Genomic DNA, 57671 nt, shown 5'->3' on the forward strand with positions numbered 1-57671 from the left:
TTCATCATATATTCGCTCCTTTGTTTCATTTCTTGTCTTTATTGTATATTGAAGCGGCTGGACAAACTATCGAACGAGATGACAATACCATTACATTGTTGTAATAGAAGAAGTAGTGTAATGTAAGGCGTATTTTGTTATAAAAAAAATAGTACAGATATATAAAGAGAGAGTGTAACAGTTTTGAAAATATAGTATACTGAAAATACAACACATGAAGAATTTAGGGAAAAGAAAGTATGGTGAAACCATTTGGCTACCAAGCATAACCAAATTTTAGAACATATTAATGGCCTGCCAGTAGGGCATAAAATTTCTGTAAGGCAAATTGCGAAAGATTTGAGTGTAAGTGAAGGGACAGCTTACCGTGCAATTAAAGATGCAGAAAATAAAGGATATGTTAGTACGATTGAACGTGTCGGAACAATTCGAATTGAACAAAAGAAGAAAGAGAATATTGAAAAGCTGACATATGCAGAAGTCGTTAACATTGTCGATGGTCAAGTACTTGGGGGCAGAGAGGGCCTACATAAAACGTTAAATAAATTCGTAATCGGGGCAATGAAATTAGAAGCGATGATGCGCTATACAGAAGCTGGAAACTTACTTATTATCGGTAACCGTACGAACGCACATCAATTAGCGTTAGAAGCCGGGGCTGCGGTATTAATTACGGGCGGATTTGATACGGAAGATCATGTGAAGAAATTAGCAGACGAATTAAAACTGCCGATTATTTCAAGTAGTTACGATACATTTACAGTTGCGACGTTAATTAACCGTGCAATTTACGATCAGCTTATTAAGAAAGAAATTGTCCTCGTTGAAGATATTTTAACGCCAATTGAAGAGACGTTATATTTAAAGCCGAATGATACAGTGCAGCAATGGCATGCGTACAATGAAGAAACGATGCATGGACGTTATCCAATTGTTGATGAAAATAAAAAGGTGTTAGGTATTGTAACTTCAAAAGATATGATTGGTGTCGTGAAAGAAACACCAATTGATAAAGTCATGACAAAGCATCCGATTACGGTAAACGGTAAAATGTCTGTCGCAGCTGCAGCACGTATGATGGTGTGGGAAGGTATTGAGTTACTTCCAGTTGTTGATGAAGGAAATAAACTGCAAGGAATTATTAGTCGTCAAGATGTACTTCAGGCGCTGCAAATGATTCAGCGTCAACCACAAGTCGGCGAAACAATCGATGATATTGTAACGAATCAATTTATGACGCCGAAAGAAGCGAAAAATGAACATTTATATCAATTTTCAGTGACGCCGCAAATGACGAATTCAATCGGAACGTTATCTTACGGTGTATTCACAACAATTGTGACGGAAGCAACGAATCGCGTTATTCGTGCGCAAAAGAAGAGTGATTTAATTGTTGAGAACTTAACAATTTATTTCGTAAAACCAGTTCAAATTGACAATGTTGTATCGGTTCATCCGAAAGTATTAGAAATTGGACGTAAATTTGGTAAGGTTGATGTAGAAGTGCATCATGAAGGTAATGTTGTCGGGAAAGCATTACTTATGGTGCAGTTGATCGATAAATAAAAAGATGGAGCAGACCGCTTTGGTTTGTTCCATTTTTTTATTTAAAAGGATAGAAACAAAAATAAATAGCGTATCATTTCATATGTATAATAAAAATACTGAAAAATTAGAAGATACGGAAATGGCATAGTGATAAGGAGGAAGTGAATGGGCGGAATCATTTTCTTTTTAGTGGTCGTATGTTTCATCATTATTCATGTTTTAACGCATAGAAGAATGAATGCTATTAAAAAGAGGTTGTATTTTGTAAGTTTGACTCTTGCTAGTATAGGTGCCTTGATTCCTATATCAGGAGAAAATGAGCCGGATTTTCTTTACTTTGGTGTACCAGCTGAAACGTTTGTTTATTATGGTGGGTGGGAATGTTGGTTTAATCCAGTAGGTTTTTTATTTAACTTTATTTTGTTTTATTGGATTTTGAAGCTATTGTTTAAGTTACGTAAGAGTTCGGATAGAGAAGTGAAAAAATAGAAGGATATGTATGAGTACGGATAGAAAATTGGTTGTTAGTGGATAAGAAAGCTTACGCTACTAATCATGAAGAGATAACAATAATGTAATTGGATAGGGAAACGATGCTTCACTATATGAACTAGGGGGAAAAGAATGGATTTTCACACTAAAGAGCAGTTATGTAAGCAATACAATTTAAATAGTCTTAAGAAAGTTTCATTGTTGCATGGGGGAGAAAATCAAACATATATATTCGAATCGGCCAAAAATAAATTTGTAGTTAGGCAGTATAGAGAGGGACGTTATACAGCCGAGCAAATAGAGGCTGAAATACATTGGTTAATAGCGATACAAAAACAAATGTTAGTACCAGAAGTAGTTGTCAATAAAAGTGGTGATTTGATCACACCTATTATGAAAGATGAAGGAAATATCCAGTATTTTGTTGTCTTTAGGTTTATAAACGGAAGTGAAATTTTAGAACCAAGGGATAGGGACTATGAAAAACTCGGATCATTAATGCGAAAGTTTCATGAAAAAACAAATGAAGTGCTCAAAAGAGTGCCACAAACTTGGAGAGGTTATGAAAGGCCTATATATAGTGAGCAAAAGATAATCCACGAGCCTTTACAACGATTACTAAATGCTTCATTTCTATCGCATGCGGATAAGCATAAATGCATAAGAATTGCAGAAAGAATACAAGAACTCGCAAATTCAAATCAACTAGGAGAAAAACAATTTGTTCACGGTGATATGCATTTTGGTAATGTTCTTGTAGACAAAGAGGATTGGTATTTACTCGATTTTGATGAATGTGGATTTGGGTATAAAGAGTTTGATATTGGTGTTCCGAGATTGCATTTAATTGCTTCGGGACAGTTAGAAGAAGTATGGGGGAACTTCATAATGGGATATGGGGAAAATATTTCGGAAGCAGCCATTCGACTGGGGACCGCTTCAAGAATCTTTTATATGGCCGGAAAAATACCATTAAGACTTGATATTGAACCGATTAAAAAGAATCCCGGAAATTTTATTCGGCGATATATTCAGTATGCTGAAGAGGAATTATGCGGTGAGACAATTGTATAAACAAAAAACAGAATATTAATTCAATTAGAGTTTATACTATGTTATAATTTTATTGTAAGAAAATGGAATTTAGGAAGGTGGTATGCATTATGTCATCAGAAGTGCTCTTTTTTGGTGGGATCGCACTATTTTACTTTCTTTTGATGATACCGCTTCAATATTTATATTTACAAGGATTGCATGAAAAAAAGAAACGAACAGGATTATCTCAGCGAGAACTATATGAAAAAATGCCTTTTGAAGAAGAGCAATTACATTTTCACGTACAAGGCAACCCCTTTAATATACCTTCTGCTTTTGTTGCATATATGATTTTAAAAGTTAAGGGACGTAAAAAAGCATCACAATATTGATGCTTTTTTATGTTGCTTCAGACAGATTCAGCTTCTTCAACTGCTAATGGTAAGAAATGTTTATATTGGCGAAATCCATTAAATACACTTGCACTACCAAATAGAACAAATAAAACACCAACGATAATACGAGCGGTTGAAAGTTCTAAAAAGAATTGGTTTATCCCGAAGAATAAGACGAATGAACCGAGTGCCATTGCAGATTTTCCAGAGAGCCAACCTTTCTCCATTGGGCGGCTTGTACGAAAGTATTTTGTTTTGTAGAAGAGGTACAACATAAATGAGACGATAATACAGAAGACTAATACTGGCATAATACACACTCCTATCGCTTTGTGAAAAATAATAGTGGAGAAAAAAGAAATATCTAAACTTTCTAACTTTTATTATAAAGCAATTGTTCGCATGTATGAAATACTTTCCGTTATAATGAAGGATAAAGTGAAACTTTAATTAGTGCGGGGATGTTTCTGCGCGCTAATGATTAGCCTGCACCGGTTGGGCTTTTACTGCACGTTAAAGTGGAGAAGTTGAGTAAAAAGGAGATTATACATATGCATGAGCAAATTTTAAGAGCAATTAAAGAGTTTGATACAATTATTATTCATCGTCATGTGCGTCCAGATCCAGATGCATTAGGTTCACAAGGCGGTCTTAGTACAATTCTACAAGAATCGTTTCCAGAGAAAAATATTTATACGGTTGGGTACAATGAACCGTCACTAGAATATTTACGAGTAATGGATGATATTGAAGATAGTGTATATGAAAATGCACTTGTTATCGTATGTGATACTGCGAACCAAGAACGTGTTGACGATCAACGCTATGCAAAAGGGAAGATGTTAATTAAAATTGATCATCATCCGAATGAAGATCCGTATGGAGATATTACGTGGGTAGATACGACAGCAAGTTCTACAAGTGAAATGATTTATGAGTTTTACAGTTATGGAAAAGATAAAGGGTTACAGATAACGAAAGAAGCAGCTCGTCTTATTTTAGCGGGTATTGTTGGGGATACAGGTCGTTTCTTATTCCCGAATACAACAGCGAAAACACTTCGTTATGTAAGTGAGCTTGTTGATATGGATGTGAAGTTCACAGATTTATATAATGAAATGTATAAGACGAAAGAAAAGATTGCTCGTTTAAACGGCTATATTTTACAAAACTTTACGATGGTAGAAGAAGGAGCAGCTTACATTAAATTAACGAAAGAAGTGTTAGAAAAGTTTGATGTACTTCCTTCTGAGGCATCCGGTGTTGTTGGAGCACTTGGTAATATTGATGGATTAAAGTCGTGGGTTCTATTTTTAGAGGAAGACGATGTGATTCGTGTTCGTCTTCGTTCAAAAGGACCAGTGATAAATAAATTAGCAATGCAATATAATGGCGGAGGGCATCCGATGGCTTCTGGTGCAAAAGCATCTTCTTGGGAAGAAGCGGATCGTCTTTTTGCTGATTTACGTGAGTTGTGTAGATAAGAGATTATATATGAGAACGAAAAGAAGGAGCGGCGCTAAAGCCCTCCTTCTTTATTTTTCTTTCTCTATCGTAATGCTAATTTCAAGCACTGTATCAAAAGATATCGTATCGACTTTGAAACGGTATAGCCGATCGTAATGTTTGTACGTTTTGTTTTCGATTACCTTTTTGAGTAGGTCTTTATTTTTTGCTATACTTTGAATGTTTTTCGTTAAAAGATGTTGGAGGTCATTATGGATAGACGTAGTCATATTTTCGAGTGTAAGGTTGTCTAAATCGTATTTTTCTCGATTTATAAGTTTTATTTTAATCTCTTGAATAGTTAAGAGCCGTTTATTTTCTGTATTCAATTTTTCTTGATCTTCGAGAAGGACGTGGAGCTTTGCTTCTTGTTTTTCTATAATTTCTCGTTGCTCTGCTATTTTACTAGCTTGTTCTTCTTGAAAAACACCGTATATGTACAAAAAAACAAACCAGCTCAACACGCCTCCAACAGCAGCACCAGCTAAAACTAAATACCATTTTTTTGCTGTATTGGCACTTGGTACTCTCATACATGTTCCTGCGTTAGCCATTTAATAATGGTAAGACCTGTTTGCATACCACCCGTTGCGAAAAAAATAAGGAGAATTTGTTTTACAATATCTTTCATATCTCCGCCAAAGAAACTTCTTTCAAAGCTATAAAAAGTATCAAATGTTCCGCCAATTGCTGCAACGAGTGCCCAAATTCTTAAATTTTGGGCGAATTGATTAATGTAAGTGAGAGTTGGTTTTCCGATAAGAAATGCACCAAATCCACCAATTAATGAACCACCAAGTATAACCCCAAAGGCAATAAAATAACTAATAATAAGCAGAGAGAAAAAAGTATGTTCTCTTACATCCATCGTCATTCCCCTTTCTTCTTCATATATATGGACAAAGTATAAGAAGTATGTTTTGATTTCCGCTTTCCTCATCACCTATAATAAAAGTAGTCAGATTGGTAAAGAGAGGGTACAACAGTGAAGTTTGTGCATTTACAATGTCAAACCGTTTTTAGTTTATTAAAAAGTGCTTGTAAAATTGATGAGCTTGTAGTCAGGGCGAAAGAGCTTGGTTTCTCGTCACTCGCTATTACGGACGAAAATGTTATGTATGGCGTTATTCCGTTTTATAAAGCATGTAAGAAACATGGTATACAGCCTATTATCGGCTTAACAGCTTCTATTTTTAGTGAAGAAGAGGAAAAATCTTATCCGCTTGTTTTACTTGCTGAAAATGAAATGGGCTATCAAAATTTATTAAAGATTTCTAGTAGCATTATGACGAAGTCAAAAGAAGGTATTCCGAAAAAGTGGCTTGCCCATTATGCGAAAGGATTAATTGCTATTTCACCAGGTAAAGATGGGGAAATTGAACAATTATTATTAGAAGACAAAGAGAGTCAAGCTGAAGAAGTAGCTCGCATGTATCAAAGTATGTTCGACAATTTTTATATGAGTTTGCAGCATCATGCGATGCAAGATGAACTGCTCCTGCAAGAGAAATTACCCGCATTTATGAGTAGGATAAATGTTCCAGTCGTTGCAACAAACGATGTACGCTATATCAATCAAAGTGACGCACTCGTACATGAATGCTTATTATCTGTTGAAAGTGGAACGAAAATGACGGATCCAGATAGGCCGAGGCTGAAAACAGATCAATATTATTTAAAATCATCAGATGAAATGGAAGCATTATTTTCTCACGTAGAAGAAGCAATTTATAACACAGTAGAAATTGCAGAACGTTGCAAAGTAGAAATACCGTTTCATATAAATCAATTACCGAAATTCCCTGTTCCAGCTAATGAGACGAATGATATGTATTTACGCCGCGTTTGTGAAGAAGGGTTGCAGAAACGTTATGGTACGCCGAAAGAAGTACATATAAAGCGTTTGAATCATGAATTAAACGTTATTTCTAGTATGGGGTTTAGTGATTATTTTCTAATCGTCTGGGATTTTATGAAATATGCGCATGAAAATCATATTTTAACAGGACCAGGACGTGGATCGGCAGCCGGCTCACTCGTTTCTTACGTGTTAGAAATTACAGATATTGATCCGATTGAATACGATCTATTATTTGAAAGATTTTTAAATCCTGAACGTGTGACACTTCCAGATATTGATATCGATTTTCCAGATATAAGACGTGATGAGATGATTCGATATGTAAAAGATAAATATGGTCAGCTGCGTGTTGCACAAATTGTAACGTTCGGGACGCTTGCAGCGAAAGCGGCGATTAGAGATATTGCGCGTGTAATGGGGCTTCCGCCGCGAGACATTGACATATTCTCAAAACTTATCCCATCAAAGCTTGGTATAACGTTAAAAGATGCATATGAGGAATCGCAATCACTCCGTGAGTTTATACAAGGGAATCTGTTACATGAGCGTGTGTTTGAAATTGCAAAACGTGTAGAAGGCTTACCACGTCATACGTCTATTCATGCAGCTGGCGTTATTATGAGCCAAGAGCCGTTAACCGGAAGTGTTGCAATACAAGAAGGGCATAACGATGTGTATGTTACGCAATACCCAGCTGATGCATTAGAAGAACTTGGTTTGTTAAAGATGGATTTTTTAGGATTACGTAATTTAACGTTACTTGAAAATATTATAAAGTTTATCGTGAAAAAGACGGGGACACAAATTGATTTAAGAAATTTACCACTTCAAGATGAAAAGACGTTCCAATTGTTAGGTAGAGGGGATACAACAGGTGTATTCCAGCTTGAATCAGGTGGTATGCGAAATGTACTTCGCGGGTTAAAACCGAATGAATTTGAAGATATTGTCGCTGTTAACTCGTTATATAGACCAGGACCAATGGAACAAATTCCAACCTTTATTGAATCAAAGCACGGAAAAAGAAAAATTGAATATTTACATCCGGATTTAAAGCCGATTTTAGAAAGAACATACGGTGTAATTGTATACCAAGAACAAATTATGCAAATTGCGTCGAAGTTGGCGGGATTCTCGCTCGGGGAAGCAGATTTATTACGCCGTGCAGTGAGTAAAAAAAATCGTGATATTTTAGATCAGGAGCGTAAGCATTTTGTACAAGGCTGTTTACAAAATGGTTATGACGAGACATCCGCAGAGAAAATTTACGATTTAATTGTAAGATTTGCGAATTACGGTTTTAACCGAAGTCACGCTGTAGCCTACAGTATGATTGGATATCAGCTTGCTTACTTAAAAGCGAATTATACGCTGGAATTTATGACAGCATTATTATCAAGTGCAATTGGAAATGAAGATAAGATTGTGCAGTATATACGAGAAACGAAGCGGAAAGGTTTTCACGTTTTGCCGCCTTCTCTTCAGAGAAGTGGTTACAATTTCCAAATAGAAGGTAATGCGATACGTTACAGCTTACTTTCAATTCGAAACATCGGAATGGCTACAGTGACAGCATTACTCGAAGAACGAGAGAAAAAAGTATTTGAAGATTTATTTGAATTTTGTCTTCGCATGCCATCAAAGTTTGTAACAGAGCGAAATTTAGAGGCGTTCGTCTGGTCTGGGTGTTTTGACGATTTTGGTGTTTCGAGAACAAATTTATGGAAAAGCCTTAAAGGAGCGTTAGAGTACGCAAATCTTGCACGTGATTTAGGAGATGCTGTTCCAAAATCAAAATACGTGCAAGGAGAAGAGCTCTCTTTTATTGAACAGTTAAATAAAGAGAAGGAAGCACTAGGTTTTTATTTATCAAGCTATCCGACAGCGCAGTATGTGAAGTTAGCGAAAGAATTAGAAATTCCATCTCTTGCTCAGGCAATGCGACATAAGAAAAAAGTACAAAGGGCTATCGTGTATATAACAAGCGTGAGAGTGATTCGTACGAAAAAGTTGCAAAAGATGGCGTTTATTACATTTTGTGATCAAAACGATGAAATGGAAGCAGTTCTTTTCCCTGAAACATATATACATTTCTCAGATAAGTTACAAGAAGGAGCAATTGTTTTAGTTGACGGCATGATTGAGCTTAGAAATCATAAGTTGCAATGGATTGTAAATGGACTATATCCGTTAGAAGAAATGGATGTGTATGAAGAAAAGAAAGATGCATCTGTTTACGTGAAATTGTCGTCTCAGTATGAGAAAAAGCTTTTAAATCAGGTTACTAAAATATTGTTTGACTATTCAGGTTTTGCGAAAGTACTAATTTATTATGAAAAGGAACATAAAATGGTACAATTGTCTCGAAGTTTATCGATTCATCCAAGTGAAGAATGTTTAGGAGCACTTCGTGAAATTGTCGGGGAAGAAAATGTAGTTGTGAAAATATAATGGACAATTTCCCTACACTTCGATTATTATAGTAGTAGTGTTCGTGGTCAGACCACTTGGAGAAATTGATATCAGCAAGAATAATTTGAGGAGAGTGGATAGTTTGTCAACACTTCGTGAAGAAGCACTTCACATGCATAAAGTGCATCAAGGAAAATTAGAAACTGTATCAAAAGTAAAAGTAGAAAATGCAAAAGATTTAAGTCTTGCATATTCTCCAGGGGTTGCAGAACCTTGTAAGGAAATTTATGACGATAAAAGTAAGGTATATGAATATACGATGAAGGGAAATATGGTAGCAGTTGTGACTGATGGAACGGCTGTACTTGGTCTTGGTAACATCGGACCTGAAGCATCTCTTCCAGTAATGGAAGGTAAAGCTGTATTATTCAAGAGCTTTGCTGGTGTAGATGCATTCCCAATTGCCTTAAATACAAACGATGTAGATAAAATTGTTGAAACTGTAAAATTAATGGAGCCAACTTTTGGCGGCGTTAACTTAGAGGATATCGCAGCACCAAACTGCTTTATTATTGAAGAACGTTTGAAAAAAGAAACAAATATTCCTATCTTCCATGATGATCAACACGGAACAGCTATCGTAACAGTAGCGGGTCTTGTGAACGCGCTAAAACTAGTTGGAAAGAAAATGTCTGACATTAAAGTTGTCGCAAATGGCGCAGGTGCAGCAGGTATTGCAATTATTAAACTTTTATATCGCTATGGCGTACGCGACATTATTATGTGTGACCGTAAAGGGGCAATCTATGAAGGTCGTCCTACAGGTATGAATCCGGTGAAGGATGAAGTTGCAAAATATACAAATAAGAATCGTATCGAAGGTTCTTTAGGTGATGTTGTACAAGGTGCGGACGTATTCATTGGTGTATCTGCAGAAGGTGCATTAACAGAAGAAATGGTTCGTACAATGAATGACGATGCAATTATTTTTGCAATGGCGAATCCAGTTCCAGAAATTATGCCAGAATTGGCAAAAGCAGCGGGCGCAGCTGTTGTTGGAACGGGTCGTTCTGACTTCGCAAACCAAGTAAATAATGTACTAGCGTTCCCTGGTATTTTCCGCGGTGCACTTGACGTACATGCGACACAAATTAATGAAGAAATGAAGATGGCAGCTGTACAGGCTATTGCTGAGCTTGTAGCAGAAGATGAGTTAAATGCAGACTATATCATTCCAGCACCGTTTGACGCGCGTGTAGCGCCTCAAGTAGCAGCTTACGTTGCGAAAGCTGCAATGGAGACAGGGGTAGCTCGCCGTCAAGTAGATCCAAATGAAGTTGCTGAGAAAACAAAACAATTAGCGCTGATTGGTAAAGAATAAGCGAGGAATTTCCATTGACATCATCAAATACAAAAGTATATCTCGAAATTGTAAAAAAAATCCGTTCCATTATGGAAGAGGATGGATTGGTAGCAGGGGATCGTTTGCCGTCTGAGCGTGAGTTAAGTTCACGTTTAAACGTAGGGCGTTCCTCTGTAAGAGAAGCGTTGCGTGCTTTAGAACTTGTAGGATTAATTGAAACGAGACGTGGTGAAGGGACATTTATTCGAAACTTTTACGATAACGGTCTTGTACAATTGATTGCGCCGTTCTTGCTGCAAGATGAGAAAACAATTCGTGATTTATTACAAACAAAACGATTGCTTGAGAAAGATATGATTCGAATTGTATGTAATTTACCGAAAGAAACGTTTTCTAAAGTGCTAAGTAAATTACATCAAGTGCTTGAAGGAAATGAAAACTCAATTCCAATGCTTCATCAAACGTTCTTTAAAACACTTATTGAACAAGTCGATAATTATTTACTCTATCGCATTTGGATGATCGTAAATGATTACGTATCAACTCTTTCTTGTGAAGTTTCAGGAGATTCTATCGATATGTATAGAAAGCTTTATGCTACTTTGGAAGAAAAACAAGAAAATGATGCACTAAAAATTTACGATGAATTAGTAGAGAATATACAGTTTCACTCGTAATGTATAAAATTTGTCGAAATGACCATGACACGTTATGACAAACATTCTATCGCGTAGCGGTTAAAGTTAAACGTAAAGAGTGAGGTTATTAGACAGATTGAGAAGATAAGGCTAACATCAAACTTTGGTGTTAGCCCAATTTTCTTCTTGCGCTAACCTTAGCTCTCAACGAAGGGGGTCAAATTGTGCTAAGAGATTTATTCGTGAAAAAGAAAAAGTACGCTGCAATACCTTCAGAACAAGTACGAAAAGATGTACCAGATGGCGTTATGACAAAATGTCCGAAATGTAAAAAAATCATGTATACGAAAGAGCTTCTAAAAAATTTAAAAGTATGTGTGAATTGTGGATATCATCATCCTATGAATGCATGGGAACGTCTTGATAGTATATTGGACGAAGGGTCATTCCGTGAGTATGACAAAGAAATGGTTTCATTAAATCCACTCGAGTTTCCAGGATATGAAGAGAAACTAGAGAGCGATCGTAAGAAGACTGAATTGAACGAAGCGGTTGTAACTGGTGAAGGAACAATTGATGACATGCTTGTTGTTGTTGCAGTAATGGATTCTCGTTTTCGAATGGGGAGCATGGGCTCTGTTGTAGGAGAAAAAATTGCCCGTGCGGTTGAAAAGGCGTACGACTTACAAGTTCCATTTATTATCTTTACTGCTTCGGGTGGTGCCCGTATGCAAGAAGGGATATTAAGTTTAATGCAAATGGCAAAAACAAGCGTAGCTTTGAAAAAGCATAGTAATGCAGGAGGATTATTTATTTCTGTTATGACTCACCCAACGACGGGCGGGGTTTCAGCGAGTTTCGCTTCACTTGGTGATTATAATCTTGCAGAACCAGGGGCACTGATCGGATTTGCTGGTAGACGTGTAATTGAACAAACCGTGCGTGAGAAACTACCGGAAGATTTCCAAACGGCAGAATTCTTACTAGAACATGGTCAATTGGATGCGGTGGTACATCGTGATGATATGAGAGAATCGCTTCGCAAGATTTTAGAAGTTCATCAAGGAGGGGAAATGGCTGTATGGCAGAGCTAGAATTTGAGAAACCAGTTGTTGAGCTAAGAAATAAGATTCGTGAACTGAAAGACTATACGAAAAACAGCCAGATGGACTTCAGTGAGGAGATTCGTATTTTGGAAGACAAGCTAGAAAAATTAGAGGAAGATATATACGGCAATATGAAAGTATGGGACCGTGTTCAAATTGCTCGTCATGCAGAACGACCGACAACGCTCGATTATATTGAGCACTTATTTACTAATTTTTTTGAATGTCATGGAGATCGCCTATTTGGCGACGATGCAGCGATTGTCGGCGGCATTGCGAAATATAAGGGGATGCCTGTAACTGTAATTGGGCACCAACGCGGAAAAGATACGAAAGAAAATATTCGTCGTAATTTTGGGATGCCTCATCCAGAAGGATATCGAAAAGCACTGCGTCTAATGAAACAAGCGGAAAAGTTTAATCGTCCTATTATTTGTTTCATTGATACGAAGGGAGCTTATCCTGGTAAAGCAGCTGAAGAACGTGGACAAAGTGAGGCGATTGCCCGTAATTTATTTGAAATGGCGGGTTTAACTGTCCCTGTTATTTGTATTGTTATCGGTGAAGGTGGTAGTGGTGGTGCGTTAGGTCTTGGAGTAGGAGATTACATTCATATGCTGGAAAATTCCACGTATTCTGTTATTACACCAGAGGGTGCGGCGGCAATTCTTTGGAAAGACGCTGGTAAAGCAAAAGAAGCTGCAGAAGCGATGAAAATTACAGCATTAGATTTGAAAGAATTAGGTGTAATTGACGAAATTATTCCAGAGGCAAAAGGTGGAGCGCATCGTAATATTTTAAAACAATCAGAAAATATAGATTTAATGCTTAAGAAAACTTTTGAACAATTAAGCGGAATTTCGAAAGATGAATTAATCGAAAAACGTTATGAAAAATATATGAAAATTGGGCAAGTTTCGTTTTCAAACGCTTCCATTGGGATAAAATAATAAAAGCGTGCGTTCCTCTTCGCGAATGCACGTTTTTATTATGAAAAGACACATCTTCTCCATTGTGTTTTTATATTTTTTCGTGTTATTTTATTATAAGGCAAATAATCTTTATGAGGTGAGTACAAATGAAACGTATTGGTGTATTAACAAGTGGTGGAGATTCACCTGGTATGAATGCTGCCATTCGTGCAGTTGTTCGTAAAGCGATTTTCCATGATATTGAAGTATATGGTATTTACCATGGATACGCGGGTTTAATTTCTGGTCATATTGAAAAATTAGAACTTGGTTCTGTTGGCGATATTATCCACCGTGGTGGTACGAAATTATATACAGCAAGATGTCCTGAGTTTAAAGATCCAGAAGTACGACTAAAAGGTATCGAGCAATTAAAGAAACACGGTATCGAAGGACTTGTTGTTATTGGTGGAGATGGCTCTTACCAAGGTGCTAAAAAATTAACTGAACAAGGATTCCCATGTGTTGGTGTACCAGGTACAATCGACAATGATATTCCTGGAACAGACTTCACAATTGGTTTCGATACAGCTTTAAATACTGTTATTGATGCAATTGATAAAATTCGTGACACAGCTACATCTCATGAACGTACATATGTTATCGAAGTAATGGGGCGTCATGCTGGAGATATCGCATTATGGGCTGGTTTAGCTGATGGTGCCGAAACAATCTTAATTCCAGAAGAAGAGTATGACATGGAAGATGTTATTGCTCGTCTGAAGCGCGGTAGTGAACGTGGTAAAAAACACAGTATTATCATTGTGGCTGAAGGTGTTGGAAGTGCAATTGACATCGGTAAGCACATTGAAGAAGCAACAAACTTTGATACTCGTGTAACTGTATTAGGTCACGTACAACGTGGTGGATCACCAAGTGCACAAGACCGTGTATTAGCAAGTCGTCTTGGCGCAAGAGCAGTTGAATTATTAATTGCTGGTAGAGGTGGACGTTGTGTAGGTATTCAAGATAATAAACTTGTTGATCATGATATTATCGAAGCGTTAGCTCAAAAGCATACAATCGATAAAGATATGTATCAATTATCTAAAGAATTATCCATTTAATCGGCTTAATGTCGGATATTTGGGAACGGTTTCATAATTTTCGGAGGTGCAATATGCGTAAAACTAAAATTGTATGTACTATAGGTCCTGCTAGTGAAAGTATTGAGAAATTAGAACAATTAATCGAAGCGGGTATGAACGTTGCTCGTTTAAACTTCTCTCATGGTAGCCATGAAGAGCACGGCGCTCGTATTAAAAACATTCGTGAAGCTTCAAAGAAAACTGGTAAAACAGTTGGTATCTTACTTGATACAAAAGGTCCAGAAATCCGTACTCACGACTTCGTAGACGGACAAGCTGAGCTTGTAACAGGTGCAGAAGTAGTTCTTTCTACTGAGCAAGTATTAGGTACTGCAGAGAAGTTCTCTGTATCTTATGCTGGTCTTTATGACGATGTAGACCCAGGTTCTCGTATTCTAATCGATGACGGTCTTATCGAACTAGAAGTAATCGAAAAAGCTGACGGAAACATCCGTACAAAAGTTTTAAACAGCGGAACTGTAAAAAATAAAAAAGGTGTTAACGTACCAAACGTAAGCATTAAGCTTCCTGGTATCACTGAAAAAGACGTAAAAGATATCGTTTTCGGTATCGAGCAAAAAGTTGATTTCATCGCAGCTTCATTCGTACGTAAAGCATCTGACGTATTAGAAATCCGTGAATTATTAGAAGGGCATAACGCTCAATACATCCAAATCGTACCAAAAATCGAAAACCAAGAGGGTATCGATAACATCGATTCAATCTTAGAAGTTTCTGACGGTTTAATGGTAGCTCGTGGTGATATGGGTGTAGAAATTCCACCAGAAGAAGTACCATTAGTACAAAAACGTCTAATCAAAAAATGTAACGTGTTAGGTAAACCGGTTATTACTGCGACACAAATGTTAGATTCTATGCAACGTAACCCACGTCCAACTCGTGCGGAAGCAAGTGACGTAGCTAATGCAATCTTCGATGGTACAGATGCAATCATGCTTTCAGGTGAAACAGCTGCTGGTCAATACCCAGTAGAAGCAGTAACAATGATGGCTAACATTGCAGTACGTGTTGAAAAATCATTACAATATGAAGATATGTTCAAAAAACGTATTAAAGAGTTCACTCCAACAATTACAGATGCAATTAGCCAATCTGTTGCGCATACAGCACTTGCTCTTGATGTAGCTGCAATCGTAGCTCCAACAGAAAGTGGACATACTGCGAAAATGATCTCTAAATACCGTCCGAAATCTCCAATCGTAGCTGTAACATCTGACGAGCAAGTAGGACGTCGTCTTGCACTTGTTTGGGGTGTACAAGCATTTATGGCTGGAAAACGTGCAGCGTCTACTGACGAAATGTTAGATACTGCAATTCAAACAGGTATGGATGCAGGTCTAATTGGACTTGGAGACACTGTAGTAATCACTGCTGGTGTTCCAGTTGCTGAAACTGGTACAACAAACTTAATGAAAATCCATGTTGTTGGTGAAGAAGTTGCGAAAGGACAAGGAATCGGTCGTAAAGCTGCAAAAGGTAAAGTAGTTGTAGCGAAAACAGCTGCTGAAGCTGTAGCGAACGTAAACAAAGGTGATATCCTTGTTACAACAAGCACTGATAAAGATATGATTCCTGCAATCGAAAAAGCTGCTGCTCTAGTTGTAGAAGAAGGCGGTCTAACAAGCCATGCGGCTGTTGTAGGTGTATCAATCGGTATTCCTGTTATCGTTGGTGTAAACGGCGTAACAGCAACTTTAAAAAATGGCCAAGAAGTAACAGTTGATGCAGCACGCGGAATTGTTTATAATGGACATGCGGAAGTGCTATAAGTAATACGAAGAGAAGGATCGGAGTCCTTCTCTTTTTTTTACACAAAAACGAGGTGGAATCAGCTTGAAACGCCTGGAATTACGTTTAAAAGCCGTTTGTTACGAGGTTCAATAGGGAAAGGTGTTTAGTTTCTGTGTAGCGTATACGGGCGCTCTGGGTTCGTTTAAAGTGATGAGTGAGAGGAGTGTAGAACTATGAAGTGGTTACTATTCTTGTTTATTTTAATACCGGCGATTGAGATTACAGTCTTAATTGGATCGAGTCATGTAATAGGTTTATGGTCTACGTTCGCTATGATTGTATTTACGGGTGTTGTAGGTGTCTATTTGGCGAAAAGACAAGGATTTAAAGTGCTTAGAGAGATTCAATCTAAGTTGAATAGAGGAGAAATGCCAGGAGGAGCGGTACTGGATGGTATTTTTATCTTTGTAGGAGGTATTCTTTTGGTACTTCCTGGATACGTAACGGATATAATAGGTTTGATCTTCGTTATCCCTATGACGAGGGCTTTGTTGAAGCCATTTGTTATGAAGTGGATGGAATGGAAGTTTAGAAAGAGTTCTACTATTATTGTGCAGAAATAGTGCTTAGATTATAGCGATCTAAGCACTATTTTTTTGCCCGCAAAAGGATGAGAGATGGATGAAGTTCTGTTGATCATAGTTTTGCTGTATCATGCCTTAAAATGTGGTGAATGCGAAGGAGTTAAGTGGAAATCAGACTGCTCATACAAGTCCGGTTGGTGAAAGTTAATAATCGGTGGTGGACAAAATCCTTACTGATCATAGTTTTGCCTTATTATATTTGCTATGTATTTTTCGATTGGATATGGAGGTAGTTCTTAATGAATGTGTTGTAGGGGAATTCATATGAACTCAAGCTGGTTTTTGTATATAAAAAGAATCAATTGGTATGGAAAAGTTAGATACGAACAGGAAAAATGTTAGTTTAAGTTTTATTTTATACCATTTTGCATATTTATTCATTTACATAAAAAGTAATAAATGTAAGTAATAATTATAAAAATAACAGAATAAATATGTAAAAATACCTCGGAATATGCGTTTTCTATGCAAAAAAACAAGAGTATTATCCTTTTTGTGGGAAATTCTCTTGTTGTATGTAATGAGTGTGAAAAACAAGTATAAGGAATAATCAGTGGGAAATTCCCACTGATTACATATAAGTTTTTTGTTGTATATGAATTAGAAACTATTATTTTGAAGGTGAGCCTTTAATATATTTCCACAAATCATGGAATACACGAGCTTTGTGCAATGTATTAAGTAGTACTAAGATGACTGGACCGATGATTAATCCTAAAAAGCCAAAAAGTTTAAAGCCGACAAATAGAGCGATCAGTGTTGCTAATGGATCGAGGCCGATATTAGATGAAAGTACTTTAGGCTCCATAATTTGTCTTTGGACAATCACGACGATGTATAAGATGAGAAGACCGATGGCGAAAGCAGTATCGCCAGTGAAAAATACGTATATAACCCAAGGAACGAAGACGGCACCTGTTCCTAAATACGGGAGTAAATCTACAACCCCTGTAATAATCGCGATAGTAATGGCGTATGGTACGCGTAATATTAAAAGTCCGATTAGTACAATAACAGTTGTCATAGATACGAGTGTAAGTTGCGCTTTAACAAAACCAAATAAAGCTTTTCTTAAGTCCACAAAAATAGTTTTTCCATAGCCATGAACACGATTGGGCAAAAATTTTCTTACTTTCTGAGCAAGACGATGCCAATCGTAACTAATGAAGAAAGTGGCTAATAAAACGAATACAAGGACAGTTAAAGTGGTTGGTAATGCACTGATGAAATTTGTTAACCCGCTTATAATAGCAGTTAAAAGTTCTTTCATTTGCGTCGTTGCTTCGGTTCCTAAGTTTTGAATGTTTTGTGTAATCGTATAGCGCTGTGGTTCCCCAAGATGATTAAATTTAGAAATTAAATCATCATAGAGAGGCATAATATGATTAAGTGCAAATTGCTCTGCGAATTTAACGATATCCGGGAACTTTACTGTAACAAGTTGTAGTAAGTATGTTGTGGCCGATATTGCTTCCGTTACAAGATATGTAACGAGTCCGACGATAGCTCCGAATACGAGAATTAAGCTAACGAGTACTGCTAGTGCGCGAGGGAATTGTAGTTTTTGATTAAGGAAATTGACGACGGGATTAATCAAATAAGCAAATGCGAAAGCGATAATAAAAGGATAGATAAGTCCTGACATATATAGTAATGCATAGAACCCGGCTACCGTTGCTACAATGACAAATATGAGTCGCAATATCATATATAGTAAGTTTCGGTTCAAAGATGTATACCTCCCATTCCAATTTGGATTATCCTAATTCGTTCAACTTATAACGAGTGTGCCCCACTGATTAAAGTTTCACTTTATGTTATAGTGGAATGATGGATTTTTCCTGCTTTTTCAGTACATGAGTGACTGTAAAAGCTTGGTGTTGATGCTTCTACTATATGGTAAAAACTTCATTTTCTCTTCTTTTTATTTTACCTGTTTCTTATTAGAAAAGAAAGGAGGGACAATCGTTTTCAAAAATGTATATAGGCTTAAATTTTTGATGATGAAAGTCTCAGTTTAGCATTTTAAAATACATAAAAAATGAAGTGGTTATTGTTGAATATACATCGATATAGCATGTATAACGATAGGTTTAAAGGTATTTTTGTTTGGAAATGAGTTCATTATTTTCAGAAAGGAAGTGTAAACATGATTAGTCAGTCAACGTTATTTTTATTCATACTACTTATTATAGGACTTGTTGCTAAAAACCAATCGCTTACTGTAGCTATTGGTGTGTTATTTTTATTGAAATTTACGTTTCTAGGAGATAAAGTCTTTCCTTATCTACAAACGAAAGGGATTAACCTCGGTGTAACGGTTATTACAATAGCAGTACTCGTACCGATTGCAACGGGGGAAATAGGTTTTAAACAACTTGGAGAAGCGGCGAAATCGTATTATGCATGGATTGCCTTAGCTTCAGGGGTAGCGGTTGCTTTGTTAGCGAAAGGCGGCGTACAATTATTGACGACGGATCCTCATATTACAACTGCGCTCGTTTTCGGGACAATTATAGCGGTTGCTTTATTTAATGGAGTTGCTGTAGGTCCATTAATTGGGGCTGGAATTGCCTATGCAGTTATGAGTATTATACAGATGTTTAAATAAGGAATTTTATAGTAATATAAAATTTTTGAATTCTTTCTGTTCACAAAAGTCAGATAATTGTTTATAATAGGATTAGAAACTTTGAAAAGTTACATAACAGCAGAGACTTTACACCAGATAAAATAAAAACAACATAAAACAATTTTATAATGATATTGTTTTATGTTGTTTTTATCATAAAACTCTTCGGGATTAATTTTCCTCACTAACTTGTTGTTTTGAGCGTGAGGATTCGGGGAGACATTCACGCTCATGCTTTCCATGTAAACAATGGACAATAAGAGGGGAACATCGCAACAAATTTGCATGATCGTGCATTTTGCTTGCCTAAAGAGTGAACGGGCGTTCATAATTCAAAAGGGAAGCAAATAGATATAAGGAGCAAGGTTGGGAGAATTTTCAGGAAAAGGAGAGAATGTCATGACTGTTATTCGAGGTTTAGAAGGGGTAGTAGCAACAACATCATCTGTGAGCTCTATTATTGATGATACATTAACTTATGTTGGGTATAATATTGATGATTTAGCTGAGAATGCTACATTTGAAGAAGTAGTGTACTTATTATGGCATCGCAAGCTTCCTAATGAACAAGAACTAGCGAAATTTAAAGAGATTGTATCGGAATACTATAAAGTTCCAGGTGAGATTTTAACATATTTGAAACAAGTAGATTTAAAAATCGCACATCCGATGTCTGTTTTACGAACTGCAATTTCCATGCTATCATTATACGATGAGAGCGCTGAAATTATGGATGAAAACTCCAATTATTTGAAAGCGGTTAAATTGCAGGCTCAAGTGGGAACTTTAGTTGCTGCTTATGCAAGAATTCGTAAAGGTTTAGATGTTGTTGAGCCTAGAAACGATTTATCATTAGCTGCAAACTTCTTGTACATGTTAAATGATCGCGAGCCAAATGAAGTTGAAATTGAAGCTTTTGACAAGGCGCTTGTACTTCACGCAGATCATGAGTTAAACGCTTCTACATTTACTGCACGCGTTTGTGTAGCTACACTTTCAGATGTATATTCTGGTATTACAGCAGCAATCGGTGCGTTAAAAGGTCCTCTTCACGGCGGGGCAAACGAAAATGTAATGAAGATGCTAACTGAAATTGGCGAAGAAGAAAATGTAGAATCATATATTCATAATGCTCTTCAAAATAAAGTGAAAATCATGGGCTTTGGCCACCGTGTATATGAGCAGGGTGATCCGCGTGCAAAACATTTACGCGAAATGTCTAAGAGATTATGCGTGCTTTTAGGAGAAGACAAATGGTATAATATGTCTATCAAAATTGAAGACATTGTAACAAAAGAAAAAGGTCTTCCACCAAATGTTGATTTCTATTCAGCTTCTGTATACCATTGTTTAGGAATTGACCATGACTTATTTACACCTATTTTTGCAATTAGCCGTATGTCAGGCTGGTTAGCTCATATTCTAGAACAATATGAAAACAACCGTTTAATCCGTCCGCGTGCTGATTATAATGGACCAACACATCAAGTGTACGTTCCAATTGCACAACGATAAGCGAAAAACACTATTTTGATAGTGAAAATACGCTTTCAAAAGTCTGATTTTTTCGGAAAGACGTAATGATTAGAATATTTTAATTTAAATAACGGTTTGAACTGAGGGGTTATTCCCTCAGTTTCATACATATGAAATTTCAAACATGGGGGTTATCACATTGATGACAGGTGAAAAAATTACTGTAACTAATGGTGTTATGAATGTACCAAACAATCCGATTATTCCATTTATCGAAGGAGATGGAATTGGTCCTGATATTTGGGCAGCTGCATCTCGTGTACTAGAAGCAGCAGTTGAAAAAGCTTATGATGGTGAGAAGAAAATTGTTTGGAAAGAAGTGCTTGCAGGGGAAAAAGCATTCAACCAAACAGGCGAGTGGTTACCAGAAGAAACTTTAAATTTAATCCGTGAATATTTAATCGCGATTAAAGGTCCACTTACAACTCCAGTTGGCGGTGGTATTCGTTCTCTAAACGTAGCACTTCGTCAAGAATTAGATTTATATGTATGCCTACGTCCAGTTCGTTATTTTGATGGTGTTCCTTCACCTGTAAAACGTCCGGAAGATACTGATATGGTTATTTTCCGTGAGAATACAGAAGACATTTATGCTGGAATTGAATATGCACAAGGATCTCCGGAAGCAGAAAAAGTCCTTGCTTTCTTAAAAGAAGCAATGGGTGTTAATAAAATCCGCTTCCCAGAAACATCTGGTATTGGTATTAAACCAATCTCAGAAGAAGGGACAAAGCGTCTTGTTCGTGCTGCAATTCAATATGCGATTAACGAAAAACGTTCTTCTGTTACATTAGTTCATAAAGGAAACATTATGAAATTTACAGAAGGTGCTTTCAAAAACTGGGGTTACGAAGTAGCGGAACAAGAATTTGGCGATAAAGTATTTACTTGGGCTGAATATGATCGTATCGTTGAGAAAGATGGTAAAGATGCAGCGAATAAAGCGATGGCAGACGCTGAAGTGGCTGGAAAAATCATCGTAAAAGATTCTATTGCAGACATCTTCTTACAACAAATTTTAACTCGTCCACGTGAGTTCGATGTTGTTGCAACAATGAACTTAAACGGAGACTACATCTCTGATGCACTTGCTGCACAAGTAGGTGGAATTGGTATTGCACCTGGTGCAAACATTAACTATGTGACTGGACATGCTATCTTTGAAGCTACACATGGTACAGCTCCAAAATATGCAGGTTTAGACAAAGTAAACCCATCTTCAGTTCTTCTTTCTGGTGTATTATTATTAGAGCACTTAGGATGGAATGAAGCTGCGAAATTAGTAACTGATTCAGTTGAGAAAACAATTGCTTCAAAAGTAGTAACTTATGATTTCGCACGCTTAATGGAAGGTGCAACAGAAGTGAAATGTTCTGAGTTCGCTAATGAACTTATTAAAAACATGGATGTAGCGATAATCAAAAACGCATAATTAAAGCGGGGGGGTAAATTATGACAATCAAACGCAAGAAAGTTTCAGTCATCGGTGCAGGATTTACAGGAGCAACAACAGCATTCTTATTAGCACAAAAAGAACTTGCAGATGTTGTATTAGTGGACATTCCACAACTGGAAAATCCAACAAAAGGGAAAGCGTTAGATATGTTAGAAGCGAGCCCAGTACAAGGTTTTGATGCTAACATTATTGGAACATCTGATTACGCAGATACTGCTGATTCTGACGTTGTCGTTATTACAGCAGGTATTGCACGTAAGCCTGGTATGAGCCGTGATGACTTAGTAGCAACAAACTCTAAAATTATGAAAAGTATTACGCGCGACATTGCAAAACATTCACCAAATGCGATTATTGTTGTGTTAACAAATCCAGTTGATGCAATGACATATTCTGTATTTAAAGAAGCAGGATTCCCGAAAGAGCGTGTTATCGGTCAATCGGGCGTATTAGATACAGCTCGTTTCCGTACATTTATTGCACAAGAATTAAATCTTTCTGTGAAAGATATTACAGGATTTGTTCTTGGTGGACACGGTGACGATATGGTACCTCTTGTACGTTATTCTTATGCAGGTGGCATTCCGTTAGAAACGTTAATTCCGAAAGAGCGTTTAGAAGCAATCGTAGAACGTACCCGTAAAGGTGGCGGCGAGATTGTAGGCTTATTAGGAAACGGTAGTGCATATTACGCACCAGCTGCTTCTTTAGTTGAAATGACAGAAGCAATCTTAAAAGATCAACGCCGTGTATTACCAGCTATTGCGTACCTTGAAGGTGAATATGGTTATAGCGATCTTTACTTAGGCGTACCAGTAATTCTAGGTGGTAACGGAATTGAAAAAATTATTGAGTTAGAACTTCTTACAGATGAAAGAGAAGCGTTAGATCGCTCTGTAGAATCTGTACGTAATGTAATGAAGGTTCTTGTTTAATAATTAAATATTAAGTAGAAAAAGATTCGGGGCCCCGAATCTTTTTCTACTATTTATTCAAATGTTTTTTTGAAATAATATGAAAACGCTATCATTTGGTGTATCCTATAATGAAACTATAGATTTATACTATACATTGCCCTCATCATAGTAAATTTCGGATAAGGTATCGCTATTAGTAGGATAATAAGGTGAAAAAATCGGAGGGGGTTGTAACATGTTAAAGAAAAAAGTTCAAATTGGTCGTAGAATGGATGAAATTACAGTAGGAGAGAAATTATCTATCACTGAAAAAATTGAGGATAAAGATTTGTTATTGTACTTAGGGTTAACGAATGATGCCAATCCATTATATATTCAGCATGATTACGCATCCCAAACTCCGTATGAAAAGCCGATTGTACCAAGCATTATGCTAACGGGAATGATTACAACGGCAGTTACGAAATATTTACCAGGTCCAGGCAGTCATATTACTAGGAAGGACCTTACGTTCGTGAAGCATGTTCATCATTATGAAACGTTACAAATCCATTTTGAAGTTGTAGCTGTTTCTGAGGAGGAACATACAATTGATATGCTTGTATCTGCTCATGATGAAAAAGGAGAAACGGTTGTAAAGGGTTCTTTAACAGTAACGCCGCCTTTTAAATCAGTTTCTATTATGGAAAAAGCATTAGATAATTTTTAAAACATGAAAATATGAATAGCGCTAGCACACCTTACTATAAGGGGGCTAGCGCTATTTTTAGTTGAAGAATCCTTGTGTGAATCCTTCGGCGAAATCAGAACAACCTGTTTTAATCGTATCCCAGCTTGGGGCGTTGAAAGTAAGAATACATGTTACTACTAAAGATAGAATAGGTAGAACTAATCGCATAATAGACCTCCGTGTTTTAAATATTTGTATATTTAAATTAATGATATAAAGATTGATAATGTAAGTCAATAAAAGGGGTGATTTTTAAGGTGAAGTGGAAAAAAGAAGATGTTATCTTTGAAACGATAAGAGAAGCTGAAGTGTGGGCAGACGGGGGCGCGAATGAAATGTATGGAAGACTATTTGATAGATATGAAACACCGGACTATAAAATAGCGTATGCTCTTTCATTTTTCCTAGCGCAGGAGAGGGGATTTGTGGTTCATACGGAAAAATACTTTGAAAAGGGTAGGTTTATCTACCGAGTTTGGATAGCGGAGAGGGAGAGAGAATGAAGTTTTAATTGCTTTTATTTTCGAAGCATTAGTAGAAACGAGCTCCATGAATAGACAATTATATTGAGAGGGAACTTGTTTTCTAGTATGATGAGAATAACGGGGAAAATACTAGGATGAAGAAGGTTTCAAGTCTATAACTTGGAGGAAAAGAATGAACAATCGTATTTTAGTAGTTGATGATGAGGAATTTATCTTAACTTTAATTGAATTTAATCTACAACAAGCTGGGTTTGAGGTTATAACAGCGATGGATGGAGAAATGGCGCTTCAAAAAGCGACAACAGAACGCCCAGATTTAATTATATTAGATTTAATGCTTCCAAAAATGGATGGTATGGAAGTGTGTAAAGAATTACGATTGCAGCGCGTTATGACGCCGATTTTAATGTTAACAGCAAAAGATGATGAATTTGATAAGGTGCTAGGTCTTGAACTTGGGGCAGATGATTATATGACGAAGCCATTTAGCCCAAGGGAAGTTGTGGCGCGTGTGAAGGCAATTTTGCGCCGCACGAAATTACAACAAGAAGAACAAGTGAAAGAAGCGTCAGATGAAGAGAGCATCACAATTGCTGAACTTAAAATTTTGCCGGAATTTTATGAGGCTTATTTCCAAGGAAGAAAGCTTGAATTAACACCAAAAGAATTTGAACTACTTGTTTATCTTGCGAAAAATAAAAGTCGCGTGTTGACACGTGATCAATTATTAAGTGCTGTATGGAACTATGATTTTGCTGGTGATACACGAATTGTTGACGTTCATATTAGCCATTTGCGCGATAAAATTGAACAAAATACGAAAAAACCGACGTACATTAAAACGATACGTGGTTTAGGATATAAATTAGAGGAGCCAAAAGGGGATGAATAAATTTCGTTCCAGGCTTCTTTTTACATTTGTTTCTCTTATTGTTTTTATTTTAGTTGGACTAGGTTTATTACTGGAAACCGTGTTTGAAAACTACTATATAGATCATGCAAAAGAGAGAATGGTAAAAGAGACAGAGTATGTTGCGGTATTAGCAGAAGAACAGGGTTTTGATGATGTTTTAAAAAATCCATATGTATTTGAAAAGTTAGAAGAAAAAATACAGGCTTCTATTGCATTTGTAGATGAAAAAAAGAAAGTTCAATATAGCGGAGGAGAACAGTCTGCTTTTAGTGAAGGGATAATTAAAGAACTTTCTTCTGAAACAACAAAACAAAGAAACAAAGTCATTACGAAAGAAACAGATCAGAATAATGAATTTTACCATGCGGTATTCGTTCAAGATGCAGCAGGGAAACAAGGGTACATTTTGGTGAAAAGTACAATTGAGCCTTTGAAATCTGTTCATCAAAAAACGTGGGGATTATTAATTATCGGATTTGTTATCGCTTGTCTCGTAGTCGTATTTTTAGGTATGAAAATTACAGGGCAATATATTAGGCCAATTGAATCCGTTACGAAAGTTGCTATCGAATTAGCGAAGGGAAATTATAAAGCACGCGCTTATGAAAGTCATTCGGATGAAACGGGAATGCTGAGTAAAGCAATTAATATTTTAGCCCGTAATTTACAAGAGATGACACTTGAGCAAGAAATGCAACAAGATCGTCTGCATACGTTAATTGAAAATATGGGAAGCGGAATGATTTTAATTGATAGCCGCGGTTATATAAACCTTGTAAACCGTTCTTATAAGGAAACTTTCCACGTAACAGATGAAGAATATTTAGATCGTTTATATTATGAGTCGTTTCATCATACAGAAATTATAGAGCTCGTGGAAGAAATTTTTATGACAGAAGTGAAAGTGCGTAAACAAATGTTATTGCCGCTTGGAATTGAGCGAAAGCATTTTGAAGTATATGGAGCACCGATTATCGGGACGAACCATGAATGGAAAGGGATTGTCCTTGTATTCCATGACATTACTGAGCTAAAGAAATTAGAACAAATGAGAAAAGACTTTTTAGCGAATGTTTCTCATGAACTAAAGACACCGATTACTTCTATTAAAGGTTTTTCAGAAACGCTCTTGGATGGTGCTATGGATAATAAAAAATTCTGCGAACATTTCTTGCACATTATTTTAAAAGAAAGTGAACGCATGCAAGGGTTAATTGAAGATTTATTAGATTTATCAAAGATTGAGCAACAAGGCTTTAAATTGAGTATGGGGACCGTTGATATGAAGGGACTTCTTGAAGACATTCATATGGTGCTTGATAACAAAGCAGGAGAAAAAGAAATTTCTTTACAAGTAAATGCGCTAAAAGGAGTCTCGGTCATTGGAGATCCAAGTCGTTTGAAGCAAATCTTTATTAATTTAATGAATAACGCAATCGTATATACGCCGGCTGGAGGCGTTGTTTCTGTAGAATTAGTAGAAGATAAATATAATGCTTATATAAAAGTATCGGATACGGGAATTGGTATTAGTAAAGATGAAATTCCGCGTATTTTTGAACGCTTTTACCGAGTGGATAAAGCGAGAAGTAGAAATACTGGTGGTACAGGCCTTGGATTATCGATTGTAAAGCATTTAGTTGAGGCGCATCACGGCACGATTACAGTGGATAGTGAAGTTGGGGAAGGGACAACATTTACAGTTGTTTTACCAAAATCAGCAACTGAAAAATAGGATGAAGGATGTTTACAATATATTAACAATGGTTTAATTAAATATTAATAAAGGTCTGTTAATATAATACATGAAAACCCCTTCATCCAAGGAGTAATTTTGGACGAGAATAGTTATGCTATTCTCGTCACTTCCCTTTTATGTTAGTAAACGTTTGTATATATGATAGAAAATAGCCGTTATTTTTCTTCTCTCTATTAGTCATGTTAATATAGAGAGAGGAAAGGAACGGTTTTTTTCTGTGAAAAAAATCATTTCAAATTTGTATGGGGAGGTTTCTGGTTTGGAAAAAAAGGTCGTATTAGTAGATGGTAACAATATCGCGTATCGTGCTTTCTTTGCACTACCGCTTTTAAATAACGACAAAGGTATACATACGAACGCAATTTACGGTTTTACAATGATGTTAATGAGAATATTAGAGGAAGAAAAACCAACGCATATGTTAGTAGCGTTTGATGCGGGTAAAACGACATTCCGTCATAAAACGTATAGTGAGTATAAAGGAGGCCGTCAAAAGACTCCACCTGAATTATCAGAGCAATTCCCGTTTATTCGTGAGATGCTTGATGCATTCAACGTACCACGTTATGAATTAGAAAATTATGAAGCGGATGACATTATGGGGACGTTAGCGAAAGAAGCGAGTGAACAAGGGTTTCATGTAAAAGTTATTTCAGGAGATAAAGACTTACTGCAACTTGTTTCAGATAATACACTCGTATGTATTCCTCGTAAAGGGATTACAGAAGTGGATGAATATACGAAAGAAGCTTTATTTGAGAAATACAGCTTATCACCAAAGCAAATTATCGATATGAAAGGTTTAATGGGAGACCAGTCAGATAATATTCCAGGTGTACCAGGAGTTGGTGAAAAAACTGCGATTAAATTGTTAACACAGTTTGAAACGGTCGAGGCAGTATATGAAAATATAGATCAAGTAAGCGGGAAGAAATTAAAAGAAAAGCTAGAAGCAAATAAAGACCAAGCTCTTATGAGTAAAGATCTTGCAACTATTATTACAGATGCGCCGATTACAGTGCATGTGGATGATATGGAGTATAAAGGGTATGAAGCAAGTGATGTGATTCCAATGTTCGAGAATTTAGGATTTACATCCCTTTTAAATAAATTAGGTGTTACGCCAGAAGAAACGACTCCAGCTGAATTAGATGATATTACATTTGATATTGTGGAAGAAGTTACAGAAGAAATGCTAGTGCAAGATAGTGCGCTTATTGTTGAAGTACAAGAAGATAACTATCATAAAGCGGACATTCAAGGTTTTGGTATTCAAAATGAAAATGGCTGTTACTTTATTCAAACAGAAATTGCTCTTAAGTCAGACGCTTTTAAAGAGTGGCTTGCAGATGGAGAAATGAGAAAGTATACATTTGATGCGAAGCGCGCAATCGTTGCACTTAAATGGAACGGGATAGATATGCAAGGGATTGACTTTGATCTACTAATCGCTGCTTATTTACTTGACCCGGCTGATACGGATAAAGATTTCCGTACTGTAGCAAAAATGAAAGAAACACATGCTGTGAAATCTGATGAAGAAGTTTACGGAAAAGGTGCGAAGCGTGCTGTTCCAGAGCTAGAAGTAGTAGCGGAGCATGTAGCTCGTAAAGTGCATGTATTATATGATGTAAAGCAAACATTCGTTGAAGAGTTACAAAAGAATGAGCAATATGAACTGTTTACAGAGTTAGAATTACCACTTGCGCGTGTATTAGCTGATATGGAAGTAAAAGGTGTAAAAGTTGATACGGAGCGTCTTCGTAATATGGGAGAAGAACTTGCAGGTAGATTAAAGGAAATGGAACAGGAAATTTATAAGCTTGCGGGAACAGAATTTAATATTAATTCACCGAAGCAGCTTGGTGTTATTCTGTTTGAGAACTTAAACTTACCAGTTATTAAAAAGACGAAAACAGGTTATTCTACGTCAGCAGATGTACTAGAAAAGCTTATGGATCGCCATGAAATCATTCCAAACATTTTACATTATCGTCAATTAGGGAAACTAAATTCAACTTATATTGAAGGTTTATTAAAAGTTGTACATGAAGATTCATCTAAAATCCATACTCGTTTCAATCAAGTATTAACGCAAACAGGTCGATTAAGTTCAACGGATCCGAACTTGCAAAATATCCCGATTCGATTAGAAGAAGGAAGAAAGATTCGTCAGGCATTTGTTCCATCAGAAGAAGGATGGATTATGTATGCGGCAGATTATTCACAAATTGAACTTCGCGTATTAGCTCATATTGCAAATGATAAAGGGCTAGTTGAAGCGTTCCAACATGACATGGATATTCATACGAAAACAGCGATGGATGTATTTGGCGTTGAAAAAGATGAAGTAACTTCGAATATGAGACGACAAGCGAAAGCTGTCAATTTCGGAATTGTATATGGTATTAGTGATTATGGTCTTTCACAAAACTTAGGAATTACAAGAAAAGCAGCAGCGGAATTTATTGAAAAGTATTTAGAAAGTTTCCCTGGTGTACAAGAATACATGAGTGACATCGTAAAAGATGCGAAACAAAAAGGGTATGTGGCTACATTATTAAATCGCCGCCGTTATATTCCGGAAATTACGAGTCGTAATTTCAATTTACGTAGCTTTGCTGAGCGTACGGCTATGAATACACCAATTCAAGGGACTGCGGCAGATATTATTAAAAAAGCGATGATTATTATGGCAGACCGTCTAGAAGAAGAAGGATTACAGGCGCGTCTACTTCTGCAAGTACACGATGAATTGATATTTGAAGCGCCAAAAGAAGAAATTGAAAAATTAGAGAAGCTTGTACCAGAAGTAATGGAGCATGCAATTGAACTCGCAGTTCCGTTGAAAGTTGATTATTCTTACGGTCCAACTTGGTACGACGCAAAATAAGGAAGTGATGAAATGCCTGAATTACCAGAGGTTGAAAACGTCAGACGGACACTTGAAAATCTTGTGACAGGAAAAACAATTGAAGATGTCATTGTTACCTATCCCAAAATAGTAAAACGTCCGGATGATGCAGAAATCTTTAAAGAAATGCTAAGAGGCGAGAAGATTGAAAATATAAAGCGAAGAGGAAAGTTTTTGCTTTTATATGTAACGAATTATGTTATTGTTTCACATTTGCGTATGGAAGGTAAGTTTTTACTGCATCAAGAGGACGAGCCAATTGATAAGCATACACACGTCCGTTTCTTATTTACAGATGGAACTGAACTACATTATAAAGATGTGAGAAAGTTTGGTACGATGCATCTCTTTAAGAAAGGTGAAGAATTGAATCAAATGCCTCTTGCTGACTTAGGTCCGGAGCCGTTTGATGCTGAATTGACACCGCAGTATTTACAAGAAAGATTGCAAAAGACCAATCGTAAAATAAAAGTCGTATTATTAGACCAGCGTCTTTTAGTAGGGCTTGGAAATATATATGTAGATGAGGTTTTATTCCGTTCTCAAATTCATCCGGAACGAGAAGCTTCGTCTTTAACAGCAGAAGAAATTGAACGAATTTACGAGGCGACTGTTACAACGTTAGGTGAAGCAGTGAAGCGAGGCGGAAGTACAATTCGAACGTATATGAATTCGCAAGGGCAAATTGGCTCATTCCAAGAACTTCTAAATGTATACGGAAAAAAAGGAGAACCATGTGTGACTTGCGGTACGATATTAGAAAAAACAGTTGTTGGCGGAAGAGGAACGCATTACTGCCCGATTTGTCAGCCGAGAATATAGAAAAGAGATAACATTGGATAGGCATTTGTCATATACATACAGCAGGGCTATGTATAAGGGAGGAGCTTACCGATGTACCTTTATTTATCTCTTATTTTATTAGCTTTTACATTAAGCTTAGATAGCTGTAGTGTAGGGCTAACATATGGTTTAAGAAGCGTAAGAATTCCACTAAGATCAATTATAATTATCGGAATGTGTTCAGCGGCTGTTATGCTTGTTTCAATGGGAATTGGACATATGATCGCGAAAATATTTTCACCTGTTATCGCAACGCGTATCGGTGGGCTTGTTCTTATTGGAATAGGAATTTGGGTATTATATCAATTTTTTCGAAGTGAGAAAAAAGAAGAACCAAAGCAAGAGGAGAAGGTTTGGAAATTAGAAATTGCTTCGCTCGGGCTAGTGATTCAAATTTTACGTAAACCGACTGTTGCAGATTTTGATAAATCAGGCACCATTTCTGCAGGAGAAGCGTTACTTCTTGGTATCGCTCTTTCTATAGATTCGTTCGGTGCTGGAATTGGTGCATCTTTATTAGGGTATGCGCCCGCTATGATGGCGATATTAGTTGCGGTTATGAGTTCTTTGTTTTTATTTATTGGAATGAAACTTGGAACGGTTTTATCAAATATGAAGTGGTTACAAAAATTTACATTCCTGCCTGGGGTATTACTCATTATTATTGGAATTTGGAAAATGTAAGTATGGGCGTGGAACATTAGTTTCGCGCCTTTTATTATGAGGAGGAGAGGACGGTAAGTATTGGTATTTATCTGTCAGTATCGAACAGGAGTTTACAAAAGAGAAGTTAACGGCTGTTTCGTTAGGAATAGATATTGGAATCAAAGAATTAGCATATTGTTCTGATGGTCAGAAAAAGAAAAATATCAACAAAACAAAGGTGGTAAGAAAGGCAGAGAAACGCCTTCGTAGGTTGCAACGTCAAGTTTCTCGTAAATATGAAATGAACAGGGAGGGAAACCGTTTTGTCAAAACGAGCAACATTATAAAAATCGAACAAGAGATACGACAACTACATAGAAGGTTATCGAATATCAGAAAGAATCATCTTCATCAGTCAACGAGCGAAATTGTGAAAACCAAGCCATTTCGTATTGTGATGGAGACGTTGCATATGAAAGGTCTGATGAAGAATAGACACCTAGCTAAAGCGATTGCGAAGCAGTGTTTATATGAGTTCAAAAGACAAATTCAATACAAGTGTGAAAAATATGGTATTGAATTTGTAGAAGCTGATAGATGGTATCCTTCTTCAAAAATGTGTTCCAATTGTGGAAGCATCAACAAAGAACTAAAACTTTCTGACCGTGTATACAAATGCACTTGTGGTCACGAAATGGATAGGGATTTAAATGCGGCTATCAATTTGTCACGGTATGAATTAGCCAGTTAATATCTAAAAAAGTTACGGCTAATATGTAGGATTCGTTGTATCCGAATTTACGCCCTCGGAGTGTTTGATCAAACGAAAGTAGCTTTCTGCAAAATCGGACACGTAGAACAGGGAAATAAACAAAATTTATAGATTTTTATAAGTTTATGGCAACGGATTATGATGACAGTAGTAATTGGATTAACGGGAGGCATTGCAAGCGGAAAAAGTACAGTGTCTCAAATGTTTCGTGAACTGAGTATACCAGTTATTGATGCAGATATTATTGCGCGAGAAGTTGTAGAACGAGGAAAACCAGCATATAACAAAATTGTAGAAGTGTTTGGAACGGAAGTATTACAAGAAGATGGAGAATTGGATCGCCCGAAATTAGGAAGTGTCGTTTTCTATAATGAAGAAAAACGATTGCAGTTAAATAAAATCGTTCATCCTGCAGTTCGTGAGGAAATGAATACACAAAAGGAAAGGTACATAAAGGAAGGTATGCAAGCGGTTGTGTTAGATATACCTCTCTTATTTGAAAGCAAATTAACAAGTCTCGTTGACCGCGTATTAGTTGTAGCGGTTAAGCCACATACGCAATTAGAACGTTTAATGAAACGAAATAATTTTTCAGAAGAAGAAGCAACAGTTCGTATTCAATCTCAAATGCCGTTAGAAGAAAAAGTGAAAAATGCAGATGAAGTGATAAATAATGATGGCACAATTATGGGAACGAAAACACAATTACAGGTGATTTTAAAGAATTGGAACATTATTGACTAAAAAATTGTGAAATTAATGAAAATGCTTAGTGACATATCCCCTTTTTGTGTTATACTATTATTGGGATTGGAGATAAATAGTATAACGCATTCAAGGGGGATAACATATTATGACTCGTGTGGCAATTAATGGATTTGGACGTATTGGGAGAATGGTATTTCGTCAGGCAATAAAAGAAAGCGCATTCGAAATTGTAGCAATCAATGCAAGCTATCCATCTGAAACGTTAGCACATTTAATTAAATATGATACAGTTCACGGCAAGTTTGACGGAACAGTAGAAGCATTTGAAGATCACTTGTTAGTTGATGGGAAAATGATTCGCCTTTTAAACAACCGCGATCCAAAGGAATTGCCTTGGACAGATTTAGGTGTTGAAGTTGTAATTGAAGCAACTGGTAAATTTAATTCAAAAGAAAAAGCAATTCTTCATGTTGAAGCTGGAGCGAAAAAAGTTATTTTAACAGCGCCTGGTAAAAATGAAGATGTAACAATTGTAGTTGGTGTGAACGAAGACCAATTAGATATTGCAAAACATACTGTTATTTCAAATGCATCTTGCACAACAAACTGTTTAGCGCCTGTTGTTAAGGTGTTAGATGAGCAGTTTGGAATTGAAAACGGTTTAATGACAACTGTTCACGCTTATACAAATGACCAAAAAAATATTGATAACCCACATAAAGATTTAAGAAGAGCGCGTGCTTGCGGACAATCAATCATTCCGACAACGACAGGTGCCGCGAAAGCGCTTGCAAAAGTTCTTCCGCACTTAAACGGAAAACTTCATGGTATGGCACTTCGTGTACCAACGCCAAACGTGTCTCTTGTTGACTTAGTAGTAGATGTAAAACGTGATGTGACAGTTGAAGCTATTAATGAAGCATTCAAAACTGTTGCAAACGGTGCGTTAAAAGGCATTGTAGAATTCAGCGAAGAGCCTTTAGTATCTATTGACTTTAATACAAATACACACTCAGCTATTATTGATGGTTTATCTACAATGGTAATGGGTGATCGTAAAGTGAAAGTACTTGCTTGGTATGATAACGAGTGGGGCTACTCTCGTCGTGTTGTAGATCTTGTAACGTTAGTTGTTGACGAATTAGCGAAGCAAAAAAATGTGCAACATATTTAAGTGAATAAGGGAGAGGGCAAGTGAATATTTGCCCTCTTTTTTTATTTTTTTCTGAAAAGGAAAAAAATTATAGGAGTATATTTTTGAAAGTGGACATACCACGAAACGTTGTGATTACTGTATTTGTGAATCATTTATTATTTTTAGGGAAAAGTAAAGAGGAAAATATGACAGAAAATCGAAAAAACTGTTGTTGCAAAATGAAAATAAACAAAGTATACTAACACTCGTAAACTTAAGAGCTGAGGTACGTAGTCACTACTTAAAGGGTTAGGACCTCTCTGGACTAACTTTCCCCCGTGGTAGTGGAGCAAGCCAAATTGCAAATTAGTTTTCAATTCGAACAGTTAGAATAAATTTACAAGGGGGAACTGTAGAATGGATACTATGGATACGATGGGTCGTCACGTAATCGCTGAACTTTGGGATTGTGATTTCGACAAGCTTAATGACATGCCGTATATTGAACAATTATTTGTGGATGCAGCACTGAGAGCTGGTGCTGAAGTGCGTGAGGTTGCTTTCCATAAATTTGCACCACAAGGTGTAAGTGGAGTAGTAATTATTTCGGAATCACATTTAACAATTCATAGCTTTCCGGAGCACGGTTACGCAAGTATTGATGTTTATACTTGTGGGGATCGTATTGATCCAAATGTTGCTGCAGAATATATTGCAGAAGGTTTAAACGCGAAAACGCGTGAGAGCATCGAGCTTCCTCGAGGCACTGGTAGCTTCGAAATTAAGCAGAGAGAAACAAAAGCTCTTTAAAAAAGAACATAATTGATTTAAAATGTAAAGAGGTGTATAATGCACCTCTTTTTTAGTTTATAAAAAAGGAAAAATATAACGTACTCGTTAGTGAGATAAATTGAGCTCTTACGAATAAGTTATCACCCCATCTACCATCTTATTTTTGAAAACGAGATGATAAAAAAATGTGCTTAAACTTAAAGTGGTAAGAGAGTTAGAATGAGTTATATAATATTGTATATATATTGTCAGATGAAGTAAGTAGAGAAAAAATAAAGAGTATAGTGTAAAGGAGTGAATATATTGCGTTGTCCATCCTGTTCGCATAATGGTACAAGAGTGTTAGATTCGCGTCCGGTAGACGAGGGGCGCTCTATTCGAAGAAGGAGAGAGTGTGAAAGTTGTTTAAGTCGCTTTACGACATTTGAAAGAGTAGAAGAGTCACCTCTTATCGTTGTAAAAAAAGAAGGCACACGAGAAGAATTTAATAAAGAAAAGATTTTGCGCGGCTTAATTAAAGCGTGCGAAAAAAGACCAGTATCTTTAAGACAATTAGAAGAAGTAACTCAAAGTGTGGAACGTGAACTTCGTAATTTAGGTATATCAGAAGTGAAAAGTGATATGATTGGTGAAATTGTTATGGAAGAACTGCGTGATATTGATGATGTTGCTTACGTGCGTTTTGCTTCTGTATATCGCCAATTTAAAGATTTAAATGTATTTATTGAAGAATTAAAAGATATACTGCAAAAAGAAAGAGAGTAGAAGTTGTATTTTATTCTCTTTACATACCGTAGTAATGAGATAAGAGAGCTAGAAGCGAAAGCTAATAGCTCTTTTTCGCTAAGTAATTATATAATGAAGATAGAACGAATGAAGTAGAGGATAGATTGGATGAGAGAAAGGAAAAGCAAGAATGGAAAAACAGTCATGGATGGAGCTATTGCCAATTGATCGTTATAAAGTAAGTGCGAAAGGGTTATTGCATAATTACGACCGAAAAGTGTTAACGATGTTGTATCAGCCGTTAATAGGTAGTAGAGCTTTTAGTTTGTACATGACGCTATGGGGAGAGTTAGAGCAAGATCGTGTGTTTGGAAAAGAGAATACACATCATTCCCTTATGGTGACCATGCAGATGCAGCTTCCCGAAATATATGAGGAACGAGTAAAGTTAGAAGCAATTGGGCTTTTGAAGGTATATATTAAGAAAGAAAAAGATATTCGAATGTTTATATACGAATTGCAACCACCTTTATCTCCGAAGCAGTTTTTTGATGATATTGTGTTAAGCATCTTTTTATACAATCGATTGAGTCGGACAAAATATAATCAAGTAAAGCAATATTTCTTAGAAGAAGAATTTGATTTTGCTTCTTATGAAAATGTTACGCGTTCTTTCAATGATGTGTTTGGTTCGTTTAATCCAGGACAGCTTGAGCATGCGCAAGAAGATCTTCGTATTCCAAAAACGACAGCTATGCCAAGTAACGAGAAGGGAGACGCTCCAAAAGTTTGGAATGATTTCTTTGATTTCTCCTTATTTGTAGATGGCTTGTCCGCTCTTGTCCCTAAAAAGGCGATTACAGATCAAGTTCGAGAATGTGTCAGTACACTTGCTTACGTGTACGATGTAGATGTGTTATCGATGCAAAATATCGTTCTTGGTACGGTGACAGAGATGCAGACAATTGATATCGAAAGGCTTAGAAAAGGAGCACGTGATTGGTATCAGTTCGAAAACGGTCAAGCGTTACCTGTATTAAGTGAAAGAGTACAACCTCACGCTGCACGTATGATGGAAGGAAAAGAGCCTTCTACGCAAGAAGAGATGTTAATAAAACAGTTAGAGGAAATCTCACCAAAACAACTATTAAAAGAAATCTCTGGTGGTGCAGAGGCGACAAAGGCTGACTTACAGATCGTTGAAGATGTAATGATCAATCAAAAATTAACGCCAGGTGTTGTGAATGTACTTATTTATTACGTTATGCTACGCTCAGATATGAAGCTTGCGAAAACGTATGTGGAGAAAATTGCTGGGCATTGGGCACGTAAAAAGGTCGGTACAGTAGCTGAAGCAATGGCGTTAGCGAAAGAAGAAAACCGTCAATATCAAGAATGGGCTGAGACGAAGAAAAAAGGCCGTACGTCGAAGAAAACGATAAGAAAAGAAATGGTACCAGATTGGCTGAAAGAAGAGCCGAAAGAACAAGAGAAAGAAATAGTGAAGAAAGATGTAAGTAAGAAAAAAGATGCAAGTACGTTAGATGATGAACGAAAACGACTAGAAGAAGTGTTAAAAAAATATAAGCGTGATTAATAGAAGAGAATGAACGCTCTTTGAGGTGAGAAAATGGAGCATATTCAAAATTCATTTGCAAAGTTAATGGAAAATAAAAATTTTAAAAATAGATATGAAGTATTAAAGGCGGAAGTAATGGCGCATCCGCGTGTGAAAGAATTTATAGACGAACATCAAGGTGAAGTAACAACTTCTATGATTGAGCGCAGCCTTGTGAAGTTATACGAATATATTGGACAAAGTGTAGGTTGTGCGGATTGTCCGGATCTAGGTTCGTGTAAAAACATGCTGCAAGGATATGAGCCAAAGCTCGTTATCCAAGGGAAGATGATTGATATTCAATACGATCGTTGCGTTAGAAAAGTAGCATATGACGAGAGAAAGAAATATGAAAAACTCGTTCAAAGTGTATATATGCCAACTGACATTTTACAGGCAACGATGGAAAACTTAGATCCTTCAGATTTAGATGCGCGTATTGATGCAATTGGTGCAGCTAATGAATTTTTAAGTACATATGAACCTGGTAAAAAAGTACAAGGTTTATATTTGTACGGTAAATTTGGTGTAGGGAAAACGTATTTGTTAGGAGCAATGGCGAATGAACTTGCTCAAAAGAAAATAAGTTCGATGCTCGTATACTTCCCTGAATTTTTACGTGAAATTAAAAGTTCGATTCAAGATAATTCGATTGGGGAAAAGATTGATGCGGTGAAACGCGTACAAGTTTTAATGCTAGATGATATCGGAGCAGAAGCGATGTCAAGTTTTGTGCGTGACGATGTGCTTGGTGCAATTTTGCAATTCCGTATGTTAGAAAACTTACCGACGTTCTTTACGTCTAACTTTGATTTCAAGGAATTGGAACATCATTTAACGTATACACAGCGTGGTGAAGCAGAACAAATGAAAGCAGCACGTATTATGGAACGAATTAAATATTTAGCGAAGCCGATTCCGATTGGCGGGAAAAACCGACGTCATAAGTAAAGAGTAAGCTGAAAAGCTTGCTCTTTTTTTCGTTTTGAACACTTCTCAGAATAGGTGAATTGCAAAACGAAAAACTTCTTATAGAAAATTCATTGTAGCTTGTATCATTTTTTTCTCCCTCCCTTAATATATATAAAATTAGCAAGCCATATTGAGTGGAGTTTCTAACGATAGGAAATGTAATTCTACTAAGAGTGAACTTCACGCGGGACGGACTCTTATAGGATTTGTAACGTATAGATACAATCCTTTAGAGCAGGGATAAAAGGGGGGACAAAAGTGATTGAAATTTGCTTCGAAGAAAAAAATGATGCTATGCATGTATATAGACAACTATTGAAAAGAGCGGAACTGTTATATAAGGAAACGAGTGTGTATTTACAGGAACAAAAAGTGGTGATTCACATACCAGTATGTGAATCGAATTATATTGAAAAGATTTTATTGCCGGTAATGGTATATTTCATTGTGAATGTAAAGCAAAATAAGTGGATTTATACAATCTTAAAAGAGAAGTTTTTTTATGAAGAAGAGGAAGAGTGTCATCAAATATTGCATATGGCACAAGAGATTCTAAAGGGAAGAAGAAAAGGGATTGCTCGTGAATTAACACGTCACACATTTGAATCATATATTAAATCTTCTTTAAATAACTGGCTTTGTGATCCGCTTTCGTTCTCGTTTTCATCATATGTTCGTTTTCGCCTTCGTACATATAGGGAAATGGTAGCTAAGCTTGCTGAATTGTCGATTGATGAGTATAAGTTGGAACAAGAATATCAAATGTTTATTGAGACGCTAAGGCAACAAGTGCGCAGCCGAAAATCACGTTTGTCCTGTGTGCATCTTATTTTTGATGAAAGTTTTATTTTCTATGATGATAAAGGTAGACGTTTAAAACAGGAGAAATTGGTCCAATATATAGACGAGGAATTATTAAAGCAAAAGGATGTATATATTGATACGAAAGTAATTGCACCACTTCTTTCTATTTCGCCGAAAAAAATTTATTTATATACGAAAGAACAAGACCATAATATGATTATTACTTTGCGAAATGTATTTCAAGAACGGATCCAATTACATGGATTACATGAGTTTGAGCGCAATGTGAAAAATTTAAAAAATAAAGGTAACGCCCTTGATTTTCTAAGTTTTTGAGCATATAATTACCTACATAAATGAAATATATTGAAATGTCATGATGAGGACATGAGTAGTTTTCTACGATTTTCAGAGAGGGAAGCCTTAGGGTGTGAGCTTCCTAGTACGGGATTATTACTTACCACCTCTAAACTTTAGCAGTGAACGGTTTTTTCTAGTAATTGCTAACGGACAACACCGTTATGTTGAACTTGAGCAATTAACAATAATGTTAATTGGAACAAGGGTGGAACCACGAATTCAACACTCGTCCCTTTTTACGGGATGAGTGTTTTTTATTTTGAAAAAAAGAGGAGTGACCAGTGATGGCAGATGTAGTTAAAATTACTTTCCCTGATGGAGCTGTGAAGGAGTTTCCGAAAGGCGTAACAACTGAAGAAATCGCAGCTTCTATTAGCCCAGGCTTAAAGAAAAAAGCTGTGGCTGGAAAATTAAACGATGAGATGATCGATCTTGTTACACCAATCGAAGAAGATGGTGCAGTTTCTATTATTACATTAGATTCTGAAGATGGCTTATACATTTTACGCCATTCAACAGCCCACCTATTAGCACAAGCGTTAAAACGTTTATATAAAGATGCTAAGCTTGAGCTCGGCATTGGTCCAGTAATTGAAAATGGCTTCTACTACGATATTGATATGGAAGAAGCAATCACAGTTGAAGACTTCAAGAAAATCGAAAAAGAAATGCAAAAAATTGTGAACGAGAACTTAGAAATCGTTCGTCATGAAGTGCCACGTGCAGAAGCACTTCGTCGCTTTGAAGAAATCGGCGATGAGTTAAAATTAGATTTAATTAATGATCTTCCAGAAGATGCAGTTATTTCAATCTATGAGCAAGGCGAATTCTTCGACCTTTGCCGTGGTGTTCACCTTCCATCTACAGGGAAAATTAAAGTATTTAAATTATTAAGCGTTGCAGGTGCTTACTGGCGTGGCGATAGCAATAATAAAATGCTACAACGTATTTACGGTACTGCATTCGTTAAGAAAGCAGAATTAGATGAGCACTTACGTATGCTTGAAGAAGCGAAAGAGCGCGATCACCGTAAATTAGGTAAAGAATTAAAACTATTTACTAATAGCCAAAAAGTAGGACAAGGTTTACCACTTTGGTTACCAAAAGGTGCAACTATCCGCCGCATTATCGAGCGTTACATCGTTGATAAAGAAGCAAGCTTAGGCTATGATCACGTATACACTCCAGTACTAGGAAGCAGAGAGCTTTATGAAACTTCTGGTCACTGGAATCACTACCGTGATGGTATGTTCCCATCAATGGAAATGGATAATGAAGAGTTAGTTCTTCGTCCGATGAACTGCCCTCACCACATGATGGTTTATAAAAATGATATTCACAGCTACCGTGAATTACCAATCCGTATTGCGGAACTTGGAACAATGCACCGCTATGAAATGTCTGGAGCATTATCTGGATTACAACGTGTACGCGGAATGACTTTAAACGATGCGCACATTTTCGTTCGCCCAGATCAAATTAAAGAAGAGTTAAAACGTGTTGTAAACTTAACTCTAGAAGTGTACAAAGATTTTGGTTTAGAGAACTATTCATTCCGTCTATCTTATCGTGACCCAGCTGATACTAAAAAGTACTATGCTGATGATGAGATGTGGGAAAAAGCACAAGGTATGTTAAAAGAAGCTATGGATGAAATGGGTCTTGATTACTATGAAGCTGAAGGTGAAGCGGCATTCTACGGTCCAAAACTTGACGTTCAAGTTCGTACTGCTCTTGGAAAAGACGAAACACTTTCAACTGTACAATTAGACTTCTTACTTCCAGAACGCTTTGAATTATCTTACGTTGGTGAAGACGGTAAACAACATCGTCCAGTTGTAATTCACCGTGGTGTTGTATCAACTATGGAACGTTTCGTAGCCTTCTTAATTGAAGAATACAAAGGTGCATTCCCAACTTGGTTAGCTCCAGTTCAAGCGCAAGTAATTCCAGTTTCTCCGCAAGTACATTTAGACTATGCGAAGAAAGTACAAGATGAATTACGTCGTGCTGGTATCCGTGTTGAATTAGATACTCGTGAAGAGAAAATTGGTTACAAAATCCGTGAAGCACAAATGCAAAAAATTCCGTACATGCTTGTAGTAGGTGACAATGAAGTAACTGAAAACGGCGTAAACGTACGTAAATATGGTGAACAAAAATCAGAAACAATTGCATTAGATGCTTTTGTTGATATGATTAAAGTAGAAGGAAAACGATAAGACAGAGCCGCGGTATACCGCGGCTTTCGTATGTATTATAAAAAAGAAAAACTAGAAAAAATAACCAAACTATACTTATCATAAAAAAGTATTGCAAGTATGTTAGTTGTTTGTTACAATATTTCTTGTTGTTAGTAAAACACATAGCGTCTTCTTGACAGACGTCATGTCCTATGATAAACTCATCAAGGATAATAGAATATTGTTTTGTGGAACAAGTAGAAGCACCCGCTTCTCACCTGATGGACGCATTCGCAGTTTACAGGTAAATGTATTTCTTACTTAAGAATTTACAAGTGTGGGTGTCGTATGCCCGCACTTTTTTTGTCGGGTTCTATGACTACAAAAGATGTTCTGAAAAAACCTTGGAGGTGGCTTACTATTAGCAAGGATATGATGATTAACGAGCAAATTCGTGCACGTGAAGTACGTTTAGTTGGTGCAAATGGCGATCAACTTGGAATCAAGTCTCGTAATGATGCTTTAGACTTAGCTGCAAATCTTAATCTTGATTTAGTATTAGTTGCTCCAAATGCGAAACCGCCAGTATGCCGCATTATGGACTACGGTAAATTCCGCTTTGAGCAACAGAAGAAAGAAAAAGAACAGCGCAAAAATCAAAAAGTAATTAGCATGAAAGAAGTTCGTTTAAGTCCAACAATTGATGAACACGACTTTAACACAAAACTTCGTAATGCTATCAAGTTTTTAGAGAAAGGCGACAAGGTTAAAGCGTCAATTCGCTTTAAAGGACGTGCCATTACTCATAAAGAAATCGGTCAACGTGTTTTAGATCGCTTCTCAGAAGCTTGTGCTGAAGTTAGTACAATTGAATCTAAGCCTAAAATGGAAGGACGTAGTATGTTCTTAGTTTTAGCACCGAAAAACGATAAGTAATAGATAGAGGAGGAAATACCTATGCCTAAACAAAAAACTCATCGCGGCTCTGCAAAGCGTTTCAAAAAGACTGGATCAGGTAAACTGAAACGTTCTCACGCTTACACAAGCCATTTATTCGCTAACAAATCTACAAAAGCTAAACGTAAACTACGTAAAGCTGGTGTAGTAAGCGCTGGTGACTTCAAACGCATTCGTCAAATGCTTGACAACTTAAAATAAGTTCGGCTGATATATAGAACAATTAGGAGGTAATATTATGCCAAGAGTAAAAGGTGGTACAGTTACTCGTCAACGTCGTAAAAAAGTTATAAAATTAGCAAAAGGTTACTACGGTTCTAAGAGTACATTATTCAAGGTTGCTAACCAACAGGTTATGAAATCTCTAATGTATGCATTCCGTGACCGTCGTCAAAAGAAACGTGACTTCCGTAAATTATGGATTACACGTATCAACGCAGCAGCTCGTATGAATGGTCTTTCTTACAGCCGTTTAATGCACGGTCTTAAAAATGCTGGCATCGAAGTTAACCGCAAGATGCTTGCTGACTTAGCTGTTCATGACGAAAAAGCTTTCGCTGAATTAGCAACAGTTGCAAAAAACAACATTAACTAATTAATTAGTTGAAACCTTAGAAGATTTTTCTTCTAAGGTTTTTTATTTGTATGCAAAGAGAAGTATGTCGTTATCGATATGACAAAATCAATATAAAAGCTATAGCGATATAGAAGAATATATATATGAAGCCAGGAGAATTCTCCTGGCTTTTTTCAATTATCCCCCTTTGGAAAGAAGAGTATCTTTCCTACCTGAAACGACACTGCTATAATGGAAAGATGATATGGAACTTTCATCAGATAAAATAAATTTTTTATCAGTGGACAATCCCCGGATAATGATTAACTATCACCAATCGGAGTGAACAATCTAATCGTGATGATTGAAACGTATTTGTAAATTAAGGACAAGCTATTTTGTAAAGAGATAAATGGCTGACTTATTAATAAGAAACGAAAAATAATAATGAACTTTGAGATGAAACAACATTGTTGCGTAAAATGCGATGTTGGAGGAGGACAATAGAATGGACTTACTACAACTATTTAAATTACAAAAAGAATTAGATGACCGTATTGTGAAAGAGCATGATTTACAACCGAAAAAGTTGTTAAAAGAAAAAATGTTAGCTCTTCTTGTAGAAATTGGAGAACTTGCAAATGAAACACGTTGTTTTAAATATTGGAGCAACAAACCAGCATCAGAACGTGAAGTAATATTAGAAGAATACGTAGATGGCTTGCATTTTATTTTATCAATCGGAATTGATTTAGGTATTGATAAAAACTTCCTATTCTATAAATGTGCACAAACGAATAAAACACAAGTAGAAATTTTCTTAGACACATATGCGAAAGTAATTCGTTTTACAGATCAACCATCTATTACGAACTATATTGAATTATTTACAAGCTATCTTCGACTTGGACAAGCGCTAGAGTTTGAGCAAGAAGAGATTGAAAAGGCATATTTAGATAAAAATGAAGTAAATCATCAGCGTCAAACACAAGGATACTGATTTAATTTTTGAATATTTCAATTTCCTTTTGTATAATGAAGTGACTGAAGAAAAAGGAGGGTGTTGGCAATGACAAAATTAGACGCGACATTGACAATGCTAAAAGAATTAACAGATGCACGTGGTATTGCGGGTAACGAGCGTGAACCACGCGAAGTAATGAAGAAATATATTGAGCCGTTTGCGGACGAACTTTCTACTGATAATTTAGGAAGCTTAGTTGCGAAAAAAGTAGGGGAAGAAAACGGCCCGAAAATTATGGTTGCAGGTCATTTAGATGAAGTCGGCTTTATGATCACGCAAATTGATGACAAAGGTTTCCTTCGTTTCCAAACAGTTGGTGGCTGGTGGTCACAAGTTATGCTTGCGCAGCGCGTGACAATTGTAACGCGTAAAGGAGATGTAACAGGTGTAATTGGTTCAAAACCACCACACATCTTACCTCCAGAAGCGCGTAAAAAGCCAGTTGAAATTAAAGACATGTTCATCGATATTGGTGCTTCTAGCCAAGAAGAGGCAATGGAGTGGGGCGTACGACCTGGCGATCAAGTTGTACCTTACTTTGAATTCCAAGTGATGAAAAATGAAAAAATGTTACTTGCAAAAGCATGGGATAACCGAATTGGTTGTGCAATTGCAATTGACGTATTAAAACAATTAAAAGATGAAAAGCATCCAAACGTTGTATATGGCGTAGGGACTGTACAAGAAGAAGTTGGTCTTCGTGGTGCGAAAACATCTGCGAACTATATTAAACCAGATATCGCATTCGCCGTAGATGTTGGTATCGCTGGTGACACACCAGGTGTAACGGCAAAAGAAGCGCAAAGTAAAATGGGTGATGGACCACAGATCATTTTATATGATGCTTCTGTTATTGGACATACAGGTTTACGTGACTTTGTAGTTGATGTTGCTGACGAATTACAAATCCCGTATCAATATGATTCAGTAGCGGGCGGTGGAACGGATGCAGGCGCAATTCACATTTCTGCAAATGGTATTCCGTCTATGGCAATTACGATTGCAACGCGCTACATTCATTCTCATGCGGCAATGTTACATCGTGATGACTATGAAAATGCAGTGAAGTTAATTGTAGAAGTTATTAAACGTCTTGATAAAGAGGCTGTACATAACATTACATTTAATTAATAGAAAAAGCGAAGGAGATTTTCCTTCGCTTTTTTATGTTTTAAAAAGGTCGTTCTAATCCTGCAGCAGTATGAGCACCTAAAATGATTAAACGAGTTAATTGCATGGCCATAAAATGCGGAGTATAAATCATCCCTCTTTTTAACCATGACATAATCATCCCGATATGAGCTCCTGTCACATAACTAATTAAAATATCACGAGGAACCATAAGATCTTTATCATCTGGCTGTGAAATAGACAGGCTTAATGTTAAATGTGTTTGTATTGTTTTCATCATTTTATAAGAGTAGTTTCCAGCGGCTTTATCACCAAGCATAACGTTATAGAAGTTCGCATTTTCTGCAATATGTTCGAACAAAGCCAAAAATGTCGGATGTGGTGAATCAAATGTAAGTTGAAAATCTTCTTTATTTCTATTTTTCGGCTTAATAACTTCTGTTAACTTCTCTAACATTTCTTCAATGCTTTTGTCTAATAGGTCATATTTATCATGGTAATGGCTATAAAACGTAGCGCGATTTACAGGAGCACGTTCTGCAATATGTTGAACAGTTACATCATCAAATCCTTTTTCGCCTACTAAAGCGACAAAAGCATCCTGTATGAGTTGTCTCGTCCGCTTTACACGTGGATCATTTGTATTTTTAATAGACATTTTTACTTCCCCTCGTTTAATTTTCTATACTTAAACAACATATAGGTATTATATTGTTGTTTAAGCGACATTTCCTACTTAAATTGTCGGTTGTAGATTCAAAATAATTATTTATAATTATAAACGATAGTCCTTCAGAAATCAGCACCGCTCGCAGGTAGATAAATTTCAATTTACACCGCAGATGGTGTGATTTTTTTGTTTAAAAGTTAATATAATTAACAATTAAACAATCTAAACAATAAGGACGTAAATAGTTTAGAAAAAAATTATATGCGATATAAGGAGAGGAATGCAATGAATCAGTTTCGAAGAATGGTGATTATCAACATTATCACATTAATTGTACTAGTTGGCGGTGGTATTGGCGGTTATTACTATTACAATCAAGCGGAAAATTATTTAAAAACAGAAAATGCAAAAATTGATGGAAAGGTAATTCCGATTGCATCACCAGTAGCAGGTAAATTAACTGACTGGAAAGCTGAAGTAGGAAAGAATTACAATGAAAATGATAAATTAGGTGCTGTTACTGTAGCGGCAGCAAATGGAGAACAAACAGTAGATGTAACAATTCCACAAAATGCAACAATTGTACAATCAAATGCAACAACAAATGCTTTCGTTGGAGCAGGTAGCCCAATTGCTTATGCATTTGATATGAACAATTTATGGGTAACAGCAAACATTGAAGAAACAGATGTTGACGATGTACAAAAAGGTCAAGATGTAGATGTGTATGTAGATGCATACCCAGATACAACTTTATCAGGAAAAGTAGAGCAAGTTGGATTAACAACAGCGAATACATTCTCTATGTTACCATCAAGCAACGCAACAGCGAACTATACGAAAGTAACACAAGTAGTACCAGTTAAAATTTCTTTAGATCATAGTAAATCAGTAAATATTGTTCCTGGAATGAATGTGTCAGTTCGTATTCATAAGTAAGGGGGAGATGAGATGTCCTCAATTGCAATTGCAGGATATGCACTATTTTGTATAATCGTCTTCTTCCTTGTAAATCGTCTTTTACGAAAGAAAAAAACGAACGTGGGAGAAGAACAAGTCCCAGCCGTAAATAAAATAGAAGTAAGTAAGGTAGAAACAGAAGAGAAAGAAATTGAACGAAAGCAAGAAGCAGAAATTTCTAATGTAGTTGAGTTAGAAACAGGAAAGCAAGAAGAAGTAAAACAAGAAAAAGAAGTGCCGAAAAAACAAATGTCTACGCCTGTAGAAAATGTGAACGTAAAAGCAGTTGTAGCTGTATTAATTCTCGGCATGTTCGTTTCTATTTTAAACCAAACAATTATTAACGTTGCATTGCCTCCGTTAATGAATGAATTTAACGTATCAACTTCAACAGCACAATGGTTAATTACAGGCTTCATGCTTGTAAATGGTATTTTAGTACCGATTAGTGCCTTTTTAGTTTCACGATTTACGTATCGTAAATTATTCGTAGCGGCAATGTTATTCTTCACGGTAGGATCTATCATTTGTGCTATTTCAGGAAACTTTACAATGATGATGACGGGCCGCGTTATTCAGGCGGTGGGTGCAGGTATTTTAATGCCGGTTGGTATGAATATTTTCATGACATTATTCCCGCCTCATAAGCGCGGAGCAGCGATGGGATTACTAGGTGTAGCGATGATTTTAGCACCAGCTATCGGACCAACTGTAACGGGCTGGGTGATTGAAAACTATAGCTGGAACTTAATGTTCTATGCGATGTTTATTATCGGTTTAATTATTACATTCCTATCTTTAAAATTCTTTACACTAGCTCAGCCAGTATCTAAAACGAAGTTAGATGTATTCGGTGTTGTTAGTTCAAGTATTGGACTAGGTAGCTTATTGTACGGATTTAGTGAAGCAGGAAATAATAGTTGGACTAGTGCAGAGGTTGTTATTTCACTTATCATTGGTGTAGTAGGTATTGCGGTATTTATTTGGAGAGAGCTAACAACGGACAATAAAATGCTTGATTTACAAGTGTTTAAATACCCAGTATTTACTTTTACTTTAGTAATTAATGCAATTGTTACGATGGCATTATTCGGAGGTATGTTATTACTTCCGGTATATCTGCAAAACATTCGCGGTTTCACACCGATAGAATCAGGTTTATTACTACTTCCAGGATCATTAATTATGGGGATCATGGGACCTATTGCAGGTAAACTATTTGATAAGTATGGTATTCGTCCGTTAGCAATTGTCGGTTTAGCCATTACAACGTTTGCGACATATGAATTCACAACGTTATCAATGGATACACCGTATAGTGTAATTATGACGGATTATATTATACGTTCGATTGGTATGTCATTCATTATGATGCCAATTATGACAGCAGGTATGAACGCACTGCCGATGAAATTAATTTCTCACGGTACAGCAACGCAAAATACGTCAAGACAAGTAGCTGGTTCAATTGGAACGGCGATATTAATTACACTTATGACGCAACAAACGACTGCTCACGTAGCAGATTACGGCAACATGTTAACAACGTCAAACCCAATTTTAGTTGATAAAGTACACGGCATGGGGCAAAGTTTAGCAGCGATTGCTGGATCAGCGCAAGCAGGAGATGCGATGAGCACGCAACTATTATTTGGACAAATTTCGAAGTTATCTGCAATTAACGGTATTAACGATGCCTTCTTAATTGCGACGATACTTGCAGGGATTGCTTGGGTATTATCGTTCTTCTTACCATCAGGCAATAAACCAAATAGAAAAGCAGGGAATTAATTTCCCTGCTTTTTTGTCTGTTTAAAGAGTTAAATATAAAAAATGATAACCAGTTACGGAGCACAGCCCTGTTATAAATAAAACCATTCCCATAGCACGAATACTGGATATTTGTCTTCCGCTTATAGTAGCTAATAGTCCAGCTAAAGAGAAGAAATACCAATATAAAGTTCCCGAAACTGGAACAATCCCCTCTAAATCTATTCCATAACCTATACAAATGATAGGAACAAAGATAAGCGGTATACTAATCAAACTAGCCATAATAGTAAGTGATTTACGACATTTAATACCAACAATAATTAAAAAAATGCCAATGATGAAGTTGCATAACATCAAGGTAAGAGCGAAAATCATCCAAGTTAATATTCCGAACACTTTTGTATTACCTCCGATTTATGGGTTTCTAAAAAATATTATATATAGTATGAATCACCTACAGTCATGAGTAACCAGAAGGTAACCCTTAATATACCAGCGATAAAAATAATGAATCCCATATTACGTATACTTTTAATTTTGGCTTGGACTCCACTTACCCCTGCTAATAATCCAGTTAAAGAAAACAGTATCCAATATAAAGTAGTTGAAATAGGGAGGATTGCATTGCTATCCACTCCCATGCCCCAAAAAACAAAAGGTAGTGTGACAAAGGAGAAGATAAGTATCCCCATTAAACCAACGAGTAATTTACGGTGTTTAATTCCTTTTACTACTAAAAAAATACCGCCAGCAATTCCGCAGAGTAAGAGAAGTGGCATAAAAGCCATCCAAATAATACTGAACATATATAAACTCCTTGATAATAATTAAGGTATATTTTACTACATGAGGTTTATTTTGGATATTAGTTGAACCAATCGGGCTTTTATGGGCGGTTGATCCCCCACCTAAATTCTTTGCTTTCGCTGCATTTTGATGTGGGGGTCTTACTGCCCATTAAAGCGGGATAAATATGTATAAATTGATAGAAATGAGAAGTAATGATACGAATTAATAAAAAAGGTATCGCGATGATACCTCTTTCTAACTCAAGAATGCCAACATATTATTCATAATATGAAATAACATAGCTGGAATAATGGATTTTGTTTTTTTACATAAAATAGCCATTAATAATCCCATGAAGAAAGTAATTACCATTACGCCAAGTGAGTATGTATGAGCGATACCGAAGAAGAAACTTGTTATGATGGCTGCAATCCAAAATGGAAATCGCTCTGAGAAGAAGCGGAGTATAAAACCACGGAAAATAAGCTCTTCAAAAATTGGTGTAAGTATTGCGAAGCCGAGAAGTAATAATATTTGATACTGCTTAAAAACGTCTAAGTTTAATGCGGAAGATTGCTGCTTTGTTGCGTCTTGGAACATATAATTTAACAAGATGTAATTGAGTAAAATATTTATAGTGAAGAAAAGAAGTAAGTATACGTATGTACGCCATTCTTTAAGTGCTTTAAAGTTAAAAGATTTTAGTAGCAATTTTTTTGCGGGTTCGAATTTAAAAATGAAGAATAACAACACGGCTAGTTGTAATACGATACTTGCAGTATTTACGATAGATTCATACAAGGCAATTTGTTTTTTATCTGTAAGACCTGATGTATAAATTGTTAAGGGCATTGCGAGGAACACAGTAATAAGTCCGGTTCCGAAAAAAGCGAATAGAACGGAGCTAATAAATTGTCCCCATGACATAGAGTATTTCTGTTCATTAGAAAGTTGTGTAGCGGGTTGCATTTATAAAATCACCTCTTTATATTTATATATTTAATTATAAAGTATTTTGTTTTTATATGTAACATTTAAATATTACATATAAAGGTATATTTTCCATGAAATAATAAAAGAGGTATCACCCTATAGTGATGCCTCTTTCTCATTGATAACTATGTTCTGCCTTGTTATTCGATTTTGATTGCTCTATTTGCAATTCACGTTCTACCAATCGGTCTAACTGTTGAATAGCTTTTAATGCTTTTTCATAAGAAATCGTTCTATAATGGTGCGCTCCGCCCGGTTCTTCATCTGCTTCGTCTGCCCATTTAATAATGTTTTGAAGAGATGTTCTTTCAATTTCTTGCTGTACTAAGAAAGAATCTGTATGAAGAAGAATCGCGATAGAAATTTCTTTTGCTAGTTTCGGATGTTCTCCTAATCTAATAAGCAATTTATGAGCTCTTTCTGCTCCTTTAATCGCATGTATATCATTCTTTTTATACAAGTCATAATCCCATTCTCCCTCGCTGTACCATGTGTGATGTCCGATATCATGAAGGAAACCAGCTTTTGTTGCAGCATCGACTGAGGCATGATGCTTTTTCGCTAAGTGAAACGCATGGTAAGCGACAGCAATCGCGTGGACCATTCCAGAACGGTTTACATATTTTTGTGTAATGTGATGTTTAAAAACTTGTTCAAGCGTAATACGTTGCATAAAACATTCACTCCTTTTATCTAATGGTGTCTATAAAGAAAATCGATCGGTTTAAATGTATTTTGAATATTGTACTCCATCTGTGTAGCGTTAGTAAAGTAGAAATGTTTAGGAGAAGAAAAATTTTATAGACATAAAAGGTCACCTTAGTTTTTTTTCTAAGGTGACCTTTTATTGTTTATTTTTTTAATCCTTGCTCCAGTGTTCCTAACATTTCGTGTTTTTCATTTTCATCAGCATTTTTCCAAATGACTTCGAATAAAACGCCAAGACCTGGAAGCATTTTTTCTTCACCGCTTTGAATTGCATCGACAATCGTTTCTTGTAATTGATCTTGTGAATTTCCAGATACATTCGCTAATACAGCACCGCGTAAATTAAAACTCATTATTTTCACCTCTTCTTCAGAATTGAAACTGACGTTAGTTTTTGTTCTTTTTTATGTAAATATGTATGAAAAATAGGCTATAATGATAAGACAAGAAGAGAGGGAAATACATATTATGAAAAACATTGATTCAGTGCAAAATCCGCGTGTGAAGCAGTGGAAAAAGCTGCAGACGAAAAAAGAGCGCGATAAAAAAGGTTTATTTTTTGTAGAAGGATTCCACTTAGTAGAAGAAGCTTTAAAAGCAGGAGTTGTAACAGAACTTATCGTTTCTGATCAGACAGATCTTCCGAAAGATTGGACAGTTAATGATGTGGAAATGTATATCGTACCTGAAGCAATCGTAAAAGTACTCCGTGAAACAGAAACGACGCAAGGGGTATTTGCTGTTTGTGAGAAACACGAGAGTGAAGTAGCTCTTGCAGATGGAAAGTTTCTTTTATTAGATGGTCTTCAAGACCCGGGCAACTTAGGGACAATTATTCGTACAGCTGATGCAGCTGGTATTCATGCTGTTGTGCTTGGAGAAGGATGCGTTGATGCATATAATAGTAAAGTGCTTCGCTCTACACAAGGTTCTATTTTCCATTTACCAGTTGTAAAAGGGAACTTAGAAGAGTGGGTAGACAAGTTAAGAGAAAATAACGTTCCTGTATATGGAACAGCTCTTGAAAATGGAGTTCCGTATGGTGAAGTAACACCAGCTGGTGGTTTTGCATTAATTGTAGGAAATGAAGGAAGCGGCGTAAGCCAAGAAATTCTTGCAAAAACGGATCAAAACTTGTATATTCCGATTTACGGCGGGGCAGAATCATTAAATGTTGCGGTTGCAGCAGGGATTTTAACGTATTATTTACAAAGCCCAGTTGCGAACAAATAAAAAACTTCTTATAATAAGTTGAAGTATATTATATTAAAAGTTAAATAACGAAAAACGTTGATAGAGAAGAGTAACTTACAAAATCGCCATATAGGGAGAGAATGCCTTAGACTGAAAGCATTCTTATGGTAGACGGAAGTGAATTCACCTCTGGAGTTGACGCCAGGACCATATATATGTAAAGGCGTTCCGGTCAGAATTGATCGTTATAACTAATGAGTGGGCAGACCTGGTCTGTCAATTTAGGGTGGTACCGCGAATTTACCTCGTCCCTTTTTGGGAGCGAGGTTTTTTTATTTTTAAAATTAGGAGGGTTCCAAATGGAAGCACGTTTAAAAGAGCTAAAGCAAAAAGCGTTAGAGCTTATTGAAGAAGCGAAAGAGCTAAAGGGCTTAAACGACGTACGCGTAGCGTATTTAGGAAAAAAAGGTCCAATTACAGAAGTATTACGCGGCATGGGAAAATTATCAGCAGAAGAGCGTCCACGTATGGGAGCATTAGTAAATGAAGTACGTGAAGCGATTCAAACGCGTCTAGACGACAAAATTGGTAACTTAGAAAAAGCAGTAATTGAAGCGAAATTAGCTACGGAAACAATTGATGTTACACTACCAGGTCGTCCTGTTGAAACAGGTTGTCACCATCCGTTAACAGCTGTTGTTGAACAAATTGAAGATGTATTCATCGGTATGGGTTATGAAGTAGCTGAAGGAACAGAAGTAGAAAAAGACTACTACAACTTCGAAGCATTAAACTTACCGAAAGATCACCCAGCGCGTGATATGCAAGATACATTCTACATTACAGAAGAAACGTTACTACGTACACATACATCTTCTGTGCAAGCACGTACGATGGAAAATAATAAAGAAAAAGGCCCAATTAAAATTATTTGTCCTGGTAAAGTGTATCGCCGCGATGACGATGATGCGACGCATTCACACCAGTTCATGCAAATTGAAGGTCTTGTAATTGATAAAAACATTCGCATGAGTGACTTAAAAGGTACACTGCAAGTATTCGTGAAAAAGATGTTCGGTGAAGATCGTGAAATCCGTCTTCGTCCAAGTTTCTTCCCATTCACAGAGCCATCTGTAGAGATGGATATTTCTTGTATGATGTGTCACGGCAAAGGTTGCGGCACTTGTAAAGGAACTGGCTGGATCGAAATTTTAGGCGCAGGTATGGTTCATCCGAACGTACTTGAAATGGCTGGTTATGATTCAAAAGAATATCAAGGTTTCGCATTCGGTATGGGCGCAGAGCGTATCGCAATGTTGAAATACGGCGTAGATGACATTCGTCATTTCTATACAAATGATGTACGTTTCTTACAACAATTCAAACGAGCGTAAGGGAAGGAGAGGATAAGTATGTTCGTATCATATCGTTGGTTACAAGAGTATGTAGATATTAAAGATGTAACAGCACAAGAACTAGCAGACAAAATCACGAAAAGTGGTATTGAAGTAGAAGGCGTTGAAGTATTAAATAAAGGTGTAAAAGGTGTTGTAGTAGGTCACGTATTAGAATGTGAAAAACACCCAGAAGCTGATAAGTTAAGCAAATGCTTAATCGATATCGGTGAAGAAGAGCCAGTTCAAATTATTTGTGGAGCTGCTAACATTGCAAAAGGTTTAAAAGTACCAGTTGCAAAAGTTGGTGCTGTACTTCCTGGCAACTTCAAAATTAAAAAGGCAAAACTACGTGGTGAAGCTTCTCACGGTATGGTTTGTGCGCTTCAAGAGCTTGGCATTGATGGAAAGTTAGTTTCAAAAGAATATGCAGACGGTATCTTCATCTTCCCGAGTGACGCTGAAGTTGGTGCAGACGCACTTGAAATTTTAAATTTACATGATGAAGTACTTGAGCTTGGTTTAACACCAAACCGTGCAGATTGCTTAAACATGTTAGGTGTTGCATATGAAGTCGCTGCTATTTATGGCCGTGAAGTAAAACTTCCAGCTATCAGCTTACAAGAAACAGCAGAAAAAACTTCTGATTACATTTCTGTAAGTGTAGAAGCGAAAGAAGAAAACCCATTATATATTGCAAAAATGGTGAAAAACGTAAAGATTGGTCCATCACCAATGTGGATGCAAACGCGCCTTATGGCAGCTGGCATTCGTCCAATTAGCAATGTAGTTGATATTACAAACTACATTTTAATGGAATACGGTCAACCGTTACATGCATTCGATTACGATAAATTAGGTTCAAAAGAAATCGTTGTTCGTCTTGCAAAAGAAGGCGAAAAAATTGAAACGTTAGATGATCAAGAGCGTACGTTACAAAGCCACCACCTTGTAATTACAAACGGAACAAAAGCTTTAGCTGTTGCTGGTGTAATGGGCGGAGCGGATTCTGAAGTTACAAATGAGACAGTAAACGTTTTAATTGAATCTGCATACTTTGCAGGTCAAACAGTGCGCCGTACATCAAAAGACTTAGGTCTTCGCAGTGAATCAAGCGCACGTTTTGAAAAAGGAATCGATCCAACACGTACATTTGAAGCAATTCAACACGCAGCTGCTTTAATGGCGAAATACGCTGGCGGAGAAGCACTTGAAGGTGTAGTAGAAGCTGACAACTTACAAGTACAAGAGCGTACAGTATCTGTTACTGCTGAAAAAGTAAACCGTGTATTAGGTACAAATATTTCTGCAAGTGAAATGGGTACAATGTTCACAAACTTGAAATTCCCATTCACAGAAGTAGAAGGAACATTCCATGTGAATGTACCAGCACGTCGTCCTGATATTACAATTTCAGAAGACTTAGTAGAAGAAGTGGGTCGTCTATACGGTTATGACCACATTCCAGTTACATTACCTTCTGGAACGATGACACGTGGTAAATTAACATCAGCACAAACGAAACGTCGTAAAGTACGTCGCTTCCTAGAGGGTGCTGGTTTATATGAAGCGATCACATATTCATTAACAAGCGCTGATAAAGCGAAGCAATATATGGTCGAGCCAAATGAAAAAGCTCCTGTAAACCTTGCACTTCCAATGAGTGAAGAGCGTAGCCAACTTCGTTTAAGCTTAGTACCGCAATTACTAGAAGCTGTTTCATATAATGTGGCACGTAAAAACGATAGTGTTGCTTTATACGAAGTAGGTTCTGTCTTCTTACCGACAGAAGCAGGAGAACTTCCGAAAGAAGAACAACATCTTGCAGGTGTTATGACAGGACTTGCTCTTCACCATGCATGGCAAGGTGAGAAAAAAGTAGTAGACTTCTTCGTTGTGAAAGGTGTACTAGAAGGATTATTCGACGTACTTGGCGTTGCAAACCAAATCACTTATGCACCAGCAAAACGTGAAGGTATGCACCCAGGTCGTACAGCTGACATCGTATTAGATGGCGAAGTAATTGGTTTCATCGGTCAATTGCACCCAGAAGTAGAAAAACAATTAGATGTGAAAAATACATTCGTATTCGAATTATCTCTTGTAAAAGTATTTGGTGCAGACGCAGAAGAAACTTACTACACAGCAATTCCACGTTTCCCATCTATGACACGTGATATGGCTGTTGTCGTAACGAAAGAAACAAAAGCTGGTGAAATGAAGCAAGTTATTGCTGAAGCTGGCGGAGAACTTCTGAAAGACGTAACGCTATTTGACTTATACGAAGGTGAAAAAATGGAAGAAGGCAAGAAATCACTTGCATTCTCTATGACATACTTCGATGCAGAACGTACGTTAACAGACGAAGAAGTAACAGAAGCACATAACCGTGTATTAACAACGGTAGAAGAGAAGTTTGGTGCGGAGTTACGTAAGTAATGAGAAATTGCCGGATTAAGTCCGGCAATTTTTTTTATGGCACGATTGTCGGAAAATCGATATATTACAAAAATCGCTGATATATTTTTTGGTATCTTGCATCTTTCTCTCGAATGTAGTACATTAATTTTAGTTTAACAAAATGAAAGACGATGATAAGGAAAAGTAGTATATACTATAATCCAAAGCGAGTCAGGGACGGTGAGAGCCTGATGAGGCGGTATATGTGAAGAACACCTTGGAGTTGCTAACCGAAATTGAATCTTGTATTCAAGAGTAGACTTAGACGGGAATCCGGCCTGTTACAAACCGGGAAGTATGTATTACATACGAGTTAAAGTTGGTCTTTATGACAAATTGGGTGGTACCGCGAAGTTTAACCTTTCGTCCCTTTATGGATGAAAGGTTTTTTTGTATTTAAATATATGTGCAAAGGAGAATTTCACTATGGAAAACACATTAGTAAAAAGTCTGTATAGAGATACAGATAAATACGCAGGTCAAACAGTACAAGTATCAGGGTGGATTCGTAACTTACGTGATTCAAAAGCATTTGGTTTCATCGAATTAAACGACGGTAGCTTCTTCAAAAGCGTTCAAATCGTTTTCGATACAGAGTTAGAAAACTTCAAAGAAATTGCAAAACTTCCACTTAGCTCTTCAGTTAAAGTAGAAGGTAAAGTAATTGCAACGCCTGGAGCGAAGCAACCATTTGAAATTAAAGCAGAAAAAATTGATATCGAGGGCTTATCAGATTCTGATTACCCACTTCAAAAGAAACGTCACACGTTTGAATACTTACGTACAATCGCTCACTTACGTCCAAGAACAAATGCATTCTCTGCAACGTTCCGTGTACGTTCTGTCGCAGCATTTGCGATTCACCAGTTCTTCCAAGAGCGTGGATTCGTACATGTTCATACACCAATCATCACTGGTAGTGATACAGAAGGTGCAGGCGAAATGTTCCGCGTAACAACGCAAGATTTAAACAACGTACCAAAAGGTGAAGACGGACAAGTTGATGAATCAAAAGACTTCTTCGGCAAAGAAACAAACTTAACAGTAAGTGGACAGCTGAACGCTGAAGCTTATGCATTAGCATTCCGTGACGTATACACATTCGGACCTACATTCCGTGCAGAAAACTCTAACACAACTCGTCATGCAGCTGAGTTCTGGATGGTTGAGCCGGAGATTGCATTCGCTGAATTAGGCGACGTAATGGATCTTACAGAAGATATGCTGAAATATGCAATGAAATACGTACTAGAGCATGCACCAGAAGAAATGGAATTCTTCAACAGCTTCGTTGATAAAACAGTTCTTGAGCGCATGAACAACGTAATCAACTCTGACTTCGGTCGTATCA

At 36.7% G+C, this 57671-nt stretch carries 55 protein-coding genes, 1 pseudogene and 4 other annotated features (2 of these 60 running past the window's edge); of the genes and pseudogenes, 44 read left to right on the forward strand and 12 right to left on the reverse strand.

Annotated elements, in window-relative coordinates; translation table 11 throughout:
- Positions 1-5, reverse strand: partial view of a hypothetical protein gene (locus tag AC1Q8N_RS08385; protein ID WP_176374055.1) — the beginning only. 154 nt of this gene lie to the left of the window's left edge; 5 of the gene's 159 nt are visible here — the first part of the coding sequence; the start codon lies at positions 3-5; its stop codon lies beyond the left edge, outside the window.
- 247 nt (positions 6-252) lie between these two features.
- Here AC1Q8N_RS08385 and AC1Q8N_RS08390 point away from each other — a divergent pair, with 247 nt between their 5' ends.
- The 4 genes from AC1Q8N_RS08390 (at position 253) to AC1Q8N_RS08405 (ending at position 3467) form a co-directional block, all read left to right on the forward strand.
- Entirely contained in the window at positions 253-1566 is a 1314-nt protein-coding gene (locus tag AC1Q8N_RS08390; RefSeq protein ID WP_000201566.1) for a CBS domain-containing protein, read from the forward strand.
- Positions 1567-1713: 147 nt separating this feature from the next.
- Entirely contained in the window at positions 1714-2037 is a 324-nt protein-coding gene (locus tag AC1Q8N_RS08395) for a hypothetical protein (RefSeq protein ID WP_098078775.1), read from the forward strand.
- Positions 2038-2172: 135 nt separating this feature from the next.
- Positions 2173-3114 (forward strand): phosphotransferase enzyme family protein, encoded by a 942-nt coding sequence (locus AC1Q8N_RS08400; protein ID WP_098642636.1) that lies wholly within the window; start codon positions 2173-2175, stop codon positions 3112-3114.
- 89 nt (positions 3115-3203) lie between these two features.
- Complete coding sequence (locus AC1Q8N_RS08405; protein ID WP_116443092.1) at positions 3204-3467, forward strand: DUF3949 domain-containing protein; 264 nt, start codon at positions 3204-3206, stop codon at positions 3465-3467.
- A 17-nt stretch (positions 3468-3484) separates the two neighbouring features.
- Here the strand turns inward: AC1Q8N_RS08405 and AC1Q8N_RS08410 are convergent, their stop codons facing one another.
- A complete protein-coding gene (locus AC1Q8N_RS08410) occupies positions 3485-3781 on the reverse strand; it encodes a YtpI family protein (protein WP_001144784.1) in 297 nt (98 codons plus the stop codon).
- A 240-nt stretch (positions 3782-4021) separates the two neighbouring features.
- On the opposite strand from AC1Q8N_RS08410, the gene AC1Q8N_RS08415 reads away from it, so the two are divergent.
- Positions 4022-4954 (forward strand): DHH family phosphoesterase, encoded by a 933-nt coding sequence (locus AC1Q8N_RS08415; protein WP_048544368.1) that lies wholly within the window; start codon positions 4022-4024, stop codon positions 4952-4954.
- Between the two features lie 51 nt (positions 4955-5005).
- On the opposite strand, the gene ytrI is transcribed toward AC1Q8N_RS08415, so the two are convergent.
- Positions 5006-5509 carry a sporulation membrane protein YtrI gene (gene ytrI / locus AC1Q8N_RS08420; RefSeq protein WP_046958744.1) on the reverse strand — a complete coding sequence of 168 codons (504 nt, stop codon included), beginning with the start codon at positions 5507-5509 and terminating at the stop codon, positions 5006-5008.
- Positions 5506-5919 carry a sporulation membrane protein YtrH gene (gene ytrH, locus AC1Q8N_RS08425; RefSeq protein WP_073516695.1) on the reverse strand — a complete coding sequence of 138 codons (414 nt, stop codon included), beginning with the start codon at positions 5917-5919 and terminating at the stop codon, positions 5506-5508. Before ytrH ends, ytrI begins: the two co-directional genes overlap by 4 nt.
- A gap of 42 nt (positions 5920-5961) precedes the next feature.
- On the opposite strand from ytrH, the gene dnaE reads away from it, so the two are divergent.
- The 8 genes from dnaE (at position 5962) to AC1Q8N_RS08465 (ending at position 16790) form a co-directional block, all read left to right on the forward strand.
- Positions 5962-9288, forward strand: coding sequence for a DNA polymerase III subunit alpha (gene dnaE / locus AC1Q8N_RS08430; protein ID WP_098078783.1), 3327 nt, complete (start codon positions 5962-5964; stop codon positions 9286-9288).
- A gap of 133 nt (positions 9289-9421) precedes the next feature.
- Positions 9422-10630, forward strand: a complete 1209-nt coding sequence (ystJ, locus tag AC1Q8N_RS08435; protein WP_165775580.1) for an NADP-dependent malic enzyme — start codon at positions 9422-9424, stop codon at positions 10628-10630.
- 14 nt (positions 10631-10644) lie between these two features.
- Positions 10645-11289 (forward strand): FadR/GntR family transcriptional regulator, encoded by a 645-nt coding sequence (locus AC1Q8N_RS08440; RefSeq protein ID WP_048544362.1) that lies wholly within the window; start codon positions 10645-10647, stop codon positions 11287-11289.
- A 185-nt stretch (positions 11290-11474) separates the two neighbouring features.
- A complete protein-coding gene (gene accD, locus AC1Q8N_RS08445) occupies positions 11475-12344 on the forward strand; it encodes an acetyl-CoA carboxylase, carboxyltransferase subunit beta (RefSeq protein ID WP_000942865.1) in 870 nt (289 codons plus the stop codon).
- Positions 12332-13306, forward strand: a complete 975-nt coding sequence (gene accA, locus AC1Q8N_RS08450) for an acetyl-CoA carboxylase carboxyl transferase subunit alpha (RefSeq protein ID WP_000818786.1) — start codon at positions 12332-12334, stop codon at positions 13304-13306. Before accD ends, accA begins: the two co-directional genes overlap by 13 nt.
- Before the next feature lie 128 nt (positions 13307-13434).
- Positions 13435-14394, forward strand: a complete 960-nt coding sequence (gene pfkA, locus AC1Q8N_RS08455; RefSeq protein WP_000821162.1) for a 6-phosphofructokinase — start codon at positions 13435-13437, stop codon at positions 14392-14394.
- Positions 14395-14447: 53 nt separating this feature from the next.
- Positions 14448-16205: a pyruvate kinase gene (gene pyk / locus AC1Q8N_RS08460; protein ID WP_001232679.1), complete on the forward strand. Its 1758-nt coding sequence runs from the start codon at positions 14448-14450 to the stop codon at positions 16203-16205.
- Positions 16206-16400: 195 nt separating this feature from the next.
- A complete protein-coding gene (locus tag AC1Q8N_RS08465) occupies positions 16401-16790 on the forward strand; it encodes an FxsA family protein (RefSeq protein WP_048544357.1) in 390 nt (129 codons plus the stop codon).
- A gap of 631 nt (positions 16791-17421) precedes the next feature.
- Here AC1Q8N_RS08465 and ytvI read toward each other — a convergent pair.
- Positions 17422-18540 carry a sporulation integral membrane protein YtvI gene (gene ytvI / locus AC1Q8N_RS08470; protein WP_001081380.1) on the reverse strand — a complete coding sequence of 373 codons (1119 nt, stop codon included), beginning with the start codon at positions 18538-18540 and terminating at the stop codon, positions 17422-17424.
- A 420-nt stretch (positions 18541-18960) separates the two neighbouring features.
- Between ytvI and AC1Q8N_RS08475 the strand changes: the two genes are divergently transcribed.
- From AC1Q8N_RS08475 to AC1Q8N_RS08495, 5 genes are all read left to right on the forward strand, one after another.
- Entirely contained in the window at positions 18961-19422 is a 462-nt protein-coding gene (locus AC1Q8N_RS08475) for a DUF441 domain-containing protein (protein WP_000625511.1), read from the forward strand.
- Positions 19423-19809: 387 nt separating this feature from the next.
- Positions 19810-20958, forward strand: a complete 1149-nt coding sequence (citZ, locus tag AC1Q8N_RS08480) for a citrate synthase (protein ID WP_000503659.1) — start codon at positions 19810-19812, stop codon at positions 20956-20958.
- 160 nt (positions 20959-21118) lie between these two features.
- A complete protein-coding gene (icd, locus tag AC1Q8N_RS08485; protein ID WP_048544353.1) occupies positions 21119-22411 on the forward strand; it encodes an NADP-dependent isocitrate dehydrogenase in 1293 nt (430 codons plus the stop codon).
- A gap of 20 nt (positions 22412-22431) precedes the next feature.
- Entirely contained in the window at positions 22432-23370 is a 939-nt protein-coding gene (gene mdh / locus AC1Q8N_RS08490) for a malate dehydrogenase (protein WP_000153236.1), read from the forward strand.
- Positions 23371-23587: 217 nt separating this feature from the next.
- On the forward strand, positions 23588-24061 hold the full coding sequence (locus AC1Q8N_RS08495; RefSeq protein ID WP_000914190.1) for a MaoC family dehydratase: 474 nt from the start codon (positions 23588-23590) through the stop codon (positions 24059-24061).
- A 57-nt stretch (positions 24062-24118) separates the two neighbouring features.
- Here the strand turns inward: AC1Q8N_RS08495 and AC1Q8N_RS08500 are convergent, their stop codons facing one another.
- Complete coding sequence (locus AC1Q8N_RS08500) at positions 24119-24250, reverse strand: hypothetical protein (RefSeq protein WP_002122970.1); 132 nt, start codon at positions 24248-24250, stop codon at positions 24119-24121.
- Between the two features lie 89 nt (positions 24251-24339).
- Between AC1Q8N_RS08500 and AC1Q8N_RS08505 the strand changes: the two genes are divergently transcribed.
- The 20 genes and pseudogenes from AC1Q8N_RS08505 (at position 24340) to AC1Q8N_RS08600 (ending at position 45379) form a co-directional block, all read left to right on the forward strand.
- A complete protein-coding gene (locus tag AC1Q8N_RS08505) occupies positions 24340-24585 on the forward strand; it encodes a hypothetical protein (protein WP_098078786.1) in 246 nt (81 codons plus the stop codon).
- 154 nt (positions 24586-24739) lie between these two features.
- Positions 24740-25459 (forward strand): two-component system response regulator PhoP, encoded by a 720-nt coding sequence (gene phoP, locus AC1Q8N_RS08510; RefSeq protein ID WP_001065222.1) that lies wholly within the window; start codon positions 24740-24742, stop codon positions 25457-25459.
- Positions 25452-27215, forward strand: a complete 1764-nt coding sequence (gene phoR, locus AC1Q8N_RS08515; RefSeq protein WP_098078788.1) for a sensory box histidine kinase PhoR — start codon at positions 25452-25454, stop codon at positions 27213-27215. Before phoP ends, phoR begins: the two co-directional genes overlap by 8 nt.
- A gap of 283 nt (positions 27216-27498) precedes the next feature.
- Positions 27499-30132 carry a DNA polymerase I gene (gene polA / locus AC1Q8N_RS08520; protein ID WP_048544346.1) on the forward strand — a complete coding sequence of 878 codons (2634 nt, stop codon included), beginning with the start codon at positions 27499-27501 and terminating at the stop codon, positions 30130-30132.
- A 12-nt stretch (positions 30133-30144) separates the two neighbouring features.
- On the forward strand, positions 30145-30975 hold the full coding sequence (mutM, locus tag AC1Q8N_RS08525) for a DNA-formamidopyrimidine glycosylase (RefSeq protein ID WP_001114486.1): 831 nt from the start codon (positions 30145-30147) through the stop codon (positions 30973-30975).
- A gap of 72 nt (positions 30976-31047) precedes the next feature.
- On the forward strand, positions 31048-31680 hold the full coding sequence (gene ytaF / locus AC1Q8N_RS08530; RefSeq protein ID WP_000281739.1) for a sporulation membrane protein YtaF: 633 nt from the start codon (positions 31048-31050) through the stop codon (positions 31678-31680).
- Between the two features lie 49 nt (positions 31681-31729).
- Positions 31730-32392: pseudogene (locus tag AC1Q8N_RS08535) on the forward strand (RNA-guided endonuclease InsQ/TnpB family protein); the annotation flags it as partial.
- Positions 32393-32554: 162 nt separating this feature from the next.
- Entirely contained in the window at positions 32555-33157 is a 603-nt protein-coding gene (gene coaE, locus AC1Q8N_RS08540; RefSeq protein WP_098078852.1) for a dephospho-CoA kinase, read from the forward strand.
- Positions 33158-33266: 109 nt separating this feature from the next.
- The gene (locus AC1Q8N_RS08545; protein WP_097844335.1) at positions 33267-34295 is read left to right on the forward strand and encodes a glyceraldehyde-3-phosphate dehydrogenase; all 1029 of its coding nucleotides are present in this window, start codon (positions 33267-33269) and stop codon (positions 34293-34295) included.
- A 387-nt stretch (positions 34296-34682) separates the two neighbouring features.
- A complete protein-coding gene (speD, locus tag AC1Q8N_RS08550) occupies positions 34683-35066 on the forward strand; it encodes an adenosylmethionine decarboxylase (protein ID WP_002003660.1) in 384 nt (127 codons plus the stop codon).
- Positions 35067-35351: 285 nt separating this feature from the next.
- Positions 35352-35813 carry a transcriptional regulator NrdR gene (gene nrdR, locus AC1Q8N_RS08555; protein WP_001203687.1) on the forward strand — a complete coding sequence of 154 codons (462 nt, stop codon included), beginning with the start codon at positions 35352-35354 and terminating at the stop codon, positions 35811-35813.
- A 151-nt stretch (positions 35814-35964) separates the two neighbouring features.
- On the forward strand, positions 35965-37371 hold the full coding sequence (locus AC1Q8N_RS08560; RefSeq protein WP_046956233.1) for a replication initiation and membrane attachment family protein: 1407 nt from the start codon (positions 35965-35967) through the stop codon (positions 37369-37371).
- A 33-nt stretch (positions 37372-37404) separates the two neighbouring features.
- On the forward strand, positions 37405-38343 hold the full coding sequence (gene dnaI / locus AC1Q8N_RS08565; protein ID WP_000400114.1) for a primosomal protein DnaI: 939 nt from the start codon (positions 37405-37407) through the stop codon (positions 38341-38343).
- 279 nt (positions 38344-38622) lie between these two features.
- A complete protein-coding gene (ytxC, locus tag AC1Q8N_RS08570) occupies positions 38623-39504 on the forward strand; it encodes a putative sporulation protein YtxC (RefSeq protein WP_098048083.1) in 882 nt (293 codons plus the stop codon).
- A 31-nt stretch (positions 39505-39535) separates the two neighbouring features.
- Positions 39536-39765: a binding site (T-box leader), on the forward strand.
- Between the two features lie 47 nt (positions 39766-39812).
- A complete protein-coding gene (gene thrS / locus AC1Q8N_RS08575; protein ID WP_000786074.1) occupies positions 39813-41750 on the forward strand; it encodes a threonine--tRNA ligase in 1938 nt (645 codons plus the stop codon).
- A 210-nt stretch (positions 41751-41960) separates the two neighbouring features.
- Positions 41961-42081 (forward strand) — a sequence feature (ribosomal protein L20 leader region).
- Between the two features lie 62 nt (positions 42082-42143).
- The gene (gene infC, locus AC1Q8N_RS08580) at positions 42144-42647 is read left to right on the forward strand and encodes a translation initiation factor IF-3 (RefSeq protein ID WP_000973214.1); all 504 of its coding nucleotides are present in this window, start codon (positions 42144-42146) and stop codon (positions 42645-42647) included.
- Positions 42648-42668: 21 nt separating this feature from the next.
- Complete coding sequence (gene rpmI / locus AC1Q8N_RS08585) at positions 42669-42869, forward strand: 50S ribosomal protein L35 (protein ID WP_001125946.1); 201 nt, start codon at positions 42669-42671, stop codon at positions 42867-42869.
- Positions 42870-42906: 37 nt separating this feature from the next.
- Entirely contained in the window at positions 42907-43263 is a 357-nt protein-coding gene (rplT, locus tag AC1Q8N_RS08590) for a 50S ribosomal protein L20 (protein ID WP_001138364.1), read from the forward strand.
- A gap of 469 nt (positions 43264-43732) precedes the next feature.
- The gene (locus tag AC1Q8N_RS08595) at positions 43733-44224 is read left to right on the forward strand and encodes a dUTP diphosphatase (RefSeq protein ID WP_000365057.1); all 492 of its coding nucleotides are present in this window, start codon (positions 43733-43735) and stop codon (positions 44222-44224) included.
- Between the two features lie 69 nt (positions 44225-44293).
- Positions 44294-45379, forward strand: a complete 1086-nt coding sequence (locus AC1Q8N_RS08600) for a M42 family metallopeptidase (protein ID WP_000163551.1) — start codon at positions 44294-44296, stop codon at positions 45377-45379.
- 40 nt (positions 45380-45419) lie between these two features.
- Here the strand turns inward: AC1Q8N_RS08600 and AC1Q8N_RS08605 are convergent, their stop codons facing one another.
- Positions 45420-46037: a TetR/AcrR family transcriptional regulator gene (locus AC1Q8N_RS08605; protein ID WP_098078791.1), complete on the reverse strand. Its 618-nt coding sequence runs from the start codon at positions 46035-46037 to the stop codon at positions 45420-45422.
- A gap of 297 nt (positions 46038-46334) precedes the next feature.
- Here AC1Q8N_RS08605 and AC1Q8N_RS08610 point away from each other — a divergent pair, with 297 nt between their 5' ends.
- Entirely contained in the window at positions 46335-46988 is a 654-nt protein-coding gene (locus AC1Q8N_RS08610; RefSeq protein WP_001071411.1) for an HlyD family secretion protein, read from the forward strand.
- A gap of 12 nt (positions 46989-47000) precedes the next feature.
- Complete coding sequence (locus AC1Q8N_RS08615) at positions 47001-48800, forward strand: DHA2 family efflux MFS transporter permease subunit (RefSeq protein ID WP_098078794.1); 1800 nt, start codon at positions 47001-47003, stop codon at positions 48798-48800.
- A gap of 21 nt (positions 48801-48821) precedes the next feature.
- Here AC1Q8N_RS08615 and AC1Q8N_RS08620 read toward each other — a convergent pair whose 3' ends face one another.
- From AC1Q8N_RS08620 to sspI, 5 genes are all read right to left on the reverse strand, one after another.
- Positions 48822-49178: an ammonia permease gene (locus AC1Q8N_RS08620; protein ID WP_098076576.1), complete on the reverse strand. Its 357-nt coding sequence runs from the start codon at positions 49176-49178 to the stop codon at positions 48822-48824.
- A 38-nt stretch (positions 49179-49216) separates the two neighbouring features.
- The gene (locus AC1Q8N_RS08625; protein WP_098078796.1) at positions 49217-49588 is read right to left on the reverse strand and encodes a DNA-binding protein; all 372 of its coding nucleotides are present in this window, start codon (positions 49586-49588) and stop codon (positions 49217-49219) included.
- 238 nt (positions 49589-49826) lie between these two features.
- Positions 49827-50540: a CPBP family intramembrane glutamic endopeptidase gene (locus tag AC1Q8N_RS08630; protein WP_048544332.1), complete on the reverse strand. Its 714-nt coding sequence runs from the start codon at positions 50538-50540 to the stop codon at positions 49827-49829.
- A gap of 139 nt (positions 50541-50679) precedes the next feature.
- The gene (locus AC1Q8N_RS08635; protein ID WP_001189002.1) at positions 50680-51237 is read right to left on the reverse strand and encodes an HD domain-containing protein; all 558 of its coding nucleotides are present in this window, start codon (positions 51235-51237) and stop codon (positions 50680-50682) included.
- 178 nt (positions 51238-51415) lie between these two features.
- Positions 51416-51625: a small acid-soluble spore protein SspI gene (gene sspI, locus AC1Q8N_RS08640; protein WP_000009511.1), complete on the reverse strand. Its 210-nt coding sequence runs from the start codon at positions 51623-51625 to the stop codon at positions 51416-51418.
- Between the two features lie 82 nt (positions 51626-51707).
- Here sspI and AC1Q8N_RS08645 point away from each other — a divergent pair, with 82 nt between their 5' ends.
- From AC1Q8N_RS08645 to asnS, 4 genes are all read left to right on the forward strand, one after another.
- Complete coding sequence (locus AC1Q8N_RS08645) at positions 51708-52505, forward strand: TrmH family RNA methyltransferase (RefSeq protein WP_137036649.1); 798 nt, start codon at positions 51708-51710, stop codon at positions 52503-52505.
- 48 nt (positions 52506-52553) lie between these two features.
- Positions 52554-52782 (forward strand) — a binding site (T-box leader).
- Between the two features lie 43 nt (positions 52783-52825).
- Positions 52826-53860, forward strand: coding sequence for a phenylalanine--tRNA ligase subunit alpha (pheS, locus tag AC1Q8N_RS08650; protein ID WP_000388217.1), 1035 nt, complete (start codon positions 52826-52828; stop codon positions 53858-53860).
- Positions 53861-53878: 18 nt separating this feature from the next.
- Positions 53879-56299 (forward strand): phenylalanine--tRNA ligase subunit beta, encoded by a 2421-nt coding sequence (gene pheT, locus AC1Q8N_RS08655; RefSeq protein WP_098078799.1) that lies wholly within the window; start codon positions 53879-53881, stop codon positions 56297-56299.
- Between the two features lie 143 nt (positions 56300-56442).
- Positions 56443-56694: a binding site (T-box leader), on the forward strand.
- Positions 56695-56746: 52 nt separating this feature from the next.
- A protein-coding gene (gene asnS / locus AC1Q8N_RS08660) for an asparagine--tRNA ligase (protein WP_000432171.1) crosses the window boundary here: on the forward strand, positions 56747-57671 show its 5' portion. 467 nt of this gene lie beyond the right edge of the window; 925 of the gene's 1392 nt are visible here — the first part of the coding sequence; its start codon is at positions 56747-56749; its stop codon lies off the right edge, out of view.

The sequence above is a fragment of the Bacillus sp. GW823-FHT06B01 genome, assembly GCF_058952315.1.

What these genes read in the sequence shown, in the direction of transcription:
- AC1Q8N_RS08395 (WP_098078775.1), top strand. Translation starts at nt 1,714, where the DNA reads ATGGGCGGAATCATTTTCTTTTTAGTGGTCGTATGTTTCATCATTATT.
- AC1Q8N_RS08400 (WP_098642636.1), top strand. Translation starts at nt 2,173, where the DNA reads ATGGATTTTCACACTAAAGAGCAGTTATGTAAGCAATACAATTTAAAT.
- AC1Q8N_RS08405 (WP_116443092.1), top strand. Translation starts at nt 3,204, where the DNA reads ATGTCATCAGAAGTGCTCTTTTTTGGTGGGATCGCACTATTTTACTTT.
- AC1Q8N_RS08410 (WP_001144784.1), bottom strand. Translation starts at nt 3,781, where the DNA reads ATGCCAGTATTAGTCTTCTGTATTATCGTCTCATTTATGTTGTACCTC.
- AC1Q8N_RS08415 (WP_048544368.1), top strand. Translation starts at nt 4,022, where the DNA reads ATGCATGAGCAAATTTTAAGAGCAATTAAAGAGTTTGATACAATTATT.
- ytrI (WP_046958744.1), bottom strand. Translation starts at nt 5,509, where the DNA reads ATGAGAGTACCAAGTGCCAATACAGCAAAAAAATGGTATTTAGTTTTA.
- ystJ (WP_165775580.1), top strand. Translation starts at nt 9,422, where the DNA reads ATGCATAAAGTGCATCAAGGAAAATTAGAAACTGTATCAAAAGTAAAA.
- accA (WP_000818786.1), top strand. Translation starts at nt 12,332, where the DNA reads ATGGCAGAGCTAGAATTTGAGAAACCAGTTGTTGAGCTAAGAAATAAG.
- pfkA (WP_000821162.1), top strand. Translation starts at nt 13,435, where the DNA reads ATGAAACGTATTGGTGTATTAACAAGTGGTGGAGATTCACCTGGTATG.
- pyk (WP_001232679.1), top strand. Translation starts at nt 14,448, where the DNA reads ATGCGTAAAACTAAAATTGTATGTACTATAGGTCCTGCTAGTGAAAGT.
- AC1Q8N_RS08465 (WP_048544357.1), top strand. Translation starts at nt 16,401, where the DNA reads ATGAAGTGGTTACTATTCTTGTTTATTTTAATACCGGCGATTGAGATT.
- AC1Q8N_RS08475 (WP_000625511.1), top strand. Translation starts at nt 18,961, where the DNA reads ATGATTAGTCAGTCAACGTTATTTTTATTCATACTACTTATTATAGGA.
- mdh (WP_000153236.1), top strand. Translation starts at nt 22,432, where the DNA reads ATGACAATCAAACGCAAGAAAGTTTCAGTCATCGGTGCAGGATTTACA.
- AC1Q8N_RS08495 (WP_000914190.1), top strand. Translation starts at nt 23,588, where the DNA reads ATGTTAAAGAAAAAAGTTCAAATTGGTCGTAGAATGGATGAAATTACA.
- AC1Q8N_RS08500 (WP_002122970.1), bottom strand. Translation starts at nt 24,250, where the DNA reads ATGCGATTAGTTCTACCTATTCTATCTTTAGTAGTAACATGTATTCTT.
- phoP (WP_001065222.1), top strand. Translation starts at nt 24,740, where the DNA reads ATGAACAATCGTATTTTAGTAGTTGATGATGAGGAATTTATCTTAACT.
- phoR (WP_098078788.1), top strand. Translation starts at nt 25,452, where the DNA reads ATGAATAAATTTCGTTCCAGGCTTCTTTTTACATTTGTTTCTCTTATT.
- mutM (WP_001114486.1), top strand. Translation starts at nt 30,145, where the DNA reads ATGCCTGAATTACCAGAGGTTGAAAACGTCAGACGGACACTTGAAAAT.
- ytaF (WP_000281739.1), top strand. Translation starts at nt 31,048, where the DNA reads ATGTACCTTTATTTATCTCTTATTTTATTAGCTTTTACATTAAGCTTA.
- coaE (WP_098078852.1), top strand. Translation starts at nt 32,555, where the DNA reads ATGACAGTAGTAATTGGATTAACGGGAGGCATTGCAAGCGGAAAAAGT.
- AC1Q8N_RS08545 (WP_097844335.1), top strand. Translation starts at nt 33,267, where the DNA reads ATGACTCGTGTGGCAATTAATGGATTTGGACGTATTGGGAGAATGGTA.
- speD (WP_002003660.1), top strand. Translation starts at nt 34,683, where the DNA reads ATGGATACGATGGGTCGTCACGTAATCGCTGAACTTTGGGATTGTGAT.
- AC1Q8N_RS08560 (WP_046956233.1), top strand. Translation starts at nt 35,965, where the DNA reads ATGGAAAAACAGTCATGGATGGAGCTATTGCCAATTGATCGTTATAAA.
- dnaI (WP_000400114.1), top strand. Translation starts at nt 37,405, where the DNA reads ATGGAGCATATTCAAAATTCATTTGCAAAGTTAATGGAAAATAAAAAT.
- thrS (WP_000786074.1), top strand. Translation starts at nt 39,813, where the DNA reads ATGGCAGATGTAGTTAAAATTACTTTCCCTGATGGAGCTGTGAAGGAG.
- infC (WP_000973214.1), top strand. Translation starts at nt 42,144, where the DNA reads ATGATGATTAACGAGCAAATTCGTGCACGTGAAGTACGTTTAGTTGGT.
- rpmI (WP_001125946.1), top strand. Translation starts at nt 42,669, where the DNA reads ATGCCTAAACAAAAAACTCATCGCGGCTCTGCAAAGCGTTTCAAAAAG.
- rplT (WP_001138364.1), top strand. Translation starts at nt 42,907, where the DNA reads ATGCCAAGAGTAAAAGGTGGTACAGTTACTCGTCAACGTCGTAAAAAA.
- AC1Q8N_RS08595 (WP_000365057.1), top strand. Translation starts at nt 43,733, where the DNA reads ATGGACTTACTACAACTATTTAAATTACAAAAAGAATTAGATGACCGT.
- AC1Q8N_RS08600 (WP_000163551.1), top strand. Translation starts at nt 44,294, where the DNA reads ATGACAAAATTAGACGCGACATTGACAATGCTAAAAGAATTAACAGAT.
- AC1Q8N_RS08605 (WP_098078791.1), bottom strand. Translation starts at nt 46,037, where the DNA reads ATGTCTATTAAAAATACAAATGATCCACGTGTAAAGCGGACGAGACAA.
- AC1Q8N_RS08610 (WP_001071411.1), top strand. Translation starts at nt 46,335, where the DNA reads ATGAATCAGTTTCGAAGAATGGTGATTATCAACATTATCACATTAATT.
- AC1Q8N_RS08615 (WP_098078794.1), top strand. Translation starts at nt 47,001, where the DNA reads ATGTCCTCAATTGCAATTGCAGGATATGCACTATTTTGTATAATCGTC.
- AC1Q8N_RS08625 (WP_098078796.1), bottom strand. Translation starts at nt 49,588, where the DNA reads ATGTTCAGTATTATTTGGATGGCTTTTATGCCACTTCTCTTACTCTGC.
- AC1Q8N_RS08630 (WP_048544332.1), bottom strand. Translation starts at nt 50,540, where the DNA reads ATGCAACCCGCTACACAACTTTCTAATGAACAGAAATACTCTATGTCA.
- AC1Q8N_RS08635 (WP_001189002.1), bottom strand. Translation starts at nt 51,237, where the DNA reads ATGCAACGTATTACGCTTGAACAAGTTTTTAAACATCACATTACACAA.
- sspI (WP_000009511.1), bottom strand. Translation starts at nt 51,625, where the DNA reads ATGAGTTTTAATTTACGCGGTGCTGTATTAGCGAATGTATCTGGAAAT.
- AC1Q8N_RS08645 (WP_137036649.1), top strand. Translation starts at nt 51,708, where the DNA reads ATGATAAGACAAGAAGAGAGGGAAATACATATTATGAAAAACATTGAT.
- pheS (WP_000388217.1), top strand. Translation starts at nt 52,826, where the DNA reads ATGGAAGCACGTTTAAAAGAGCTAAAGCAAAAAGCGTTAGAGCTTATT.
- pheT (WP_098078799.1), top strand. Translation starts at nt 53,879, where the DNA reads ATGTTCGTATCATATCGTTGGTTACAAGAGTATGTAGATATTAAAGAT.